Here is a 57671-nt window from a genome sequence, read left to right as displayed (position 1 = left end):
ATTCGGCGCGCCGGGTTTGCCGGCGCAGGCGCCGCAGTCGTAGGCGGCAAAATGCGGATTGTTCACGCTGCTGGAGCCGTGGGCGACAATGACTACCAAAGGTGCGAAATCCTTGGTCAAGCCGATATTGCGCAACAAGCCGCCGACGCGGTCGGCCATTTCCGGAAAGGAAAAGCCCAATAAATAGCCTTCCGGCGTGGGTTCGTCGGTTTCGCGCAGCAGGTGCAAGTGGCTGTGAGCCTTGACCTCGCTGAGCTGTTCGATATTAAGCAGGCCGGCGCCGGGGCGGAATACGTTCCAGGCCAGGCGCGCCGCGTAACCCAGACCCAAGGTCTGGGTAAACAACCAACCGCGCAGCATCGAATGCGCCGTGAAGTGCAGGCTGGACAACTTACCGGTTTTTTGTTTTGTTTCGGCTTGGTCTTCCGCCGCTTCGACGATCAAATGTTTAGGCTCAATCGCGGTCGGGCATTGCGCCACCGGATAGACGTCGTCCAGGCCCTGGTACAGAAAATCGATGCCGAAAAAGCCGGCGGCGCCGAAGGTTTGGATTGCCGGATTGATTTCTTCCAAATGCCGGCGTAACGAGCATTCCCGGTCGTCGATGCAAAACAGTGCCTGCGCTTGCACCGCCGGCTTGGCGGTTGGCGACCGGCCCGGAACCGGCTGGTTTTTCAAAGCCTGCAACAATTCGCTATGCAGGGACCATTCCATGGCTTCGTGCCAGACTTTCAGCCTTAACGGAACCTGAGTTTGCATCGCGCCGCCGTTGAAGCGCGGCACCGAATCCAGCTGTTTCAAGGCGGCAATATTGCCGAAATTGGCACCGCGTTTTTTCTGCAGCAAGGCTAGTTCACAGGCCAGTTCGAATGCGATCAATTGCTGCAACGAAATATCGCGGCGGGCCAGCAAGGTTTGCGGATTCAGTTCGATCAGTCTGACCATACCGGACCAGCCGGGATGACCGAGCAGCATTTCCAGAATGTACTGTTCGTACCAGGTTTCGAGGCCGACCATGCGTTGCAAACAATGCAGAATGACTTGATCCGGGCCGAGGTTGAGCAAGTCGCGTACGCTTTTTTCTTGAAACGGATACAACGGCAGCAGGCTGTTTTGGGTTAAGCGCAACACGCAATCCCAAAAACTCTCGTTTGCCTTCGGCAAGCTCCAGCGGCTGATGCCCTGATCCAGAAAGTTGGCCAGTAGACGAAATAAGACCGGATGCGCCAGCGCATTCAAATCCACTTCCAATTCGTTTAGCCAACGGGTACGTATCCCGTGGTTGGCTAGAGAAATCGGCGGGTAATGGCTTTGCTTGTCTGCACTAAATAGGCTGTCGCGCAGCGCTAGGCGCTGGTTGTCGTTCAAGTCGGCACGCTGCAAAGCCCAGTCGATGGCATGGTCGTTGATCCGGCCTTCACGGTAGCGGTTTTGGTAATCGGAGAGCGGCAAATAGCTGCGCGCGCCGAATATTTTTGCCGCCAGCGCGACGCCTTCGTGAAACGGCAAGTGCTGTACCGCATGTAAGGTATTGTGGTGGATGAAGTCTTTTAGCGGACCTTGCGTCGGCAACCAGTGCGATACATTGTCGATGGCGCGATCCAGGTCGAAACCGCAATCTCGGCGGTCGGAGTGGCTGCCATTCGGCTCCGCCGAATGACAAATATGGCTAACCGATTCCATGTAATAAACCTCGTTGGTCAAAACAGCTCTCGCCGGTTGCCGGATGGTTCAGCGCATGCTGGCGGCAGCCGATGAAGTGAAAGCCGGCCGGTATGGCGCTCAGCTTTATGGCAATGAGGCTATTGCAGGCCGAAGCCGGGCCGCAATCGGACCAATCCGGGCGGGGATGTCAATCAAGGATAAGCATGGCGCGTGCCAATTTTATCTATTTGAATTGCAATGGTTTTATTTGGTGAGGGTGCGTGTCTGGTGCAAAAAAACGTTGACCGGCGGTTGATTTAAACCAATCGGTACGGTCTTGCCGAGGTTTCCGGCTCCGGTCGCCGCGTCGGGCTTGCGTAGCGTTTCGATAGCGGCCGACGCCGACGGTTTTGCTACGCGGGCCGGCGGGGCAGCGCGGCTACGCCGAAACGGCTTTCCTTAACTTGTGTGGCTGCGCTGGACCAGTGGGCGTCGGCCGGAGGAGGCGCAGATTGGTGCGCTTCGCTCGCTGCCGCGTTCGGATCGATGCACAGCGCCTGCGAATGATACCGGCGAGCGGTCGGGTAAAGGTTGATTTCAACCAGTAAGCCGGGTTTTTATAAACCATTCCGCTGCAGGAAAAGCACTATTCGTTGCGGCGGATGCCTTTCGGCGCCGGGGTCGGCCGGGCAAACCGGCGCTTGGCCGCTGTTGGCTGGAACTGGCATATTTCTTGTTTGAAAATGGTTTTCCAATATCGAACGAGCGCTATTTATGTCCCCCGTATCTCAGCTTGTGTTGCCGAAAACCGGTATTCCCGGCCTGGTCGAAAACTGGCGCAGCGATTTGCTCTCCGGTTTTCTGGTGTTTTTGATTGCATTGCCGCTATGCCTCGGTATCGCGATGGCGTCCGGCTTTCCGCCGATGTCGGGCATCATCACCGCCATCATCGGCGGCGTGCTGGTCTCCCGCATCAGCGGCTCGCATGTCACGATCAATGGCCCGGCGGCCGGTCTGATCGTGGTCATCGTCGATGCGGTGCAGTCACTGGGACATGGCGATGCGATGGCCGGTTACCGTTACACCTTGGCGGCCATCGTCGTTGCCAGTGTGTTGCAGATATTGCTCGGCGTGTTCAAAGCCGGCAAGCTGAGTGCCTTTTTTCCCAGTTCGGTGGTGCACGGCATGTTGGCCGCGATCGGCATCATCATCATGGCCAAGCAGGTTCATACCCTGTTAGGGGTAAAACCCGAAGCCAAAACCCTGCTCGGTACGATTGCCGAGATTCCGCATTCGATCATCGAAATGAATCCGGAAGTGTCGTTGATCGGTTTATGCGGACTGGCCTTGCTGGTGGTTTGGTCCTTGATCAAACAACCGACCCTGAAGATGATTCCGGCGCCGTTGCTGGTGGTCATGCTCGGCTTGGCTTTGGGCCAATACTTCGACCTGGACCATATCCACCAATACCTATTCTTGCCCGAAGCCGAAATTTTGCCGCACCACCAATACACCGTGGGGCCTACCTTCCTGGTGGCGGTGCCGGAGAATTTTATGTCCGGCTTTTACTTTCCGGATTTTTCCAAAATCGCCACCGCCGAATTTTGGGTGGCAGTCGTGACGATTTGGTTGGTCGGCAGCCTGGAAAGTCTATTGAGCGCGTCGGCGGTGGACAAACTCGATCCCTACAAGCGCAACTCCAATTTGAATCGGGACCTGGCTGCGGTCGGCGTCGGCAACTTGGTCGCCGGTATGGTCGGCGGTCTGCCGATGATTGCCGAGATCGTCCGTAGCTCGGCCAATATCAACAACGGCGCCAAAACCGGTTGGGCCAATTTCTTCCACGGTATGCTGCTACTGATTTTCGTAGCGCTGTTTCCGCGCTTGATTCACGAAATTCCGCTGTCTTCGTTGGCGGCATTGCTGGTCTTCACCGGCTTCAGGCTGGCTTCGCCGAAAGAGTTCGCCAAAACCTTGTCGGTCGGTTTGGATCATTTCGTGGTGTTCGTGATCACCATTATCGGCGTCATCGCCACCGATTTGCTGGTCGGCGTCGCGATCGGCATCGTCGCCGAGTTGCTGATCCACATGACCCGCGGCTTAAAACCGGGCAATGTGTTTTCGCTGGCCTACCACGTCAACCAGACCGATCCGCGCACCTACCATATTGCCGTCAGCGGTGCGGCGGTGTTCTCCAACTTCATCAGCTTGAAAAGCTTGTTGGCGGATTTTCCGCAAGGCGAGAACGTGTTCTTCGATCTGACCGACGCTGAGTTAATCGACCATACTGTGATGGAGTTTATCCACCACTATGCGGAAGAGTATCGCCACGCCGGGGGCAAATGCGAAATCGTCGGCCTCGACGAACATCACAGCTACTCCGACCACCATCTGGCTGCACGCCGCAAGCTCAGCGTTTGACGCGCTAACAGGCCGGCACCGTCCGTGTTTCGGGCGGTGCCGGAGCATCATCGGCCCACCGGGCCAAACCGCAATCACCGCAGACAATACTCCAATGCTGGCCCCGGAGCGGCCGGCTACGCCCGAGTTTTGTCTTGCAATCACTGGAATTCGATCTGGAGCAAAGCGATGGCCGAACACTCTTATCCTCGCAATTGGTTGAAAATCATCTTGTTTATGTTCACAGCGGCCAGTGCGGCTTTGGCGCATGCCGGTGAATTGGCGGAAGATACCGGCGCTTGGCTGCAAATCGTCGGCGAAGGCAGTCTCAAAGCGGTCGACCCGTCGTTGGAGAAAGGCCGCATCTGGCTGGAAGGGCAGTCGCGTTTCGACGGCAACTGGGGGCATTGGTATCAGGGCATGGTCCGTTCCGCGGTCGGTTACTCGTTGAGCGACCGGGCCACGATCTGGGCCGGTTATACCTGGCTGCCGACCCAGAACATCGGTAAGCCTTATATCGCGCAACAGGATATTTGGCCGGCGTTTCGCTACATCCTGCCCACCGACATCGGCACCTTCACCTTCCGCACCATGTGGGAAACCAATTTCCTGCGCGGCGACCAAGTCCGCGAGCGGCCGCGGCAGATGATCAAATTCATGCATCCGTTCGATTTCGAGCCGCGGCTGAGCTTCATCGCCTGGGACGAAGCGTTTTATCGGGTTAACACCACCGCCTGGGGCGGCAAATCCGGCTTCGACCAAAACCGGGCCTTCAGCGGCCTCGGCTGGAATTTCAACAAAAACGTTCGGGCCGAACTGGGTTACTTGAACCAGTACCTCGACGATGCCAACCACCGCGATGCCAAGATGCACCATTTGGGCATGGCGTCGTTGTTCGTCAACTTCTAGTAATAAATCCGACTGACTGGGGAACGATGAATGTCGATCCGATCCGGAACCAATTGATCGGCTAGTTGGCGGACATTTTGTTCGGTTTGGCTGATGCACAATACCGAGAAATACGCAGATGATGTAGCTGTTAAACTGCGACAGACCCAGAGGCTGTTGTCGGGCCGCTGCCAAAACACCGGCTTTTTTGCGGAGCCGGATTTCAATTTCAATGGACCGAATTTAAATGCCAAAACCTTATGCCCGTTTCAAAGACATTTCCGTCAGCGAAAGAATTTTGAATACCGTGTTTCTGTTGACTATCGGTCTAGGCTACATCGTGGCGCTGATCAATATGTACTACACCCACCAGGGCCGCGACGGCAAGCCGGGTTTGTCGATCGAAGACATTGTCATTATGTACCACGGCTCCAATAACCAGACCCGGCTCGGCTCGGCCATCAACGGCATCATGGCGCCGAATCTGAAGTACCAAAGCGACAAGGAAGTCATCATGAAATGGATACACGACGGCGCCGAACAAAACGGTTACGAAAAGGACGTCGCGCCGATTCTGAACCGCGATTGCGTGCATTGCCACAATCCGGCGGTGAATCCGTCCTTACCCAATTTGACTAACTTTGCCGGTGTCTCGGAAGTGGCGCATTCCGGCGGCGCTTCGGTGCCGGTATTGGTCAGGGTCTCGCACATCCATTTGTTTGGTATTGCCTTCATCCTGTTTTTTATCGGCAAGATCTTTTTGCTGTGCGACATCAACATTTACGTCAAACGGGTAGCGGTGGTGATTCCGTTTGCGGCGATGTTGCTGGACGTGCTGTCGTGGTTCATCACCAAATCGATCTCCAGTTTCGCCTACGTGGTCGTGTTGAGCGGCGCGCTGATGGGGCTGTCGATGGGCGTGCAAATTTTACTGAGCATCTACCAGATGTGGTTTTTCCGTAAAGACGTGGCTGCTTGAGACCGAGCGCCGGACTAAGATCGCGCCGCTTTGCAGTGCGGCGGGCTTCGATAGCAACTTGAAAAAAATTTTATAAATATGCAAAGCTATTGAACTTTATCGATCGAGCCCCATCTTAAACAGCGATCGGGTTATCGCGTTGGCTTGCGTCGATTCGATCTGTTTCTTCCTTAGAACCTCGTGGCTCCTGCCTGGATCGGTACCCAATGGGCTACCGGTCCTTTTTTTTGTCTGACGTGCTATTGCTGCGACCGGGCACAGTGGTGATAAAGTGCTTGTCCGCTGGCGCCGTGGGTCCGGGCCGGATCAGGATTGCGGTACTTGCGCCGAGCCGCTGTGAACCGAATTGATTTGTGGGAAGAGCGGCCGGGGGAAAGCGCCGTTTAGCGCTTTCTCCGGCCGAGGAATGGATTACTTATCGCATTTATGGCCACTGCCGCAGCAGTCTGCCATGTTACCGCCGTGTTTTTGGCAATGTTCGGCGCCGCATTCATGGGCGGCTGCGCCTTTGTGGTGGGCGCAATGGCCGGCGTCGCAATGTTTGGCCGCGTCGGCTTCGTGGTGCGCACAGTGCTCGCTGCCGCATTCGTGAGGTTTGGCGTTGGCATCGCCCGCGCAATGTTTGGCGCAGACCGCATCTTTGGCGTGCGGATGGTCGGCGCAATGTTTTGCGCAATCGTGGTCGGCCAAGGCTTTGTCGGCGCAGTGTTTCAGACAGGCTTTATCTTTTTTGCCTTTACTTTTTTTGCAATGCGCTTCGCAGTCGTGCGACGCATCGGCTTTGTGTTTGGCGCAATGGTCGGGATTTACTGCCGGCACCGGCGCCGCGGCAGGAACCGGAGCAGGCGTCGGCGCTACTGCGGCAGGGGCCACTTCGGCGGGCTGGGCATTGGTCTCGTCGACCGGTTTCGCCGATTCGCAGCCGCTGAGGGCAAACAACGCAGGCAGTATCATGGCCAGCAATAAATGACGATTCTTCATGAGTATCTCTCTATGGTGGGTTAAGGTGACAGGATTTTAGTAGTAAGCAGGCTGTGCGGCAAATTAAATTGAGTTATTTAACATAGTTTATTTTTTGCAGCATAAATCGCCCCGCGTTTGCAGTCATTCGAATAGCGGTGAAGTTTACTGACCCACGTAAACTTGGGCCGCTGGAAATTCCGCCTGGGTACCCGGCGTTTAGCGGGTTTTATCCTGGCAACGCAGGGTAAAAGTCACCGGGCCGTCGTTGACCAAAGAGACTTTCATGTCGGCGCCGAAGCGGCCGAATTGGCAATGCGGGTAAATTGCCGTGGCCCGGTGCCGGGCGTATTCGAACAATTCCCGGCCCATTGCCGGCGGCGCGGCTGTCGCAAAGCTGGGGCGATTGCCGCTATCGGTGTCGGCGGCCAGCGTGAATTGCGGCACCAACAGCAGGCCGCCGTTAATATCGCGCAAGCTCAGATTCATCTTGTCGTCGGCATCGGCGAATATCCGGTAATTCAGAATTCGCTCCAGTAGGCGATCGGCTTGCTTAGGGGTGTCGGCTTTTTCCACCGCTAATAACGCCATGATGCCGGGGCCGATAACCCCGATATCGATGCCGTCGACCGTGACTTTGGCTTGGGTGACGCGTTGGATGACGCTGATCATGCCTGTTCCTGAAATTGAAGAAAATAATCGCCGCCGGCGATGGCGCGCAAGCCGGCAGTCGGGCGATTGTAAAGGTAAACCCAGGCCGACAAAACCCGCCGGCCGGCCAAACGCACCGGACGCCGCACCCGGCGGTATTCGTGCGGCGGCGGAAAATGCCGAGTGCATTCTTCGTAGCGGTCCAGTGCTGCCAGCGTGCGCCGGCCTTTGCGCAGACGGTAGACTTCGCCGTGGACCCGGCCGCAGCCGGCGTCGACTGCGCCCGGATAGCCGTCCAAACGATAAAGCCGGCCGGCCAGCGTCGCCGGGCCGACCCACTCGCAGTGGGCCAACAGCGGATGGTTGGCGCAAGCACCGGATTTTCGGCGCAGGCTGCCGTAGACGAACAGGTAATCGCGGATCGGGTTCAAGGGGGCGTTAGTTAAAAATCAGGTTGACCGGGCCGGCTTAGGTCGCCGAAAAAGTGGTCCGCCGAGCCGGTAGGCGACGCGGACGCCAAGCAGTATCGCCAAAACCGAGGCGAAGGCAAGCGGATTGCTCAAGTCTTTTTTCACCAGCCACCAATAATGAACGACACCGCCGATTGCGCAAGGGTAGACCAGACGATGCAAGCGCAGCCAATTTTTGCCGCCCAGCCGGCGCAGCATTTGATCGGTGGACGTCACCGCCAACGGAACCATCAACAGAAAGGCCGGAAAACCCACCGTGATATAAGGCCGCTTGGCGATGTCCTGGGCGATGGCGTCCCAATCGAAGAACTGGTCCAGTACCAAATAAGCCAGCAGATGCAGGCTACCGTAGCTGAACGCGAACAAGCCGAGCATGCGCCGCAGCCGGATCGGCCAGTTCCAGCCCGACAGCCGGCGCAGCGGCGTCGCCGCCAAGGTCACCATCAGTAAGGTCAGGGTCCAGAAACCGGTAACGTGGGTGATTTTTTCGATCGGATTGGCGCCCAAATTGTCCAGATAGGCGTTGACGCCCAATTTTCCCAAGGGCAGCAAGGCCAGGCAAAACGCCAAGATTTTTATGCCGGTGAGGGCTTTGCCGTTCAGCGATACCTCAGCCATAGGTCAAAAGTAGCGGGCCAGGTCCATGCCGGCGTATAGCGGCGCGACCTGTTCGGCGTAGCCATTGAACATCAGGGTCTTGCGTTTCAGGAATTCGCCGATGCGGCGTTCCTTGGCCTGGCTCCAGCGCGGATGGTCCACCTCCGGATTGACGTTGGCGTAAAATCCGTATTCCCTGGGGCCGGCCTGCATCCAACTGGTGGTGGGCTGTTGTTCCAGGAAGCGGATCGCGACTATCGATTTGGCGCTTTTGAACCCGTACTTCCACGGTACCACGATCCGCACCGGTGCGCCGTTTTGCGGCGGCAGCACCTCGCCGTACAAACCGACGGTCAGTAGCGTCAGCGGATGCATGGCTTCGTCCAGGCGCAGGCCTTCGCGGTAAGGCCATTCCAATACCGCCGATTTCTGGCCGGGCATCTGCTGCGGATCGTGCAGGCTGACGAACTCGACGTACTTGGCCTTGCCGGTCGGCTCCGCACGTTTGATCAATTCGGCCAGCGGAAATCCCAGCCAGGGAATCACCATCGACCAGGCTTCGACGCAACGCAGGCGGTAAATCCGTTCCTCCAGCGGTGCCATTTTCAAGATTTGGTCGATATCGAAGGTGACAGGTTTCTTGACTTCGCCCTCGATGCTGACAGTCCAGGGCCGGGTCTTTAAGCTGCCGGCGCGGGCGGCCGGATCGTCCTTGCCGGTGCCGAATTCGTAAAAATTGTTATAGCTGGTGACCGACTGCAACGGCGTCAAAGATTCGTCGGCATTGAATTCCGACTTTTTGATCTCGCCGAAGCCGCCCGCCGCCCATAGCGGTTGCGGTAACAGCGCCGCCAACGCCGCGCCGCCCGCCGTTTGCAAGAATTTGCGGCGGGCTTGAAATAAGTGTTTTGGCGTGATTTCGGCCGCCGGGATTTTGGGATAGTGGTAATTTTTCATGGATGCCTTCTGGTCCGGAAATTAAATTGCAAACGGCTTGCGTTGTTCAGTGATAAGGATTTTGCCGCCAAGTTCCGATTAGGTTTGGCTGGCGCCGCCCGCCGCGGCCAAAAACGCCGCAACGGCGTCATAACTCAGGGCTAGTACCGGCGGATCGGTTGGGCCCAAAGCCACCGATAGCGCTACGAAGTGCGAACCGGCGCCGACCACAAGATCCGGTTGGCCCCAATAGGCCAGCAGCACATCGCACAGGCTGCGCAGCTCGCCCGGAAGCGTAATATCGGCCCGAAACGCCATGGCTTGGCCGCCGCGGTTGCGGATGCGTTCCGCCAGCCGCTCCGCGGCGTCGCGCCGATCCGGGTAATTCAACATGACTCTGGCGCCGGCCAGAGCCAGCGCTTCAGCGGCGGCCGCGCCTGCGGCACAAGTGGAGTTGATCACCAGCGCGGTTTTGCCGTACAGAGGCAAATGGGCGTTTGAAGTCGACATGCATCAATCCGGCCGGCGGCGCAACTGCGCGAGACAGGCATCAACCGACCAACTGCCTGGGCCGTGCGCCATCAGCACCAGCAACAGCAAACCCCAAGTCCGGTGTTGTTCCAGGCCTGCAGCGCCCAGTTCCGGATAAGACACCACCGCGACGATATTGAAACCGAACAGTAACGCCGCCGCCGAGCGTGCGTACAGGCCCAGAAACAAGCCCAGCGGCCCCAGCAGTTCGATGGTCGTGGCCAGCACGGCTGCCGCCGGGCTCGGTAACAGCGGTACCGCATATTCGAATTGGAACAAGTATAAGGTGCTGTCCCAACTGCTCAACTTGAGCCAACCCGAAATCCAGAATGCGTAGCCGACCCATGCGCGCAGCACCAAGTCGGCCAGCGGCGTCAGCTGGTGACGCAATCTTAGGAAAAATGTGTTTACGGCTTTGCCCGGCGCGGCCGGGGCAGGATTCGAAAGCAGCTTATTCATGGCTTTAACCTCGGTTACATTAAAACGATATCGGCCAGCAGACCGCTGCGCAGTCCGGCCAGCAGCCAGGGTTCTACAGCGAAATCCGGGTCGCATGCCAAAGCGGCGCCGACGGCAGCGGTTAAGTTCGCTCTGCCGGCCAATGCCGCCAAACAACGGTATTCCGCCAATGCCAACGGCCGGATCTCGACGTCCCACTGGGGCCGAAACACTAACAGCCGGCAACCGCCCGCATCCAGATTGACCTGCGGATCGCCGAGATAATCGGCTTGGTTGCTGAGCCAGATCGGCAGCAGCGGATAGCCGGATTCGAGCAAACCGACGCTAGGATGCAACTTTGCCGTCAACTCGCCGCAATCGACCTGGTTGAAATCGCGCAACGTCGTCAACGCCGGAACTGGGGATTCGGCGGCGTGGTAGGCTCGGTGGTAAAGCCACTCCAGCCGCGCCACATCGGCCAGGTAGGGCAGGCTGGCGGCAGCGGCAAAGCCGGCAATCAGCTCGGCGAAATCGGCGCCGAATTCGAGCAGACAGGCCGCGGCCGGCGGATATTCGGAGATATAGGCCCGCGCCAGCCGGTCGAAGAAGCCGGCGCCGACCAGGCGGTTTATAACCGGGTAGGTGTCGCCCAAGGCCTGGCTCAAACCGGTTTGGGTGTTGTTGCGGTAAACGGCCATCCGCCGCTCCGGGGCGATGCCGTTGGCGACAATACCGGCCGGAATCCGGGCGGAGTCGCCAAACACGAAACCGGTAAAATCGCGTTGCAGATCATGCAGCCTGGACATAATTTTGCTCCATATAGCGATCGGCGCGCGCGGCCTGACCGATCAGGGTGTGCCAATCCGGTAAATCCGCATCCCACTCGATCAACGTCGGTCGGTTGCCGAACAGTTGTAAAACCATGCGGAACAACTGCCATACCGGCTCGGCGACCGGGCCGTCGTGGCTGTCAATCAGGATTACGTCAGCGCCGATTTGGTTGCGGCGGTGGCCGGCCAAATGGAATTCGGCCACGCGGTCGGCATCGAGTGCGAGCAGGTAATCCAGCGCATCCCAACCGTGGTTGTGGCAGGACACGTAAAGGTTGTTGACGTCCAACAGCAAACCGCAGCCGCTGCGGCGGGCCAATTGGCTCAGGAATTCGGCTTCGCTGTAGTCGGCATATTCGAACTGCAGATAACTGGACGGGTTTTCCAGCAAGATTGGCCGGCCGAGGAAGTCCTGCACCTGCGCCACCCGTTGTACCCATGCGGCGAGGGCCGATTCGGTATAGGCAATCGGCGCCAGATCGTTGAAATAGCGGCCGCCGAACGCACTCCAAGACAAATGCTCGGACACCAGAGCCGGCTCGATGCGTTCGATCAACTGCTGTAACTGGCGTAGATGGCGCTTGTTCGGAGCGTCTACCGAGCCGAGCGACATGCCGACGCCGTGCAGGCTGAGCGGATAGTCCCGCCGCAGGCTTTCCAGCATCCGTAGCGCCGGGCCGCCCGCGGCGAAATAGTTTTCGCTGTGCACTTCGAGCCAGGCCGGTTTGGCCGGGCTATGCAAGGCATCGCGGTAGTGCGGCGAACGCAGCCCGATTCCGGCCGCAGCCGGAATCGAAGCGTTAACGGCGCCGAAGGATAGGGTATTGCGTGACTGCGCCATGACCGATCCGGATTACATGCCGGCCGGAGCTTGCAGGCTGCCGCCGCTGATGCGCTCGCAGGTGCCGGCCGGCAACGCGATGAAGGCATCTTTCTGGTTACCGCTGATTGCGTGGCCGGCGCACGCGTTGGACAAGGTTTTGCAATCGTTCTTGCCGGCTTTGGCGACGCCGTAGCATTTCTCCATATCGTTTTTTTCGGCGGCCGCGGCTATGGATGGCAATCCCACAGCGCTCATGGCAAGGATGGACGCCAAAGCGGTACTGACGACGGTGGTTGGGTTTTTCATGGATAGTCTCCGTTGAGTTAGATTAATGAAGTGTCGGCAGCCTGCGCCGTCCGACACAGCGAATATCGCAAGCGCCGTGCCAGGTTCTGTTGTGGGAGATTAGTTAAGCTTAATCAATGGTTTGGGAAAATATGGCGGTATCGGTGGTCAAGTTTGCACTGAAGGTAGCCGCGATATTTCGCGGCGGCCGCCAAATATGGTGGCCTTGGCTTGGCGGCCGCGGCTAGAATGTGGCGGCGTTTTGCGGCATCAATTTTTTTCGTCCACTCTTTTGTAAATATGGACCCAAGCGATTCCAACGATTTTTCGATTCTGAAGGCGGTGGTCGAAGGCACCGCCCAAGCCACCGGCGGCGACTTCATGCGTTCGTTGGTGCGCAACTTGTGCCTGGCGACCGGCGTGGCGAACGGTTTCGTCGCCGAGTTTGCCGAGGCCAAGACCCGGGTGCGCTGCTTGGCGTTCTGGACCGACGGCGAATTTCTGGACGATCAGGAATGGGATTTGCCCGGTACGCCGTGCGAAGACGTGTTGCGCGGCAATTTCTGCCATTACCCTACCGGCGTGTCGCAGATGTTTCCGCACGAGCAGGGGGTGGAAAGTTATTTGGGCGTGCCGCTGCGCGACGGCGCAGGCGAGATACTCGGCCACTTGGCGCTGTTCGATAGGCAAGCGATGCCGGAGCGGGACAATCTGTTCTATGTCTTCAAAATCTTTGCCGCCCGCGCCGCGGCGGAATTGAACCGGCTGCGCATCGAGCAGCAACTGCGGCTCAGCGAACAGCGCTTCCGCGAATTGTTCGACGAAGCGCCGATCGCCTATGTGCACGAGGATGTGGAAACCCGGTTTCTGCAAGCCAACCAGGCGGCATTGCGGATTTTGGGTTTAACTCGAGAGCAAGTAAGCACCACGCGCGGCATTTCCCTGGTGCCGGAGACGCCGGAAGCCCAGGCCCGGTTGCAGCAGGCGTTCGCATCGGTCGAAAAAGGCACGGATAGCGCCGGCGTGGTGCTGGAATTGCGGCGCAAAGACGATGGCCGACCGGTCTGGATTCGCTGGTGGTCGAAAACCGATCCCAGCGGCTGTTTTCTGCGGACGATGTTCATCGACATCACCGCCCAAGTCTTGATGGAACAGGAGCAAGCCAAGTTGGAGGCGCAAAACCGCTACCTGCAGGAAGAAATCAAGGCCGAGCACAATTTCGAGGAAATCGTCGGCCGCAGCCCGGCGCTGCGCTCGTTGCTGCACCAGGTGCAGCGTGTGGCGCAGACCGACGCCTCGGTACTGATTCAAGGCGAATCCGGCACCGGCAAGGAACTCGTGGCGCGCGCCATCCACTCCGCCAGCAAACGCAAACAGCGGCCGCTGATTAAAGTCAATTGCGCGGCGTTGCCGTCCAGCCTGATCGAAAGCGAATTGTTCGGCCACGAAAAAGGCGCTTTTACCGGTGCGATCAGCAAACGTATCGGCCGTTTCGAACTGGCCGAAGGCGGCACGCTGTTCCTGGACGAAGTCGGCGAAATTCCGCTGGACGTGCAGGTCAAATTATTGCGGGTGATCCAAGAACGCGAATTCGAACGCGTCGGCGGCCAGACCCCGATCAAAATGGATGTACGGGTCATCACCGCCACCAACCGCGACTTGTTGCAGGAGGTGGCGAACAAAAATTTCCGCGAGGATTTGTTCTACCGGCTGAACGTGTTTCCGCTGACCACGCCACCGCTGCGGGAGCGGCTGGAAGACATTCCGCTGCTGGCCGATTTTCTGATCGGCAAATTCGCGCCGAAAATCGGCAAAAAAATCAACGGCGTCGGCGCCGAATCGATGCGACGTTTGCAGAACTACCGCTGGCCCGGCAACATCCGCGAACTGGAAAACATCATCGAGCGCGCCATCATCCTGGCCGACGGGCCGTGGCTGGAGATCGGCGCCGAGCAATTGCCGGGCAGTGCGACGGATATTTCAACCGTACCGCCGCAGATCGGCGACGCCAGCCTGGATGCGGTCGCCCGCGAACATATCCTGCAGGTGCTGGAGCAAAGCCGATGGGTCATAGAAGGCCCGCAAGGCGCGGCGCAGCGCTTGCAGGTCAAGCCCAGCACGTTGCGCTATCGGATGCGGAAACTGGATATTCGTAAGCCGCGATGACAGCCCGCATCGAATTCATTGATTGCATTGCGAAATCGGCGGCGCCGGATTACGTCAGGCCGGCGGTCGACAACAGTCCAAGCGGCGAATGGTTCGGCCAACCGCCGCTGAGATGAGCAATCATCCCGAAACCGTAAGCTGCGATCCGCGTGCGCTCTGCGCCGCGCTGGGAATTGCCGTCGAAGCGGTCGAAGCCCGCGGCTTGCGCCTGTATCCCGCCGCAGAACGCTTGGCCGTCGCCGACCTCGACCATAAAGGCCGGGAGTTTCTAATGACCCCGGCCGCCGGCCGCGCCTGGCAGGCGATGAAGGCCGCCGCAGCGGCCGACGGCATCGAGATTTACCTGATCTCGGCCTACCGCAGCGTGGAACGCCAGGCCGAGATCATCCGCGCCAAGCTCGACGCCGGCGCGGCAATTGCCGAGATCCTGACCGTGCTGGCGCCGCCCGGCTACAGCGAACACCACACCGGCCGCGCCGTGGATTTGACCTGCCAGGATGCACCGGCGGTGCAACAGGGCTTCGAACTGACCGCGGCCTTCGCCTGGTTGCAGGTCAACGCCAATCGCTTCGGCTTCGTCATGTCCTATCCGCCGGACAATGCCTCAGGTTATCGCTACGAGCCTTGGCATTGGTGTTATCAAGATATTTCTTGAGATTTGCGGTCGGCGCTATCGCTAATGTCGCATTTTTTAAATCCGGCCGTTGCCCGCTAAGGGCCTTTCCGGGCGAGTCGGGTCGGCGGGTTTGGTTAAAGCCGGCGGCTGGTATAAAATCTTGCGGTGTTCAATCACGTCCTTGCCGGTCAATCCGGCCCTGCATCCGCGTTTAATGCTTCTAGCCAAACCCACTAAACATCCGCTGCCGTATTTTCCGGACAGCGCGCAATTATTCGCCCCTATTGCCCATCTGCCGTGGGCGGTGTTCCTGGATAGCGCGCAACCTCACAGTCGTCAGGACCGTTACGATATTCTGGCTTATGCGCCCGTAACCACTCTGCAAACCTACGGCAACCTGACCAGGATCGAACGCGACGGGCAGGTCGTCGAAAGCGCTGCGGACCCGTTCGAATTGTTGAAGCAGCAACTGGGAGAGGTATTGCCGGCAATCGACGGCTTGCCGTTCTGCGGCGGGGCGATCGGTTACTTTGCCTACGACTTGGCCCGGCGTATCGAAAAATTACCTGCCATCGCGGCGGACGCCGAGGGCATTGCCGACATGGCGGTCGGCATTTACCGTTGGGCGGTGGTCGTCGATCATCAGCAACAGCAAAGCTGGCTGGTCGGTTACGGTTTGACCGATGAACTGCTACAACGCTTAATCGCCGAGTTCAGCCAACGATCGCCACAGGGTCCGACTGCAGCGTTCCGGGTGTTGCAGCCGCCTGCCGCCAACATGGACAAGCGCCAATATGCGGCGGCCTTCAACAAAATCAAAGATTATTTGAAAGAAGGCGATTGCTACCAGATCAATCTGACCCAGCGTTTCAGCAGCGCCTGCGTCGGCGAGCCGTGGCAGGCCTTCGAGGTGCTGCGGCGGATCAATGCCGCGCCGTTCAGCGCCTATTTAAATCTGCCGGACGTCCAGGTACTGAGTTCGTCGCCCGAGCGATTTTTGAAAGTGACCGACGGCGCGGTCGAAACCAAGCCGATCAAAGGTACCCGCCCGCGCCGTCCGGACCCGGAACAGGATCAAGCCCAGATCGAAGACTTGGTGGCTAGCGCCAAGGACAGGGCGGAAAACGTGATGATCGTCGATTTGCTGCGAAACGACTTGGGCAAGTGTTGCCGGAAAGGTTCGGTCTGGGTGCCGAATTTGTTCGCAGTGGAAAGCTACGCCACCGTGCATCACCTGGTCAGTACCGTCACCGGCCAGTTGGCGCCCGGCCAGCATGCGCTGGATTTGTTGCGCAGTTGTTTTCCGGGCGGCTCGATCACCGGCGCGCCGAAAATCCGGGCCATGGAAATCATCGAGGAATTGGAACCGCATCGGCGCGGAGTTTATTGCGGCGCGATCGGCTACGTCGGCTTCGACGGCAATATGGACACCAATATCGCGATCCGGACCCTGGTGCACAACCGCGGCACGATTCGCTTCTGGGCCGGCGGCGGCATCGTCAACGATTCGGTACTGGACGCAGAATATCAGGAATGCTTCGATAAAGCGGCGGCACTGTTGCAGCTGTTGGCGCAATTTAGCGAATGATTTGCGTCGTCAAACTAGGCGGCAGCTTGTTGGAAACGGCGGCATTGCCGGCTTGTTTGGCGGCGGTGGCGTTGCGGCCGGGACTTAAAGTCATCGTTCCGGGCGGCGGCCGGTTTGCCGACCAGGTTCGCGCCGCGCAACGCGATTATCGGTTCGACGAAGTCGCGGCGCACCGGATGGCCTTGCTGGCGATGCAGCAGATGGCCGAATTGATGCGCGGGCTGCTGCCCGAGCTGGAAGTCCTAGCCGCTACCGACTCGCTTGCAGCCGGGGCGGCGGCCAAAACCTGGGTCTGGGCGCCGCATGTCGCCGAATTGGATGCGGCCGGAGTTCCGGCTAGTTGGGACGTCACCTCGGACAGTCTGGCCGCCTGGCTGGCCGGGCGGATTGCGGCCGACGAATTGGTGGTGGTCAAGTCGGCGGCGGTCGTGGCCGGGACCGACTGGCCGGAATTGCAGCGGCAAGGCATCCTCGATCCGGCTTTTGCCCGTTTCGCTGACGCCGCTTCCTGTAAAATCAGCGTGGTCAATAAAGACGACTTCGTGTTCCATCATGATTAATTTCCTGAAAGCCCTTCTGAACCGGCGCTTGCGCAAAGCGTATTACCAGAGCCGGGAGTCCCTGCTCGGCCACCACAAACGCGACATCGTCGTGATGCAGGTCGACCAGGCCTGCCATAGCCTGAAAGACAGCCGCGACCAATTCGTCGAGGCGCTGGATAAATTCAAAACCCTGGTGCATTTGCCGGAGAGTTCGTTGGAACAACGCTACCAGCAATTGAAGCGGCGCTACGATGTCTGCCGCAGCAAGGCCGACACCGTCAGCCAAAAGATACAGGCGGTGGAGGAGGTCAGCGAGGCCTTGTTTGCCGAATGGGAAGCGGAGCTGGATTTGTACAGCAATCGGGTTTTGCGTGCCCGCAGCCAGCAGCAATTGAAAAAATCCCGCCAGCAATATGCGCGTTTGCTCAAGGCGCTGCAAACTGCGGAAAATCGGATGGTGCCGGTATTGGCGGCGTTTCAGGACCAGGTGCTGTTTTTGAAGCACAACCTCAATGCCCATGCCATTGCAGCGTTGCGGCACGAGTTCGTCGAGATTGGCGTGGATATTTCGAAGTTGATCGAGGTGATGGAGAAAACCATTACCGAGGCCAGCCTGTTCGTTGCCGTCCTTGCGGATCAGAAGCAACTGCCGGCCCCGGTGGCCGCGCGCAAGTAATTACATCGCGTGCATTTTGTAATCGACCCGTGCCGGCGGGTTTTTATCGCGGGCGTCAGGCGTTTTCTTGCGGTTTTGGTCGATGCGCTCTTGCGAATACTGGGTAATCATTTGGTCCCAGGAATCGTATTGAGCGTACTCTTTGTTGCCGGACGACTTGCGTTTGGCGAACAATTCCTTGCCGGTTTCTATCAACTGTTCGGGGGTTTTACCGTCAATTGCGTCCAGGAACTCCTGGTTGCTGCGGATCTCGTCGCGCAGAGTCCAGAACGACACTTCGAATTCGATGCGTTGGTCCAGCGGCAATTTTTCCTTGATATGGCTGATCGACCTGTTGACGGTTTTCATGCTGCTGCCGTTGATCTGGTTGCTTTTATTGCAACCGACCATCACCGAACAGAGCAGTAAAACCAATACCGTTGACGCTTTTTTCATAGTGCAGCCCCCCAGTGGCTAAATAAACAAACCCGATTTTTGTATTTATAATGGTTGTAATGCGGGTCACCCAACAAACCAAATTACTCGGTAATTAAAAACACAAGCTTACCACATGCTGGATTTTATCCAACTTCTCAAACAGCGTTACGAAATTGTGCTACAGCAGTTGGATCGAAAACATTCCCGCTTCGGGGAATACCAGCAACGCATAGAACAGTTACTCCACGCCGAAGCCTTCATCCGCAAAGGCCAGCTGCTGGAAAACCAGCCGGGCTTGCCTTTGCAGATTGCCGTGATCGGCCCGACCCAGGCCGGGAAAAGTTCGGTCGTCAATTTGTTGTTGAATAACGATAGCGCCGGGGTCAGCCCTTTGGCCGGCTATACGGTCCATGCCCAGGGCTTCTGTCATCGAGTGGCGGCGGAGGCTTGCGACGGCCTGCAGCATTATTTCGGCCGTTTCCAACAGCTGGGGCGCGACGCGTTACGGCCGGGGCGCTACGATTGTTATTCGCTGAGTCCCAGCAGCAACGTTTCCGCCTTGCTACCCGATTGTGTACTGTGGGATACCCCGGATTTCGACTCGATCGACTCCGCAGATTACCGGGAGGGCGTGGTCCGCACCATCGCCTTGGCCGACGCGGTGATTTTGGTGGTCAGCAAGGAAAAATACGCCGACCAATCGGTTTGGGAGTTGATGAAATTCATCGAGGCTTACCAACAGCCGACCCTGATTTGCGTCAATAAGCTGATGGAAGGCAGCGAAACGGTCATTTTGGAATCGTTGCGCGACAAATGGCGGCAAACCCGGGCCGATTCGCCGCCGCCGATGCTGGGGATCTTGTTCCAGAAAGCCCCGGCCCAGCCGCAATGGCCGGCCCGCGCCGGTAGCGCGGTCGCCGAGCTGACGCAGAAAGTCATCAGGAACAAGCATTCGGTCAAGCAGCAACAGCTTGTCAGCCGCTATTGGCTGCCTTGGCTGGAGCCGGTATTCAGCGAGCACCACGCCCAACGCCATTGGCAGACCCTGGTGGACCAATGTCTGGCCGACGCGTTGCAAGACTACCGGCGCGATTATTTAAATCACCCCCATCACTACCAGACCTTCCAGAATGCATTGTTGAATCTGCTGACGCTGTTGGAGATTCCCGGCTTGGCGCGGGTATTGGGCAAGACCCGACGGGCCATGACTTGGCCGTTTCGCAAATTGCTGGATTGGGGCAATGCCAAATCGGCGGCCAATCCCAGCCACGAACTGGCGGTGTTGCAGCAATTGGGCGAGCATTTGCTGATCCGGCTGGCCGACCGGGTGCTGGAGAAGACCGAAACCGAGCCGGCCGACAGCTATTGGTGGCGGGAAAACGCGATGGCCTTGCGCCAACGCCGCGGCGAAATTTTGCTGGCCTACCAACGCGCGGTCGATAGTTACCATCAAGATTTCCAGCAGGACGTCGAAGCCGCCGCGCAACGCCTGTACCGCAAATTGCAGGATCAGCCGCTGATTCTGAACAGTCTGCGCGCGACCCGAGCCACCACCGACGCCGGCGCGATGCTGCTGGCGATTCAGGCCGGCGGCATCGGCGTGCAAGATTTGGTGATTACGCCGTTGATCTTGACCATCACCTCGCTGCTGGCGGAAAGCGCCATCGGCAGTTACATGCATCGGGTCGAAGCCGAATTGAAACAGCACCAATTCACTACCGTGAAAAATACCTTATTCGACGACTGTCTGAGGCAGCGTTTGTACCAACTGCCGCTTGCCGTGCATAGCCAGACCCGGTTCAACATCTCCGAACAACAATGCCATGCCGCAGAGCTCGCGCTGAAAGAGAAGAAACATGGCTTGCGCATACTCTGAATTGGTGGCCGATGCCCAACGCTGGGCGACAAACGCCGCTGCCCACGGCCGGATAAGCGCGGAACAGGCCGGACTGTTCGACAACCTGGATCAAGCCGGCTCGGGGCCATTGTTTAAGCCCGACAGCGGTCAAACCGACATGCCGCTGATCGTGGCTTTCATGGGCGGGACCGGCGTCGGCAAGAGCAGCCTGTTAAACCGCCTGGCCGGCCAGGCCATCGCCAGGGCCGGCATCGAACGGCCGACCTCGCGGGAAGTGACGCTCTACCATCACCAGAGCCTGAGCATCGATAAACTGCCGGAGGGTTTGCCGCTGGACAGCATCAAAATCAGCCGTCACCACGATGAGAGCAATAGCCATATCGTCTGGATCGACATGCCGGATTTCGATAGCGTCGAACTCGGCAACAAACGCTTGGTGCTGGAATGGCTGCCGCATATCGACGTATTGCTGTACGTGGTCAGTCCGGAACGTTATCGCGACAATAAGGCTTGGCAATTGCTGCTGGCGGAGGGCGCCAAACACGCCTGGTTGTTCGTCATGAACCAATGGGACCGCGGCCTGGCCGTGCAATACGACGACTTCAAACAGCAGCTGGCCAAGGCCGGCTTCGCCGACCCCTTCCTGTTCCGTACCAGTTGCAGCGAACCTGAGGGCGACGAATTCGGCCTGTTGCTGGAGCAATTGCGGCAGCTGTCCGGCCGGCATAACGTTGCCCGCTTGGAACGCCGCAATCAGCAACTGCGGCTTAGACGCCTGCAGCAAACCTTGCAACAGCTGGCCGCCGAGATCGACGGCCGCGATTTTGGCGTCTTACAGACTAATCTCGACGCGCTATGGCCGCAAACCGAAGCGAATTTGCATCAGGGGTTGGCCTGGGCCATGCAGCAGCTCGCCAAGTGTTGGGCGGACAAGCTTGGCCAGAACGCCGATATTTCGTTATGGGACGAATGGGCGCAAAACCGGCTGAACGATATGCTCGACGAACTGATTCTGCAGGCGGCGCAAGCCAATTTGCCGACCAAACCGCTGAAGTCCGCGCTGCAGACTATCCGCGAGAACGCCGGCAAGACCCTGGCCGCCCAAACCGAACTGGCCGGGCGCCAAGCGATGTTGAATCCCGGCAACGGCGCCCAGCGTCTGCTGATGAAGGCCGCGGCTGTCGGCGAAACCTTACTGCCGCTGGCGGCAATGGGAGTGGTCGGCTATCAGGTTTTTTCCGGCTACTACCACAGTGCCGCCGAAAACAGCGCCTACCTCGGTACCGACTTTGCCGTGCACAGCGTGCTGCTGATCGGTTTGAGTTGGCTGATTCCGTTTTTCTTGCACAAGAAAATTCAGCCTTCGTTGTATAACGCCGCATTAAAGGGCTTGCACAAGGGGTTGCAATCGGCCTTGGCGGCGGTGTCGGCCGATATCCGCCAAATACTGGCTTCGGAACAACAGGGTAACCAAGCGCTGCGTGCCGAGTTGCAGGGGCTGATCGGGCGTTGCGCGGTGGCGCCGGAGGCGGCGATCGAAACCCAGAGTCTATTGGGCCGGGTATTGTTGGCCGATGGCGGTTAACCGATTTCGCAACGGGTGCCATTGATATTCGCTGCCTGCCACAATCACTGGAACCGGCCGAATGCCGCCTTGCCGCCAAACCGGCTGGCTTGGCCGGTTTACTCCACCAGCGGCAGAATCAAATAGTCGGTCCATTTCCGCTCGCCGTCGGCCTGGTCTGCGGTCGGCAGCAGGGTTTCGTTCCAGCCGCCGCCGAGGGCTTTGACCAGTTGTACCGCCGCCGACAGGCGCTGCCCCAATAACTGCACGGCGGTTTGTTGATTGGCCAGCGCGGCGGTTTGCGCGGTCATCACGTTCAAATAACTGACCGTGCCGGCTTGGTATTGGTTGTTGGTCAAGGCCAGCGCTTGTTTGGCGTTGGCAACCGCTTTGTCCTGGACTTGGCTTTCCTGTTCCAATATCCGTAACGCGGCCAAATTATCCTCCACTTCCTGAAAGCCGGTCAGCACGGTCTGCCGGTAAGCGGCGACGCTGGCGTCGTAGGCGGCGATGGCCTGTTTGTATTGGGCGTTCGTCACGCCGCCGTCGAATAAGGTCAGGGCCAGCCCGGCCGGACCCAATGACCAGTAGCGCCGGGCCATCGTAAACAGATTGCCGGGGTCGCCGGATTGGAAGCCGTTGGTGCCGGCCAGATTCAACGTCGGGTAATAGGCGGCCTTGGCGACGCCGATTTGGGCGTTGGCGGCGGCGATCTGGCGTTCTGCAGCGGCGATGTCCGGCCGGCGCTCCAGCAACTCCGACGGCAGGCTGACCGGAATACCAGGCGGTTGCGCGTTCAGCGGCGCCGGGGCCAAAGCCAATTCGGCCGGCGTTTTACCGATCAATACTGCGATTGCATGCTCCAGTTTAGCGCGTTGCACCCCCAGGTCGATGGCTTGGGCGCGCACCGTTTCCAACTGGGTTTCGGCCTGGACCACGTCGGCTTTGGCGGCAACGCCAACGGCATAGCGGTTTTTGGTGATTTCCAGGGTTTTGGCGAACGCGGCGATGGCTTCATCGAGCAGTGCCTTCTGCGCGTCCAATGTCTTCAATTGAAAGTAATTGTCGGCTAACGTGGCTTGGCTGGACAGAATCAAGCCGTGCAAGGTGGCGGCGCTGGCTTGGGCGCTGTCGGTATTGGCTTCCAATTGGCGGCGGACCCGGCCCCATAAATCCGGCTCCCAGGCGATCCCCACCGCCTGACCGAATAGATTGCGTACGCCGGCAACGGCGACGTTTTGGCCGGTCGCGGCTTTGAAACGATTGAAGCTGCCGGTCAATGTAGCCACCGGCAACAGCGACGATTGCGCCGATTGCACCAGATGCTGGGCTTGGCGGTATTGGGCCTCGGCTTGAATCACGGACTGGTTGGCGCCGGCGACCTGTTCTTCCAGGCTGTTTAACAGCGGGTCGCCGAAAATTTCCCACCATTTGCTCGGCAATCCGCTGTCGCGCGGCTGAGCCGGCTTCCAGCCTTTGGCTTCCTTGAATTCGTCGCTGATCGTGGCTTGCGGGCGCATGTAATCGGGACCGACCGTGCAGGCGGCCAATGGCAAGGTCAGCAAGCAACAGACTGCGGCAGTTTTTTGTCGTGGAAGCATGAAATTACAGTGGCTGGGAATTCGCCGCCGGACGGGCGGTCGGGTTGCTGAAACGGCCGTTGAGCCAGAGCCGGAAACGGTCCAGGTAAAGATACACCACCGGCGTGGTATACAAGGTCAGCAGTTGGCTGAAAACCAGACCGCCGATAATCGCTATACCCAACGGCTGCCGCAATTCCGCGCCGTAACCGCTGCCCAAGGCCAGAGGCAGTGCACCGAACAAGGCGGCCAAGGTCGTCATCAGAATCGGCCGGAACCGTAGCAGGCAGGCTTCGAAAATGGCGTCGTGCGAGTTCAGGCCGTGTTCGCGCTCGGCCTGCAAAGCAAAATCGATCATCATGATGGCGTTTTTCTTGACGATGCCGATCAGCAAAATCACCCCGATCAAGGCAATGATGCTGAATTCCTTGCCGCAGGCCATCAACGCCAGCAGGGCACCGACGCCGGCTGATGGCAAGGTCGAAAGAATGGTGAACGGATGCGTCAGGCTCTCGTAGAGGATGCCGAGCACGATGTAAATGCTCAGCAGCGCCGCCAGAATCAGCCAGGGTTGATTGCGGAGCGCCTCCTGAAAGGCCTTGCCCGAGCCTTGAAAGCCGGCAGTGATGTTGGCCGGCAGGCCGATGTCGCGCAATGTCTGCTCGATCGCGGCGCTGGCGGTCGACATGGATACGCCGGGTTTCAGGTTGAACGACAATTCGCCGACGGCAAACTGGCCCTGATGGCGCACCGTTAACGGCGTATTGCTCGGCGCAAAACTGGCCAGCGCGGACAACGGAATTTGCTTGGCTTGGTTGGGTCCGCCGCTGCCGGCTTGGCCGGGCGCACTGATATAGAGTTGTTTCAAGGTCTCGGTCGACTGCCAGTATTGCGGCGCTACTTCCATGATCACCCGATACTGGTTTAACGGGTTGTAGATCACCGACACCTGACGCTGGCCGAAGGCGCTGTTCAGGCTGCTATCGATCAAGGCCTGGCTGACGCCGTAGCGCGCGGCCAGATCGCGGTTGACGGTCAGCCCGATCTGTTCGCCTTTATCCTGCTGGCTGGTACTGACGTCGCTCAATTCCGGCAATTTGGCAAAGGCGGACTGTACCTTGGGCGTCCATTCCCGGAGCAGTTGCAGATCGTCGGCTTGCAGCGCGTAATCGATCAGGCCGAACGACGGCCGGCCGCCGATGCGCAATTCTTGCGACGGCGATATGTGCAGATTGGCGCCGGGTATCCGCCCGGCCGCCTTGCGTAGTCGCTCCATGACGATGTCGATCCCGTCGCGCTGTTGGTGCGGTTTCAAGGTGATGAATATCCGGGCGCTGTTCGCGCTTTGCGAGCTGCCGGCGAAGCCGGCGACGTTGGCCACCGCCGGGTCTTTCAGCAGGATGTCCGAGATCTGCCCGAACTGCTTTTGCAAGGTTTGGAACGAGGTGTTCTGATCGGTTTGAATTTCGCCCAGCAGGCGGCCGCCGTCCTGGGTCGGAAAAAAGCCTTTGTCGATATGGATATAAAGATAAACGTTCAGGCCTATGGTCGCCAGCAGCAACACCAGTATGAATCGGCCGTGGCGCAAGGTCCAAGCCAGGCTGGTGCGGTACAGATGTTGCAGCCGGTCGAAGCCGGCGCCGATTGCATAATAGAGGCGGCCGTGTTGCCCGCCGTCGCGACCCAGCCAGCGCGCGCACAGCATCGGCGTGGTCGTCAATGAAACCAGCAGCGATACCAATACCGCCGCCGACAGGGTTACGCCGAATTCGCGGAACAAACGGCCCGGCACGCCGCCCATCAGCAGGATGGGCAGGAATACCGCCACCAACGATACGCTCATCGACAATACGGTGAAACCGACTTCGTTGGCCGCCAGCAGCGCGGCCCGGAACGGCGGCACCCCTTGTTCGATATGGCGGTTGCTGTTCTCGACGACCACGATGGCATCGTCGACCACGAAGCCGGTGGCAACGGTCAGCGCCATCAGGGTCAGATTGTTCAGGCTGAAACCGCACAAATACATCACGCCGCAGGCGCCGAGCAGGGAGGCGGGTACGGCGACGATCGGCACCAGCGCCGAGCGCGGGTTACGCAGAAACACGAGCACCACCAGGATCACCAACGCTACCGCAACGAACAGGCCGTGTTCGACTTCCCGGATCGAGGCCCGGATCGACAGCGAGCGGTCGACCACCACCGACAATTCGATGTTGCCCGGCAATGCTGCTTTCAGTTGCGGCATCACCGCCAACACCTGGTCTACAGTTTGGATCACATTGGCCAGCGCCTGCTTGCGGATGATCAGCAATACCGAGGGCTTGCCGTTATGCAGGCCGGTGTTGCGCAGGTCTTCGACCGAATCGACCGCCTGACCCAGATCGGCGATCCGCACCGGCGCACCGTTGCGGTAAGCCACAATCAAGGGCAGATACTCTGCGGCCTTGCGCGCCTGGTCGTTGGCCTGAATCTGCCAACGGGTATCGGCGTTTTCCAACACGCCTTTCGGCCGGGTGACGTTGGTCTGGGCGATGGTGGTGCGGACGTCGTCCAAGCCTATGCCGTAATGACTGAGGGCGTTGGGATTCAATTCCACCCGCACCGCCGGCAAGGCCGCGCCGCCGATCTGCACTTGGCCGATACCGGGAATCTGAGAGATCTTTTGCAGCAAAATCGTCGAGGCGGCATCGTACATCTGGCCGCGAGGAATGCTGTCCGAGGTCAACGCCAGAATCAGGATCGGCGAGTCGGACGGATTGTCGCGCCGGTAGCTGGGCCGATTCGGCATGTTGCTGGGCAGCATGCCGGCGGCGGCGTTGATCGCGGCTTGCACGTCGCGGCAGGCGCCGTCGATGTCGCGGTTTAAATCAAATTGCAGCGTAATCGAGGTGGAGCCTTGCGAGCTGTTGGAAGTCATCTCGCTGACGCCGGCGATGCGGCCCAACGCCCGCTCCAGCGGTGTGGCGACGGTAGTGGCCATGGTTTCGGCGTCGGCGCCCGGCAATTGCGCCTGCACCGACACGGTGGGGAAATCCACCTGCGGCAACGACGACACCGGCAAACTCAAAAACGCTAGTATCCCGCACAGCGAAATCGCCACGGTCAGCAGCGTGGTGGCGACCGGGCGGCGGATGAACAATGCCGACAGATTCATCGCGACTCGCCGTTGGCTTCGGCCGAATCGTCGCCGCCCAATCCGAATGCCGTTTTCACCCGCCGCGCCAGATGATCCATCGCCAGATAAATCACCGGCGTGGTGTACAAGGTCAGCAGTTGGCTGAGCAACAGGCCGCCGACCATCGTGATACCCAGCGGATGCCGCAGTTCCGCACCGACGCCGTTGCCCAGCATTAACGGCAGGGCGCCGAGCAGCGCGGCCAGCGTGGTCATCACAATCGGCCGGAACCGCAGCAGACAGGCCTGAAAAATCGCCTGTTCCGGCGGCAGGCCTTGCTGGCGTTCGGCGTCCAGCGCAAAGTCGATCATCATGATCGCGTTCTTCTTGACGATGCCGATCAGCAAAATAATGCCGATGATGCCGATGATGCCCAGATCGTTATTCGATAGTTGTAAGGCCAGCAGCGCGCCGACGCCGGCCGAAGGCAGGGTGGACAGGATCGTCAGCGGGTGGATATAGCTTTCGTAGAGTACGCCGAGGACGATATAGACCGTGACGATCGCCGCCAGAATCAGCCATAGGGTATGGGTTAACGAGGCGGTGAAGGCTTGGGCCGCGCCCTGGTACTGGCTGCGGATCGACAACGGCAATTCGATATGCTGCTTGGTAGCTTCGATCGCGGCAATTGCATCGCCCAGGGCGTAGCCTGGAGCCAGATTGAAGGACACGGTGCTGACCGGATACTGGTCGAGGTGGTTGATCGCCAACGTGGTCGGCCGCTCGGACAGCTGGGCAATCGCCGATAGCGGCACCTGGCTGCCATTGCTGGAGGGCACCCGCAATTCGTTCAGCGCCGTCGGACTGGTTTGCTCGGCCGGATCGACTTCCAACACCACCCGGTATTGGTTGGCCTGGGTAAAGATGGTCGAGACCAGACGCTGGCCGTAGGCGTTGTACAAGGCATTGTCGACCGCCGCCGTGCTGACGCCGAGCCGGCTGGCCGTGGCCCGGTCTATTTCGACGAACACTTGCCGGCCTTGATCCAGCACGTCGCTGACCGCGTCGCTGAATTCGGGCTTAGCGCGCAGCTCATCCACTAATTTACCGGTCCAGCGGTTCAGTTCGTCCCGATCGGCGCCTTCCAGGGTAAATTGATACTGGGTGCGGGTGACGCGGTTTTCCATCGTCAAATCCTGCACCGGTTGCAGATATAACTCGATTCCCGCCAGTCCCGCCAGTTGTTGTTGCAACGACGCGATGACTGCGGATGCCGGCGGCCGCTGCCCGTGCGGTTTCAAGTTAATCAGGAAGCGGCCGCTGTTTGGGGTCGGGTTGATACTGTCGACGCCGATGAAGGAAGACAGGCTTGCCACCGCCGGGTTGGCCAGGATGACAGCGGCCAACTTTTGCTGCTGCTCGGCCAGCGCCTGAAACGACACGGTCTGCGGTGCTTCGGAAAAGCCTTGAATGATGCCGGTATCCTGGCTGGGGAAAAAGCCTTTCGGAATCCACAGGTACATCGCCACCGTCAATGCCACGGTCGCAAAGAATACCAACAGCGTGGCGGTTTGCCGGCGCATCACCCATTCCAGCGTGCGGCCGTAAGCCGCGATTAATCGGCCGAACCAGCCGGTTTCAGGCTCGGCCCCGGCCTGGCTGCTGCGCAATAATTTGGCGCACATCATCGGCGTCAAGGTCAGCGAGACCACTGCGGAAATCAGAATCGCCACCGCCAAGGTAATCGCGAATTCCCGGAACAAGCGGCCGACCACGTCGGACATGAACAGCAGCGGGATCAACACCGCGACCAGCGAAAACGTCAGTGAAATAATGGTAAAGCCGATTTGCTCGGAGCCTTTCAATGCGGCTTGCAGCGGCGATTCGCCGCGCTCGATGTAGCGGGAGATGTTTTCGATGACCACAATCGCATCGTCCACCACAAAGCCGGTGGCGATGGTCAGCGCCATCAAGGTCAGGTTGTTGATGCTGAATTCGGCCAGATACATCGCCGCGAAAGTGCCGACCAAGGACAGCGGCACCGCGACGCCGGGGATAATGGTCGCCGGAATATTGCGCAAAAACAGGAAGATCACCATCACCACCAGCGCCACCGCCAGCAGCAGTTCGAATTGGACGTCGTGGACCGAGGCGCGGATGGTGACGGTGCGGTCGGTCAAGGCCGAGACTTCGATACCGCCGGGCAGCGAGGCCTGCAATTTGGGGAGTAATTCTTTGATGCGGTCGACGACTTCGATCACGTTGGCGCCGGGTTGGCGCTGAATGTTGACGATGACCGCCGCGGTGTCGTTAGCCCAAGCGGCCAAGCGGACGTTTTCGGCAGCGTCGACCACGTTGGCGACGTTGGCTAACTTGACCGGCGCGCCGTTTTTGTAAGTCACGACCAACTCGCGGTATTCGGCGGCCGAGCGTAATTGGTCGTTGCTGTCTATCGCCGCCGCTCGAGCCGGGCCGTTGATCGAGCCCTTGGGCTGAGCCACGTTGGCGGCGGCGATCGCGGCGCGGACGTCTTCCAGGCTTATGCCGTAAGCCGCCAAGGCTTTGTGGTTGGCCTGTATTCGTACCGCCGGGCGCTGGCCGCCGCTGATGCTGACCATGCCCACGCCGGGCAACTGGGCGATTTTCTGGGCGATGCGGGTATCGACCAAGTCTTCGACTTTGAACAGCGGCAGCGTCTTCGAGCTGACCGCCAAGGTCATGATCGGCGTGTCGGCCGGATTGACCTTGCTGTAAATCGGCGCCTGCGGCAAGTCGTTGGGCAGGAAATTGGCGGCGGCGTTGATCGCAGCCTGCACGGTTTGTTCGGCAACGTCCAAATCCAGGTTTAGGTTGAACTGCAAAGTGATGACCGACGCCCCGCCGGAGCTGGTCGAAGTCATTTGGGTCAGGCCCGGCATTTGCCCGAATTGGCGTTCCAACGGCGCGGTGACGATGGCGGTCATCACTTCCGGGCTGGCGCCGGGGTAGAGCGTGGTGACCTGGATGGTCGGATAATCGACCTGCGGCAGCGCCGATACCGGCAACAAGCGGTAGGCCAGCACGCCGACCAGCAATAGCGCGAACATCAGCAGCGAGGTTGCTACCGGCCGCAGGATGAATAGCTTGGACGGATTGAAACCGGCCTTGCCCGGTTCGCTGAAACTCATGCATTATCCCCGTCGCCGGCGTTTGCCTGCTTCGCCTTCCGGCGGGTTTGGGTTGGCCGGGGCGGCAACGGCCTGGCCGTCCCTTTCGGCAACATCGACTTTGCTGCCGTCCTTGACCCGATCGCTGCCGTTGACGATCAGAGCCTCTCCGGCCGCCAGCGCTGCCGGCACCGCGATCTTTTCGTCGTTGCTTGGGCCCGGTTCGATCCGGCGCAGATGAGCGACGTTTTCGCCGTCGACGATAAAGACGAAGGGGCCTTGGGCGTCGTGTTGCAGTGCCGCGGCCGGAATTTGGGTAACCCCGCGCAACGTGTCCAGGTGCATTTTGACGTTAACGAACTGGTTGGCGAACAGGGTTTGTTCGCGGTTGTCGAATTGGGCTTTGAGTTTGATGGTGCCGGTAGTCGGGTCGATCTGGTTGTCCAGCGCCATCAGTTTGCCGTCGGCGAGCTTGGTTTTGCCGCTGCGGTCATAGGCTTCGACGCCAATGTCTTTGCCTGACCGGTAGTGTTTCGCCACCTCCGGCAATTGGTCTTCCGCCAAGGTGAACACGATGTTGATCGGCTGGGTTTGGGTGATCACGACCAAGCCGGCGGCGTCGCTGGCGCGGACGATATTGCCCTGGTCGATTTGCCGTAAGCCGACTCGGCCGGCAATCGGCGCGGTCACTTTGGCGTAACTTAGTTGTAATTTGGCGTTGTCGACCTGGGCCTTATCCATTTCCACGCTGCCGCGGTATTGTTTAACCAAGGATTCTTGAGTCACGGTTTGCTGGGCGGCGATCGAATCCTGTTCCAGCAGGGTTTGGTAGCGGGCTTGGTCCAGCTCGGCGTTTTTCAACAGTGCTTCGTCGCGTTGCAATTGGCCTTGAGCCTGTTGTAACTGTACTTGAAACGGCCGCGGGTCGATTTCGGCCAGCAGGTCGCCGGCCTTGACCGGCTGGCCTTCGCTGAAATAAACCTTGACCAGTTCGCCGTCCACCCGCGGTTTGACGGTGACGGTGCGGAGCGCGGTGACGGTGCCGAGCGCGTTCAGGTATACCGGGAAATCGCCGCTGCGCGCGGTCGCGACCGATACCACCGCCGGTGCGTCGTCGTCCTGGCCAAAGCGTTTGCTTTTAGCGCCGCGCTCGGCTTTTTTGTCCGGAGCGGTTGTCCCTTGAAGGAAATAAATGCCGGTGCCGGCTGCACTGAACGTCAGCAGGATTGCCAGCCAGAGCCGGATTCGGCTTTGGCCGCGTGTCGGCGGAGTCGTTGCTTGATTTGTCATACGGTTGTGCAATTTAACTGTACTCAGTGAGCGGGAGGCGGTTGGCGGCGGTTGGTTGCCGGACCGGCTTGCGGGCGGATTCGGTTTTGGGTGTGGTCATGCGCGCTGCTGTTGGGCCGTTAACAAACTGGGCATTTGAAATGGCCGATTGGTTTTGAAATAAACATTTAGCATTTTGCAGTGTGATTGGCTGCTGCCAGCGGATTCAAATCGTATGGCTTTGCTGAATCATATCGGAGTGTTTGCATTGCCGCGCTATTTTTAGGTCGGCTGCCGTGTGCCGAGCGAGCGGATATTGTGACGTAATTGCGGCCGACGCGTTCCGGCGGGAATTGTAAAATCCGGTAAAATCCGGCGCCGCAACGGTTGGCGGGGCGAAACCGGCGGGACGTTTAGAACGCCAAGTACAGGTATGCGGTGATTGCGGTGGCGCTAATGCCGACGATTTTCAATTTGTCCAGACCGCTTTGCTGCTCCCAGAAATAGCCGTAACTGGATTTTTTCCGCAACGCGAATAGCAGCAGCTTGTTCAGCCAACGTTTGCCGGCTGCCGGGATCCTGCGGCCGACGAAATATGCTACCACGGAAGCGAGCGTGACAATGGTATAGAACACGATGACCTGGGTTTCGTGAGTACCGGTATGCAGTAAATGTTCGACCATGTGGTCCAGGCCCATTTCCAGGTATTCGAACAGCAGATGGGCGACATGCAGCGCGATTTCCCACAGATGGTGCAGTAATCCGAGCAGCAGCGCCCAGGCCAGATCCGGCATCGCCAGCGCCGTCAGCAACAACGCGGCGGTTAGGGCTTTGATCGTCATTTCTTGTTTGTTGCGGCGGTCGACATGGCGCCGCAGCAATGCGCTGTCGGCTTCGCTCAAGTTGACGAAGCGGATCCCTACCGTATGCGGATAGCGGTTGTCTTCGTAGGGGTTGCTGGGTTTGCAATACACCACCTGGCCGCAAGTACTGATCGTGGTCATGCTCGACAACAACAGAATTCTGAGGAGTAAATAGTCGCCGGTTAGCATGCGCTCTTTCGCGGTGAACGACATACCGTTGGCGCTGATATTGGCTTGCAAGGTATCGTTTTCGACACTGCTCGACGGCGGCAGGACTCGTCCGGCCCGGCCTGTGGTGTGGGCGGACAATTCGCCGTCGGGTATCGCTTGGTAGAAAAGGTTGACCTGTTCGTAGATGCGTAGCGCCAACCTGCGGTTGTGGTGTTGGGTCTGGGTTGCGGTCAAGCTCATCGAAGCCCTCGTTACTCAAGCGGATTACTGTCTGATAATAGCCAATACCGCCGATTTCTCAATCTGCCGGTCCACTAGTCCGTTTGCGGCAAGCGCCGGTCGAAACGCGGTACACTAAGCGGTGCGCGGCCCACGCCGCATTTTGACCCTTTCGCCGCGACTCGACATGCATCTGCCCGCTTATTTCAATACCGCCTTCATCAAATTACTCAGTTTCCGCTTGTTGATCGTGTTGGCCTACCAGATGATGGCTATCGTCGTCGGTTGGCATATTTACGAATTAACCCATGACGCGTTGGCATTGGGGCTAATCGGTCTGGCCGAGGTGATTCCGTATTTCTGTTGCGCGTTGTTCGCCGGTTACGCGGTGGACCACTATTCCCGGCGCTGGTTCGGTGTCGGCGCCAGCCTGCTGGTGGCCTTGAACGGTCTGATGTTGGTCGCGGTATCCGAAGCCTGGATCGCCAACCGGCCGCTGGTATGGATTTACGCGGCGATTGCCTTGACCGGTATTGCCAGAGCTTTCATCGGCCCCAGCTACAGCGCGCTGTTCGCCTTGGTCCTGCCGCGCGAACAATACGCCCGTGCCGCGGGCATCGGCAGTTCGGCATTCCAATTCGGACTGGTGGCCGGACCGGCCATCGGTGGTTTGATTGTCGCTTGGGCCGGTAAGACCGCGGCTTACGAAACCGCGACCGGGTTGTGCGTACTCGCCACGCTGGCATTGTTGTCGTTGCGGGTGGCGGAGCCGCAGCCGGCGGAAAGCGCGCCGATTTTTACCAGTATCGGCGAAGGCCTGCGTTTCGTGTTCGGCAATCAAATCGTGCTGGGCGCGCAGTCGCTGGACATGTTTGCGGTATTGTTCGGCGGGGCCGTGGCGATGTTGCCGGCTTTTATCCACGAAATTTACCATTACGGGCCGGAAGGTTTGGGCATTCTGCGCGCGGCGCCGGCGGTCGGGGCGGTGATGATGGGTTTATTTCTGGCCCGGTTTCCGATCGATCGCCACGCCGGGCGCTGGCTGTTGGCGGCCGTCGCCGGCTTTGGCGTCTGTATGATCGGCTTTGCCCTGGCGCGAAATTTCTGGTTGGGTGGCGCGTTTTTGTTGTTGTCCGGTCTGTTCGACGGCGTCTCGGTGGTGATGCGCACCACGATTTTGCAATTGGCGACGCCGGATCCGATGCGCGGCCGGGTGTCGGCCATCAACGGCATCTTTATCGGCTCGTCCAACGAATTGGGCGCATTCGAGTCCGGGGTCGCGGCGCGATTGATGGGTTTGGTGCCGTCGGTCGTGTTCGGCGGCGTGATGACCTTACTGGTCGTGGCTGGTACCGCAAAACTGGCGCCGCAATTGCGCCGTTTGCAATTGCGGCAATTGCATTGATCGGCATTCTCAGGCTTCCCGAAACGAGGCGGGCAAAACCATGGCGACACCGTTGATTACCCGGCAGGGTTACGAAAAATTGCAACAGGAATTGGATCATCTTTGGCGGGTGGAACGGCCGGAGGTGACCAAACTGGTGACCTGGGCCGCCAGTTTGGGCGACCGCAGCGAAAACGCCGACTACCAATACAACAAGAAGCGCTTGCGCGAGATCGACCGCCGGGTGCGATATCTGCAAAAGCGGCTGGATAGCTTGAAGGTGGTCGATTATCACCCGGAGCAGGAGGGCAGGGTGTTTTTCGGCGCCTGGGTCGAGATCGAGAACGACGAGGGCGAAAAAAAGCGGTTTCGGATTGCCGGCTACGACGAGATTTTCGATCGGAAAGATTACATTTCGGTCGATTCGCCGATGGCGCGGGCCTTGTTGAAAAAGCAGGTGGATGACGATGCCGTGGTCAAGACCGATGCCGGCGTGTTTACCTGGTATATCAACTCGATCGAGTACCAGAAATAGGCGCGCCGGACGGCAAAAGGGCTTATCATGTCGGCTTTTTTCACCGGTAAAGACGCCTTATGCAAATTTCAGACAAAACCGCCGTTTCCATCCATTACACCTTGACCAACGGCAGCGGCGAGCAGTTGGATAGTTCCAGAGGCGAAGCTCCGCTGGTTTACCTGCACGGTGCCGGCAATATCATCGCCGGCTTGGAAGCGGCTTTGACCGGCAAGCAGGCCGGAGACAAGTTCAACGTGACGATTCCGGCCGACCAAGCCTATGGCGAAGTGTCGGAAGAGATGATTCAGGTTGTTTCCAGAAATATGTTCGATGGGATGGATATCGAAGTCGGCATGCAATTTCACGCCGAAGTCAGCTACGGCCCCGGCATTATTACCATTACCCAAATCGATGGCGACGACATTACGATAGACGGCAATCACCCGCTGGCCGGGGAAGATTTGACCTTCGACGTCGAAGTGGTCGAAGTTCGCCCAGCCAGCGCCGACGAGATTGCCCATGGCCACATCCACGGTGCCGGCTGCCATCATTGATCTTGCTGTGACACCGGCCAGGGAGGGCCGGCTTCGGCAAGGGCTTTTGCCAAACCTCTATCTTCCAAGCCATCGATTTGAAATCCCGCCCGCCGCAGCTAATCTTTGTGGTTAAACGGCGACGGGAAGTCTTTTGAATTTGCCGTTTCCAGGAAAGGCGTAAAGCCGCGGCGCCCACTTTTTTCCGGCTGCAATGCTTGTGAGACCGGAGTTCCCGATCGGCGCAAGCCTTGTAATTCTATCCTTAACAAACCGCCGGATGGCTTTGCCTTACGGATTGAATGCTTGGATATCAATGAATGGCTACTGCTAACCGCTCCGTGCCGACGTTATCGCCGCATATTCTGGCGTTGGTCGAGTTCGCCGCCGCCCTATATCGACCGGGAGAGTTCTCCGTGAACCGGGAGGCAGGCGTGTTGTTGCGCAATCCGGTCTGGTCAAGATCGCGCATCAGACGCCGCCGCAACAATTGCTGCCTGCCGTCGGGCTGCGTCGCGGGGCGGCCGTGAAACGGACATTCGCCTTGCGTCTGAGTAAAAGCTTGCCGGCGTTGGTGATCGCGTACTGCGGTTTGCAGCTGTGGTACCAGCATGATGGGCTATCGAGCGCTAGCGAAACCGGCGAGCTGCAGCAGATCCGTCATGTGGCGGCTGATGCCGCCCAGGATATCGAAGCCTTGTTCCGGCGCGGCCAGCCGGAATTGATTGCCGGACGCATGCCCGCGTTGGTCGCGGACGTTAATCGCGATAGCGCCGCGCTGTTCGACGACAACGGCATGGTGTTGCAGGCGACGCGTTCGGAATGGTTGGGCAAAAGTGCTGCCGAATTGTTACCTGAGCTGGGAGCCGCGGAGTTTGCCCGACTGCGTGCGGAGCGGCAAGCGTCAATCCGTTTCCTCCCCGACCGGCAGCAGGCGACGGTCTATCAAGCGGTGACGATGGTTTCCGGTGCCGACCGGCTGGGTCCCGATCCGGTCGGATTGTTGGTGTTGCAGTACGGTCTGTCCCGGGATAGAGCGACCAACGGCACGGCGTTCGGCCATGCAATTGCCCCGGCCTTGGTTCTCGCTGTTTCGTTACCGGTCATGATCGTTTTAGCGGTTTCGCTGGGACTGGTGCGGCCGCTACGGCATCTGCTCGATGTGCTGCGGCGTTTTGCCGGCGGCGACTATCGGGCGCGGGCGCAATTGACCGGCGGCGGAGAGATGGCGTTGTTGGGCGAGGCTTTTAACCGAATGGCGGCCGAATTGGGCACTACCATCGCCGAACTGGCGGAGAGCAAAGATCATTTGACGGCGATGCTGTCGGCGATCGGCGATGCCGTTATCGCTACCGATGCCCAAGGCCGGATCCGTTTCATGAACTGCAGCGCGCACCAATTGACCGGTTGGCAAGCGGCTGACGTTGCCGGCCAGTCGCTGGAGCGGGTGTTCCGTAGTCTCGATCCCGATAGCCCTCCGGTCCTTGAAGCGCTGGCGGCCGGCAGCCGTACTGCACTGGCCGACTGGCTGGTTATGCTGGCTAAAGACGGCACGGAATACCCTGTCGCCGGCTGCGCAGCGCCGATCTTCAGCCCCGACGGAGCCAGGATCGGCTGGCTATTGAGGTTTCGCGATGCCGGTGCGCTGCACGCTGCGCAAGATTCGCTTGAGCAGGAACAGTCTCTATTGCGCAGTCTGATTGACGCAGTGCCGGACCAGATGTTTTTGAAAGACCGCGATGGGGTTTATCGCGGATGCAATAAGGCATTCGAGAGCTATGCCGGCATCGGCGCAGCGGAATTGGTCGGCAAGTCGGATTTCGATATTTTCGACGGCGAAACCGCTGCCTGTTTTCGCGAACACGACATGCGGGTTTTGCAGACTGGCCGATCCGTCCGTTTCGAGCGCCGGCTCCCGCTCCCGGCTGGCGGGCAGGTTTGCTTGGAAACGGTCGAAACCCCGGTGTTCGGTCCGAACGGCGAGCCAACGGCTTTGGTTGGAATCAGCCGCGACGTGACCGAGAGGATCGAAGCCGAAGACCGTTTGGAATTGTCGGCGCGGGTATTTCAGGAAGCGCACGAAGCCATCATGATTACCGATGTCGGCGGCACCATTGTCGACGTCAACCCGAGTTTCTGTAAAATCACGGGCTACTCGCGGGACCAGGCGATAGGCCAAAATCCGCGGATGCTCAATTCCGGCCGGCATCCGCCGGAGTTTTTCGCCGATATGTGGCAAGCCGTTCGCGAGCAGGGTTATTGGCGGGGCGAGATCTGGAACCGGAAACGCAACGGCGAATTGCACGCCGGGTTGCTGAGTATCTCGACCTTGTCGGCGAGCGGCGGCGAAGTCAGACACTATATCGGTTTGTTTTCGGATATCACCGAGAAAAAGTTGTCGGAAGAGCAGATTTGGCGCCAGGCCAATTTCGATAGCTTGACCGCGTTACCCAATCGGCGCATGTTTCTCGATCGTTTGGCGCGCGAGATCAAAAAAGCTCACCGCCACGGCAGCGTAGTGGCGCTGTTGTTTCTGGATCTGGACCGGTTCAAGGAAATCAACGACATTTTGGGTCATATCCAGGGCGACAGCCTGTTGCAGATTGCCGCCGAACGGCTGGTCGGTTGCGTCCGCGATACCGATACCGTCTCGCGCCTAGGGGGCGACGAATTCACCATTATTCTGCCCGACTTGGAAAACGGCGAAAGCGCCGAACGGGTGGCCCAGAATATTCTGCGTACCATGGCGGAGCCGTTCCCGCTCAACGGTAAACTGAATTACCTCACTGTCAGCATCGGTATCACGCTATATCCGCACGATTCCTTGGATCAGGAACAGTTGATCAAAAACGCCGACCAGGCGATGTACGCCGCCAAGGAAAGAGGGCGCAATGGTTACAGTTTTTTCACGGCGTCGATGCAGCAAACCGCTCAGTTCCGTTTGGGTATGGTCACCGATTTGCGTAGCGCCTTGGCCAACCGCGAATTCGAGGTGTATTACCAGCCGATTGTCGAATTGCCGGGCGAAGCGGTGACCAAGGCCGAAGCCTTACTGCGTTGGCGGCATCCGCACCGCGGTATGGTCAGTCCGGCCCAATTCATACCTTTGGCGGAAGAAAGCGGTTTGATCCACGAGATCGGTGACTGGGTGTTTCGGCAAGCCGCGTTGCAAGCCAAGTGTCTGCGCGAACGCTATCGAACCGATTTCCAGATCAGCGTGAATAAATCGCCGGTGCAATTCCGCCAGCGTTCGGGCGCCGAATTTGCCTGGCTCGATTACCTGAAGAGTTTGGAACTGGACGGCACGGCAGTCGTGGTGGAGATTACCGAGGGCTTGTTGTTGGATGCCCAAACCGTGACTAAAGCCAGGTTGCTGGATTTTCGCGACGCCGGAGTGCAAGTCGCCATCGACGATTTCGGAACCGGCTACTCTTCGTTGTCCTACATCAAAAAATTCGACATCGATTACATCAAAATCGACCGCACGTTTATCAACAACTTGAGCCCGGGGTCGCAGGACGAAGCTTTGTGCGAAGCGATTATCGTCATGGCGCACAAATTGGGTTTAAAAGTGGTCGCCGAAGGCGTGGCGACCTTACCGCAACGCGATTGGCTGATCGCAGCCGGTTGCGACTATGCGCAGGGCTACCTGTTCGCCGAACCGTTAGCCGGGCCGAAACTGCTGGAGCTGTTGGTTGGCGGGGTTCAGAACTGAGCGCCGCCAGCCTAATGTTTGCCGAATCAGGGTTGGCGCAGGAGTTGTTCGCACTGCGGCGGCAGGGGCGGCGGCGGTTGCGGGGCACTTTTGCCGGGCGCTTTGGCTTCGTCGGAAAACCACCAAGCCAGACTGGCGTCGCAGCCGTCGCCGGCCGGCAGCGGCTCTTGCGCTTGGCACAACACGTTATGCGGCGGGCATTTCAGGCGGACATGGAAATGATCGTCGTGCTTCCACCAAGGCCTGATTTTACGCAGCCAGTCAGTCGCACCCGGCGATTTGCGGCTGCACAGCTCTTGTTTAATGCTGGGATTGACGAAGATACGATCCACTTCCGGCTGCCGGGCGGCGGCTTCCAGGACGCGGGCGTGTGCCGCGCTCCATGATCGGCGATCGACGGCATCGGCACGGCTATCGACTACGGAAATCGCGTTCTTGGTTTCGCGTTCCGCCTCGCTCAAGATGCGCGGCTCGGCCGGATTCAATAGCAAAAACCAGATGTCGACGTCGAGCCCGGTTTGGTGGCTGCGGTGTCCACTCGGCGTCGGGCCGCCGCGCGCTTGGCCGAGGTCGCCGATCAATAGCGTCCCGAGATTGTCCCGCGCCGATATCAGGCCCAGTTGTTGGATGAAGTTGATCAATGACGGGTGGCCGAAATAGCGTTTGCGCGACAGGCGCATCACCTGGTAACCGGGGCCGTCCAGCGGTAGCGCCCCCGCGCCGGCAATGCAGCCTCCGTTATAGCTACCTATGCTTTGTCCGGCATCGCTGCTGGGACTGCTAACCGCCGCCCAGTCGGCAGCGGTGGTGTCGGCGCCGGCGGATTGAACGTAGGCGAGGAGGCTGAGGCAAAACCAGAGCAAGCCAAAGCGGGATTGGGGCGCAATTAGGGATTTCATGAGTTAGGCGGCAATACGGAAGATATGGGTGGCGGCGTCAAACTGCGGTGCGGGCGCAGGGCTTCGGCAAGCCGTCTGCCCAGCACCATGCTCGGTATTTCCAAGACATGATAAAACACCAGGGACAATCCTTGCACGGTAATGATGGTTCCCAACCAGCCGCCGAACCACAGCAGCAATCTATTGTGGCTGACATGTTCCAGAGCGATCAGTAGATACGGTGTCAGGTTTATCAACACTGCCATGTGCGTCAGATATGCACTGTACGACACTCTACCGATTTGGCGCAAAGCGGCGACCGACAACAGGTTTTGCCAGCGCGGCGATGCGGCGAACACCGCCAAAATCAGGCCGGCCCCCAGGCCGGTGCCAAGCCACAGCGTGTTTTCGCCGACTGACTTTGCGCTAAACAGCGTGTCCGAGGTGTATAACAGCAGTCCGCATAGCAGTAACAGATAGCGCAAAGGGCGCCTGCCGCGCAATCGGGTTTCCAGCGCCTGGTGGTATCTCGCCAAGGTCAGGCCAAGCACGAAATGCCACAGGAAGAGCGACACACCCAGCAGGCCGGTGGCGAGGGTGCTGAAAAACAACAGCCAGGCCGTACCTCGCTGGCTCAACAGCAAGCCCAGCGGTAACAATAAGGACAACACCAACTCAATGCTGAGCGTCCAGGCTTGCGGTAACAATACAATCAGTTCCGGCAGTTTTGGCAAAAAAGCTTCGCGCAGCATTGCCGGGAAGTCCAAGGGATAACGGTGCCACATGTCAACGATCCATGCGCTTGGCGCCAAGTGGGTAGACAATGACGGGCGGTCGAAATGTAGTGCAAACAAGCCGGCGCTTATGGCTAGCACCAGTAAGTAAGGCAGCCAGATTCGACATACGCGGCCGATCAGAAAACGATCGAGTTCGAAACGGCCGATATCGGGCGATTGACCGGCCGGAAAGTATTTGAGCGACAACACGAAGCCGCTCAGTACGAAAAACATCGAGACTGCGGCGGTGCCGTCCCACCAGATATGTGCCGGCGAAAAGTCCAGGATGCGCTCGCAGAGCGCCGACTGGCAGGGTAGGCCGTAAGCGATGACGAAGTGTTCGCTGATCACGGCGAGTGCAGCCAGGCCGCGGATGGTGTCCAGATAACTGATGTGGGTTGTCGTTGCCAAGCTGAGTGCTTCCAAACAGGATTGAGGTTTTTTACCCAGCTAGATATAGCAGGGCTTGCTGATTTAGCCATTCGTGGTTAGGTTTAATTCCGCGGGTTGGCTATATTTTTCGAGCGACCGGATGGGCAAGGCTAGGGCCGGTGTCGGGTAAATTTCCCGGCGAGGGAAGCGGCCGCAGGTCCGGGATCTACTTCTCCAAGCGGTTGTTGCGTCGATGCCGAGCCGATGTGCAACCGGTTCCGGCTAAGGCACTGATAAATAAAAGCGAGTAAAAAAAGGCCGTTCGGGTAAAATGCTGCCTCCAATTTAGGCCCGCGCCTGTTGTGCGCCGGCCCTATCCAACCTCCATTTCCGTTGAAACGTTTCTAATGAGCATGCACCTAATTGCCGGAATATTTTTTGTAATCGCCTGCTGGATGGCCGGGCCATTGCAGGCCGCCGATTCCGCCAATTCCAGTTTCATCGTGTTGAATTACCACGATATTCTGGAGGAAGAAGAAAGAGTCCCGCCGTTCGACCGGATGGCGGTCAATAAGGATCATTTGAACGACCACTTCGCCTGGTTGAAAAATAACGGCTATCGGGTGATCAGCATCCAGGATTTGCTGGATTGTACGCAAGGCAAAAAACCGTTGCCGAACAAGGCCGTACTATTGACCTTCGACGACGGCTACCAAAGCTTCTACACCCGGGCGATGCCGCTGCTGAAAAAATACAAATACCCGGCCACGCTGGCCGTGGTCGGCAGTTGGTTGGAGCAGCACAGTCATGCCGGCACCAATAAACCGCTGATGACGCCGGTCCAAATTCGCGAAGTGGCGGCTAGTGGTTTGGTCGAAATCGCCTCCCACAGTTTCAACGCCCATCATGGTATCGTCGCCAATCCGCAGGGCAACGAACAAAGTACGATCACGACCCGGCTCTACAGCAGCGAATACGAGGAATACGAAAAAGACGAGGATTACCGGAAGCGGATTTTTCAGGAGCTGGAGAAAAGTTCTGAACAATTGCTGCAGACTTTGGGCCAGCGGCCACGGGTGATGGTCTGGCCTTACGGCGAATATAACGCGATCGCGTTGGAAGCGGCGAAAAGCGCCGGCATGCCGCTGACCATGGGCCTGAACGACGGTGCCAATACGCTGGCGGACGCGGCGGTGATGAAGCGGATGATCATGACCGACGACCCTAATGCCGAACGCTTCGCTACCATCGTCACCAAATTGCGCACCGGTCGCGAGTTGCGGGTGGCGCACGTCGATATGGATTACATTTACGACGAGGACGAAGCGCAGACCGAGAAAAACCTGTCAGCGGTGGTCGAGCGGATCAAGGCCAGCGGCGCCAATACGGTTTACCTGCAAGCCTTTTCCGACCCGGATGGCGACGGCAATGCCGACAAACTGTACTTTCCTAACCGGCACCTGCCGATGCGGCGGGATTTGTTCAACTACGTGTCGCTAAGGCTGAGAAAGGGCGCTGACGTCAAAGTCTACGCCTGGATGCCGATGATGGCCTATAAAGCCGACGTGCCGTTGAAATGGTATGTCAAGGAATGGCGAGACGGCGAGCCGCAGTTGTCCCGTCACATTTATACCCGCCTGTCGCCGTTCAATCCGGAGGCTCGCCAGTTCGTCGGCGAGATTTATGAAGATCTGGCCAAATACTGCGACTTCAACGGCATCCTGTTCCACGACGACGGTATCTTGTCGGATTATGAGGACGTATCGCCGCTGGCGATGGAATTCACCAGTAAGGTCTGGGGCTTGCCGGCTGAGTTCGATACCATCCACTCTTCCAGCCAGTTGCGCCTGCGCTGGGCTCAGCACAAGAACGAGCTGATGGGCCAATTCACCGATTATCTGACCAATAAAGTCCGTTTTTATCGGCCGTATATCAAAACCGCGCGCAATTTTTATTCGTTGCCGTTGTTGAAGCCGTATAGCGAAGAGTGGTACGCCCAATCGCTGAGCAGTTTTATGAAGCATTACGATTACGTGGCGATTGAGGCGATGCCGTTTATGGAGGAAGCCGAAAATCCGAAGCAGTGGCTGGCGGAATTAGTCGAGAAGACCAATCAGTATCCAGGGGCATTGGACAAAATGGTGTTCGAGTTGCAGGCGGTAAACTGGAAAACGCAACAGGACATCCCGATGCCGGTATTCACCGAGCAGTTCCAACTCTTGAAAAAACTGGGTGCCAAGCATATCGGTTATTACCCGGATAACGTTTTTCACGACCAGCCCAAATTGGCAGAGTTGAAAAAGTATTTTCCTGTAGAGATCAAGGATTGAGTCGACCGTGGACCAACTTTTAGCGCAACCCTGGGTGCAACATCTGATCGATCTGTGGCTGATCGGGCGCGAACGGCTGGAAGAGGTGCCCTGGTGGCAATTCAACGAATGGCTGTCGCGTTTCGTGTTTTATTACCCGCTGTTGATGGCTTACGTCTGGATGCTGGGCGGCATCGTCTATTACATTCGCTGGGAGCGTAACCGCGGCAATGTGTTGGCGGACTTGCCGGTGTTGGCTGACTATCCGCCGGTGTCGATTCTGGTCCCGTGTTATAACGAGGGCGAGAACGTTCGCGAAACTATTGAATATTTGTTGCACCAACAGTATCCGAATTACGAAATCATCGCCGTTAACGACGGCAGCAAGGACAACACGCTGGAAATCCTGCACGAACTGGCCGACCGGCATCCGCAAATCCGCGTCGTCAATCTGGCCAGCAACCAGGGCAAGGCCGTTGGTCTGCGCACGGCGGCGCTGCTGGCCAACAGCGAGATCTTGATCGGCATCGACGGCGACGCCTTGTTGGCGCCGAACGCAACGGCGTGGATCGTCAAACATTTTCTGGAAGATCCGCACGTCGGCGCCGTGACCGGCAATCCGCGCATCCGCAACCGGTCGACCTTGTTGGGCAAGATTCAGGTCGGCGAATTTTCGGCCATCGTCGGCATGATCAAACGCGCCCAGCGCTCCTACGGGCATGTATTCACGATATCCGGCGTAATCGCCGGTTTCCGCAAGACCGCCTTGCACGACGTTGGTTACTGGAGTCCGGACATGGTGACAGAAGATATCGATATTAGCTGGAAAATGCAGTTGGCCGGCTGGGCGATTCGCTTCGAGCCGAATGCGCTGTGCTGGGTGTTGATGCCGGAAACGCTGAAAGGTTTGTGGAAACAACGCAGCCGCTGGGCGCAGGGCGGGGTCGAGGTGTTGCTGCGCTATTTCCGGCCGTTGCTGCGTTGGCGTTCGCGCGGCATGTGGCCTTTGTATTTGGAATGTTGCGTCAGTTTGAGTTGGGCATTTTTGGTGGTGGCGATGCTGGCCTTGGTGCCGTTGGACTGGTTCAGCAGCGAACCGCAGGAAGCCTTGGAAGACTTATCGCCGCACTGGACCAGCATGCTGCTGTGCGTGACCTGTCTGATCCAGTTTGCTGTCAGTTTGACGATAGACTCGGTCTACGAAAAGAAAAGCGGCGGCTCGGCTCAGCATTATTATTGGATGATCTGGTACCCGATCGTGTACTGGTTGATCAACGTCGGCACCACAATCAACGGCTGCATCAAGGCGTTACGGAAAAAGCGCGGCCAGCGCGCGGTTTGGGTGACTTTGGATCGAGGGTTGCGGCAAAAATGAAAGAGATCATCATCAACCAGCCGCATTTGCAAAGTTTTCAGCAAAAATGCGCGTCGGTCTTCATGGCTTTCATGAGTTGGGCGTTGTGGCTGTATTTTTTGTGGCCACTGTTCACTTTGGCGGCTTGGCTGATGGGCTTGAAAAGCTTGTCGGACGAGATCCGCTGGTTCGGCGGATACAAAACCTTGCTGGAACTGCTCGAGCTCTACGGCCAGATCGTGCTGGCGATAGCGCTGTTCTGGCTGTGTTGGACTGTGTTGCTGTCCTGGCGGCATTCGGTGGTGGCGCCGAAACGCACCGCACCCGTCACCGATCAGCAATTGGCGGTTGCGTTTAAAGTCGATTTGGCCGGACTGGGTAAAGCTCGGACGGGTAACAAATTGACGGTACATTTCGACGAACATGCTGGAATAACCGCGATTCGCCACGACTGACGCGGTCACCATTTCGTAACTGCGTTTTTCTAGCGGTTGGTGTTAAACTGCATGGAGCGTATTTATGGACTTGGGATTATGCAACTGGCAATTACCGTATTGGGAGAAAAGTCGAACGGTTTTCTTGGGGAAATATTGTCGGCGCTGAGTGCTTGCCAATGCAGCGTGCTGGAGCTGCGCACCTCCAATCTGACCGAGCTTACCGCCGCCTATCTGTTGATCGACGGCAATTGGAACCATATCGCCAAGCTGGAAGGTATGCTGGATGCGATCAAAACCCGTCTGGAAATCCAGATGAACTTCCTGCGGCCGAGCCAGGAGCCGCAAGCCATCGAAGGCGTACCGTACACGCTGGAAACCATCTCCGTCGACAAAAGCGACATCCTGTTTGCCGTGACCTCCTTCCTGTTGGATCGCGGTATCTGTATCGAGGAAATCTCGGCCAGCCGGCACAACGCGGCTTTTTTCAATACTGCGGTATTTTCGACCAAGTTCATCCTGTTGGTACCGCCGTCGGTGCGGATTCTATCCTTGCGCGAAGAATTTCTGGATTTTTGCGACAGCTTGAACATCGACGCCATTCTCGAACCCGTTAAGAGGTGATTTCATGACCGCCATAGCTATCGGCACTGCCGTCCCCGATTTCGAAGTAGCCGCCACCGGCGACAAATCCGTCAAACTCAGCGATTATCGCGGTAAAAAAATCGTGCTGTATTTTTACCCGAAAGACAACACGCCGGGCTGCACCCAGGAGGGCCAGGCCTTTCGGGACAATATCGGCCAATTCGAAGCGCTGAATACGGTGGTGTTGGGCGTATCGCGCGATAGCGTCAAGGTCCACGAAGGCTTTAAATGCAAACAAGCGTTTCCGTTCGATTTGTTGTCCGACCAGGACGAAAGCCTGTGCGGTTTGTTCGACGTGATTAAAATGAAGAATATGTACGGCAAGCAAGTGCAAGGTATCGAGCGCAGCACGTTTCTGATCGACGAGAACGGCGTGCTGGTCAAAGAATGGCGTAAGGTGCAGGTCAAAGTCCACGTAGCCGAGGTGCTGGATTTTCTCCAATCGCTTTGACCTCTATGGTGGCTCTTTGCAAGCCGTGCGTTGCCATTTTTTCAGCTATCGGTGTCAGTCTAGGTCGTCTTTTTTGTCTAACGCACGCGCTATCGATTTTTTGTTTTTCGAAGCCATGGCCTTAAACCCTTCAATCTGCTCAGGATTGTGAACTCCGGCTTATTTGGGCGATAATGCCCAAGCTAATTAATCATTTGGACCACGTTTATGAACGAAATGCTGTCTTCGGGTATTGAGTTGATGCTAATCGGCATGGGGATGGTTTATGCCTTTTTGGCGATGCTGGTGGTTGCGATCAATACCATGAGTAATCTGGTCCGGCGCTATTTTCCGGAGGTTCCGTCCAAATTTCCCGAACAGCCGGTTGTCGCCGGTAACGATAAAGCGGTGGTTGCCGCGATCACCGCCGCAGTTCTGCAGTACCGCAAAAAGCATAAAAACGGATAGTTACCCACAAGGTAAGATCTGTTACGACCCAAAAAAGTCATTAGGAGAGTAAAGAGTGGAAAAGGTAAACAAGCCCCTGGGAATTACTGAGGTGGTATTACGCGACGCCCATCAGTCAATTCTGGCGACCAGGCTGCGTATCGAAGACATGCTACCGATTTGCGAGCAGCTCGATCAGATCGGTTATTGGTCGATCGAATCCTGGGGTGGCGCGACCTTCGACGCTTGCATTCGCTACTTGGGCGAGGATCCTTGGGAACGGTTGCGTTTACTGAAGCAAGCCATGCCCAATACGCCGCAGCAAATGCTGTTTCGCGGCCAAAATATTCTGGGTTACCGCCATTACGCCGACGATGTGGTCGATAAATTCGTCGAGCGTTGCGTGGTCAACGGTATTGACGTATTCCGGATTTTCGATGCGATGAACGATATGCGCAACATCGAGAGAGCCATCAAGGCAGTGCTGAATACCGATGCCCACGCCCAAGGTACGATTTCCTACACCACCAGCCCGGTGCATACCATCAAAAAGTGGGTAGAGCAGGGCAAGCTGATCGAGGATATGGGGGCGCATTCGATCTGCATTAAAGACATGGCCGGTTTGCTGACCCCTTACGACGCCTACGACCTGATCGGCAAATTGAAGAAGGCGGTGGCGATCCCGGTACATTTGCATTGCCACGCCACTACCGGATTGAGCGTTGCGACCTGTATCAAGGCTGTGGAAGCCGGCGTCGATAATGTCGACACCGCAATCTCTTCGCTGAGTATGACTTACGGCCATACGCCGACCGAAACCATCGTCGCGGCATTGGCCGGACAGAAACGCGACACCGGTCTGGATTTGGCCAGGCTGGAAAAAGTCGCGGCTTATTTCCGCGAAGTGCGGAAAAAATATGCGCAGTTCGAAGGCAGCCTGAAAGGGGTCGATAGCCGTATTTTGGTATCGCAAGTACCGGGCGGCATGCTGACCAATATGGAAAGCCAGTTGAAGGAGCAGGGCGCGGCCGACCGTTTCGATGCGGTACTGCAGGAAATCCCGCTGGTACGCAAAGATTTGGGTTACATCCCGCTGGTGACGCCGACTTCGCAAATCGTCGGTACCCAGGCCGTATTGAATGTTTTGGCTGGCGAGCGTTACAAAACCATCAGTAAAGAAACGGCCGGCGTATTACGCGGCGAGTATGGCGCAACTCCAGCGCCTGTGGATAAAGAGTTGCAGGCACGGGTGTTGAACGGTGCCGAACCCATCGATTGCCGGCCGGCGGATTTGTTGGAGCCGGAAATGGCTAAGCTGGTAGCCGAAGTCAAGGCGAAAGCACAGGCCGAAGGCGTCAAGTTGGCCGACAATGTCGAAGAAGATGCCCTGATCGATGGCCTGTTCGCGCAAGTGGGCTGGAAATTCATCCAGAATCGGGGCAATCCGACCGCATTCGAGCCGGCACCGGGAGCCGAGCCGGCCTCTGTTACCGCGCCGGCTGCCGCAAAATCGGCGGGCGAAGCCGAAACTTACACTGTGAATGTGGACGGCAAAAATTACCACGTTGCAATCGCACCGGGCAACGGCGAAATTGTGGTGAAGCCGTCCTCGGCACTGGAAAACGGTCCGATGTTGGCCTCGACCGCGCCGATCGTCAGCGGCAGCGGCGTCGTCGAGTCGCCCTTGGCTGGTGTGGTATTGAAAGTGAATGTCAACGTCGGTTCCCATCTGTCCGAAGGCGACGTCGTGTTAATCATGGAAGCCATGAAAATGGAAACCGAAATTCGCGCCAAAGTCGCCGGTATCGTTAGCGCCGTCAACGTGCGCCAAGGTGACTCGGTAGCGGTGGGCGACGTCCTGGTCACGTTATAAACGCCTAAGATTTAACTTGCTCCGGCCGTCCGCAGTGCGGGCGGCTAAAGCCCAATTTAAACTCGACGGCATGTCGCAATGGTGTCGTCAGCCAACCAAATCTAATAAATCAAGCCATGGAAAATCTCCGACTCTTGTGGGAAAGCACCGGTATTTACAACATTACCCAACCGCAGATCATCATGATGGCGGTGGGATTCCTGTTGTTATACCTGGCGATTAAAAAAGGCTTCGAACCGCTATTGTTGTTACCGATCGGTTTCGGCGCGGTACTGAGCAATATTCCAGTGGCGGGCATGGTCGACGAGGGCGGTATTCTTTATTACATGTATGGAGGTATCAAGGCGGGTGTATTTCCGCTGTTGATATTCATGGGCGTCGGGGCGATGACCGATTTCGGGCCGATGCTGGCGAATCCGAAAACGTTGTTTCTCGGTGCGGCGGCCCAATTCGGTATCTTCGCGACCTTGTTCGGCGCACTGGCTTTGAATGCCGTGCCGGGCATGGCGTTCAGTTTGAAGGAAGCGGCAGCGATTGCGATCATCGGCGGTGCCGACGGCCCGACTGCAATCTATGTTGCCTCCAAACTGGCACCCGAATTATTGGGTGCGATTGCCGTCGCCGCATACTCTTACATGGCGTTGGTACCGTTGATCCAGCCGCCGATCATGCGGGCATTGACCAGCGAGGAGGAACGCCGCATTGAGATGCAACAACTCCGCACTGTCGGAAAGGTCGAGAAAGTCGTGTTTCCGTTGATGCTGCTGATTTTAACGGCGCTGTTGCTGCCGTCTGCCGCGCCGTTGGTCGGCATGTTTTGCTTGGGTAACCTGATGAATGCGACCGGCGTGGTGGATCGGCTGAGCAAAACCGCGCAGAATGAATTGATCAATATTGTTACGATTTTCCTGGGCTTGTCGGTCGGCTCCAAGCTTAGCGCCGAGGCTTTTTTGAAAGTACAAACCTTGGGCATCCTGGGCTTAGGCGCCGTCGCCTTTGCGATCGGTACCGCCAGCGGCGTCATCATGGCTAAAATCATGAATCGTTTCAGCAGTACGCCGATCAATCCCTTAATCGGCGCGGCAGGCGTTTCCGCGGTGCCGATGGCAGCCCGCGTCGCCAACAAAATCGGTCTGGAAAGCAATCCGCACAACTTCCTGCTGATGCATGCTATGGGGCCCAACGTAGCCGGCGTGATCGGTTCCGCAGTGGCTGCCGGGGTTTTGTTGAGTTTGGTGCGTTAGTTAATCGAAATTTAGGGAAAATTTGGCGTTTTACGATGAGTGTAGGATCATCGAAAACGAAACGCTTCAAAGTACTTTGGCTCACTTCGAGCTATCCACGGAATGAAGACGATAGCTCCTCCATATTTCTGCGGTATTTGGCGGAGGCCCTGTCAACACGTCAGATCGATATACAAATTCTTTCCCCGGATCATCCGGAAATTCAAAACACAGAACAAGCAAGTGGCATAACCAGTCGCCACTTTACTTATTTCTTTCCGCGCAAGCTGCAAAAACTGGCCTATGGTTCAGGCATTTTGCCTAACTTGCGTGCTGCACCATGGTTACTGTTGCAAGTGCCGTTTTTTATCATTTCGATGCTAGTAACCGCTGCTGGGCTAATATTTAGAGATCGACCCGTTTTGATACATGCTCACTGGATTTTTCCGCAAGGAACGGTGGCGGTAGTATTAGGTAAGATATTCAGAATCCCGACAATCGTCACAGCGCACGGCGGTGACGCCTTTGCATTGCAGGGACTTTTTATCGGAGCTATAAAACGATGGACTATTAAAAGTTGCTCGGCTTGGACTAGCAATACACGTGCAACTGCCGTTGCCGTAGGTTCTGATCTGCCTACGCCATGCGTAATTCCGATGGGTATAAACTGCAAGAAATTTCTAGACTTAGATACTGAAAAAATACCACTCCGACCGGACCCGGAAAAACTAGTACTGTTGTTCGTCGGGCGTTTAGTCGAAAAAAAAGGTGTAGCAGATTTATTGAGGGCTTATGCCCTATTACCAGAGGTCTTGCGAAAACAAACTGAGTTGTGGATTATTGGCGACGGATCAGAGCGTAAAAAACTCGAAATGTTGGCGATTGACATAGAGTACATCAATTCGATTCGTTTTTGGGGCCGTATTCCAAATCAGAAGTTGCCCGGCTATTATGCATCCGCAGATATTTTTATTGCGCCGTCCATTAAGGATATGCACGGAGATACTGAAGGTCAAGGAGTAATGCTTTTAGAAGCAATGGCAAGCCGTTTACCGATCATTACAACTAATGTCGGTGGAATTGGCTCTGTGATAACTCACGAAGAAACCGGTCTATTGGTAAATCCAGGCAAACCTAAAGAAATTGCCATGGCCATTGAACGGCTACTTAACGATAATAAATTACGAGCGAGACTTAGTCTAAAGGCATTTGAAGTCGTACAAGATTACGATTGGTTAACAATATCTGAAAAATTCATTAGTTTATACAGAGAGTCAAAAATCGGTGCAAAAAATGAGTTTTGAAGTAAACGAAAGAGCCGAAGTTGAGATGGCCTGCGTAATAGTTACCTACAATCCAGATAGAAATATATTGTGTTCCGTACTTTCACAATTGTTGAAGTCACCAGTAGCAATCTATATTGTAGACAATTGGTATTCAAATGAGTCGACTGGTTATATAAAGGAATTGTATGCGCAGTATTCTGATAGGATCAGATTGATTTGTTTGGAAAAAAATTACGGTATTGCAAAGGCGTTAAATGTTGGCGTCGATCAAGTGATAAAGGACAAACATGAATATGCGCTGTTGTTAGATCAGGATAGCATCCCTCAGGATGGATTGCTTGAGGAAATGTTACGCGCAGCAAAACTGCTTTCGAAGACTGACACGCAAACGGTTGCAATTGGTCCACGCTTGTACGACCCGAGATCAAATAACTGTATCAAGTTTGCCTCACTTAAATGGGGGATTTGGAAAAGAGTTGGCTGTGCAGGAAATAATGGAAATTTAATTAAATGTGAGTTTCTTAATTCGTCAGGTAGTCTTATTTTTTTGAAACACTGGGATACTATCGGTCAGTTTTTTGAAGAGTTTTTTATAGATCACGTGGAAACAGAATGGTATATGAGGGTGAGATATTTAGGATTCAAATGCTACGGACTGTGTAGTAAAAACTATCTCATACATTATATGGGCGACAAAATATGCCGCTATTGGTTTTTCGGCTGGCGTCACATGCCGCATAGGTCGCCAGATCGACACTACACAATAGTAAGAAATGCTATTTGGCTATGGAAGTTAGAGCACGCACCATTTGCTTGGATTCTTAATGCCTCAGTAAAAATTGTTTTTACTTTGCTATATTTTTCCGTTTTTGATGAAAGCGGAAAAAATCAAGCTTTGTATATATTGAAAGGGATTAAAGATGGGGTGAGCCAGAAGCCATCTTTTAGTTAATGCGCTTGTTCAGTATAGACAATCAAATATATCCGTTATTGTCGTATTTTTCATTTAATTGATGGTCTGTTTTAAAAGGGCTGTTTTTAAAGTAATGAGCTGAGTCGGAAGTAAACGCGGAATTGTCAATTATTTCTTCCTGATTGGTTTTTTGAGCTACAACCAGAATATGTAAGGGTTCAATAGCTTCAACTGCTCTAATTTTCAATTGCATGTAGTCAATAAGTTTAACGGCAAGACGGGTGTCAAAAACATGGTGATGAAAACAGCGGTTTTCAAAGTTCCGCTCAGAACGGGCCTTAAAGCAGTCCATGTCTCCGGCTTGTTTATCGAGTTCTAGGTCATGTAATGCAAGAATTTCAGGCATATGTGTAAGGTCATCTTCTCCTGTATTGTTTATAAAGTCAGAAATAAGATGTTCCATTGTGGTTACTGGTCGACGATGGTCGAAAGTGCCATCTTTGTGGGGAAGCAATATTACTAATAATCCATCCTGTTTTAATATTCTTATCCATTCAGATAATGCGAGAATAGGATTCGCAGAATGTTCAAGCATGTGTGACGATAATAGAAAGGCATAAGAGTTTGAGGCAATCTTTGTTAAGTTGGTTGCTTCAAAAAAGAATTGCCACCCTGGTTTTTTCTTGGGATTAAAATAAAAAGTTTGTCCATTCTCAATCTTACCTTCCCAGGTTGTATCGTTGTTAAAGTTGCAGTTATCAATTCGATATGGAATAGAATAAACCGGGAAAACGTTCCTTTTCATAAATACTGAGCTCGGTCCCCCAATTTCCATGCCTATTTTACCTTTGAACAAATGTTGTGTCTTTGAAAAACATTTGGCTTGGTATGGGGATATGTTTATAAGATAAAAATACGTGGATTTTACCAATTCAAAAAATCCTTTTTTAAGTAAAACAGCTTTAGCTTTTCTAATAATATTGTAGGGCATAAGTAATAGTTTAAAAATAATCAAAAACTGAGCGAAAATGCGTCGTCGAGCCTAACTTTAACCAATCGCTTCTCGAAATAATCATATTTTGTATAAAAAATTACAGAGAATTAGTGCCTTGTCAAGCAGATTGTAATAAATCGTCAAAAATGCCCGCATGGGTGGGAGGGATGGGGTTCTTGTTAGAGGTTTTTCAAGATTCAAAATGGTTTTAAATGGGGGTAAATATGTATCTATGGCATTGTGAAGTGAATATTTATAGAAAACTTCCTCTTGGGCATGTTTTATTATTGAAGTTGTTTTTATCTTGTCAAGAAGTACGCTCTCTATGGCTAAAAACCACGATTTAGGGTTATTGTTAACTAGAATTCCATTTAAGCCGTTATCTATACATGAGCGATATGGTGTGATATCGCTATAAATTCCAGGAATACCTGCTGCAGAATATTCGAGCCATTTTATATTGCTTTTACATTGATTAAATTTGGTGTCTTTCAATGGTACTAAAGCAATATGTATGTCTAAGCTTTTCAAGTAAGAGGCATAATCTTTATAGTTTGGTTTGAAGTCAATGCTGCTAACCGATGGATGGTTGCGAAATGCCTTAGGTGCATCCCCGAAGAAAATTACATTAACTCGGTCTTTATATGCTTTTAAGATATCAAAAACAGGTTCCTCTATGATGGACCAATCTTCTTGATGTGTGGGTGTTCCCGATATTAATATGTTGAATATATCGTGGCGGGGTTTTGGTTGTTCAATGAATAAATTATGGTTTAACAGGTTTTGGATTACATAAATCGGACGCTGAGTATGAGGGGTTAGTTCATTTTTTAATGCTATAGTGGAAACAGTGATTAAATCAACTTCTTTTATTAGCCATTTAATATAGGGTGATACTGTTTTGAAATAAAAAAAACGAGGATGTTCAGGCTGGTTATCGAGAAGCAAGTCATCCAGATCATAAACAATGGGGATCCCCATGTTTAACAGCGACAATAATAGTTTTGCGGTTTTTTTACTTGGAAAGTCTCGTTGAATAATTATTAAGTCTGAGTTTTTAGTTGGATGAATATCGAAGTCCTTGTTTAAGCAACTTTTCCGGGTGTTCCAGATGATTTCCCAGTTAAGCCAGGATAAAGGATAAAAAAGTCTGATAGCCGAACAAGCGTCGGTTGTGCAGCCTTTTGAATAAATGGAAACAGTTACGTTTTTTTTTAGTTTAACTTCTTTCATCTGGCTAAGAGTGCGTCATAAATGTTACCTATTCTTCAATAGAAAAAGGTCAAAATTTAGTTACAGTAACGAAAATATTTTCTTATGATGGGTTAAATGCTTGTCCCGGTATGCAATGTGCTAAATTAATCTTTTTTTTAATAAACGGCCTGATAGGTAAAAATCCATTACTTTTATTGGATTTAATTGAAATGATTTTCGCATTTCTTTATGAAATTTTTTACCATTTTTATTGAAATATTCTCTTGTTCTATTAGGGTTGGTAATAGGTATTGTCTTGTATTTTTAGCATAATCGATATCGTCGAACCCGTACGCAATACCGTAACGCTTGCTTTCTTGTATTCTCCATTGATCTTTGCTTAATCCTTCTTCGGGGATAACAATACTTGTGCACCCGCATAGGACGGCGTATTCAGAATACATGGTATGTAAATCATACGAAATACACGTTTCTGCAGAATTAAAAACATCTGCAATTTCCTGGTGTTGCAAGTCGTCAATTAATATTGAATTAGTAAGGTCGTGTACTATTTTTCTGCCACGGCCTTTTCTGAGAATGTAACAAGTACCGTTTCTTTTGCCAAAATTGCGCTGATAATAAATATCGTTGAGCAAGAAAATTATTTGCAATAAATTATCTTCATCTTGATTAAGGTTTTTGTCATTGAATGCTAGTTGATAAAAAAAATATAGCTCGTTTTCGAGATAGTTTATTGTTCCGGTATGAAATCCAGGTTTGTGTAAAAACCAGCGGACAATTTTCTTTGCAAACAGTGGATTCCCATCAATTATTTCAGGGTAAATTACAATGGCATCTTTTAGGTCGGAGTAATTTGCGGTAGGTGTGATAAGGTCTCTCGATACCTTGTATTCTAATTCCCCATATTTTAATCGATGCCGTAATGCGCAAATGCTTTTTATTGGTTGTGGATATACCCAATTCGGTTTTTCAAAAGGCCACATTAACGCAGTTTGTCCTTCCAGATTTAAAAAATGACAAAGTCGGTGTAATGCAATAGATCCGCCTATGTTTTCATTGAAATCAGGTGAATAAATAATGAATTTATTTTTCATTGGCGTGAATTTTTAGCGTTAATAAAATTAGTTCTTTTGAATAGATGTATCCATCTGTTTTAATTAAGTTATTGGCTAACATATAAAAAACGGTGAAAATCAGAGATTCTAACGCGAAAAAATGTGGGAATTGTTCTGAAAATATATTTGATGAAAATATAGAAATAGCTAAGGATATAGTGGAGATCAGCATCTGGACTATAATTGGCTTTGCGATTCTGATGTAGGATATTTCTATTTCTTTGGTTGCAAATAGAATGTTTAATAGAAGCATGGGAAAGGTGCTTACAATCATACAATATAAGTATGCTTTTACACCGGATATGTATAGAGCTATAATGTTTATGCTTGTTATCATCGCTTTATATACTTCCAGTCGTAAGAAGGATTTAGAATTGCCGCGACAACTTAGGGTGCTTACTAAAACAGCGTTAATGGGGTAGCTGTATCCGGTTAGAATGAATAACTTGAAGAATTCACTAGATGACGACCATTTTTCTGAGAATAGAATAATTATTATCTCATCTGAAGTTAAGTATAAATTACCAGTTATCAGAAATGAAATGAAGCTTGTTATTCCGATTGTTTTTATTATGACTTTCTGAAGCCTTGGTAGGTTGTTTTGAATTGTACTTAAAGTTGGGAATAATGTATCTATGAGGCTTCCCGATGAGTATTGTATTAATATAGTATTTAAGGATTTAGCTCGCTCAAAATATCCTAGCGTAGTAGATGTAACTAGCTTTCCAATGGCTAATATGTCTACTCTTTCAAGTATCGATGAAAGTATTGCTGATAAAAACATTCTAAAGCCAAAGCTCCATAATTGAGCTAGTGCTTTCCAAGAAAAACTCCAAATAGGTCTCCATTTTGCGACCTTCCAAATAATAATATTGTAAATTAAGCTCATTGATAATGCTTGGGCTGCAAGGCTCCATATGCCCGCATTATTTAAGGCCAGTATAATGCCTAAAAATCCACTCATTAATGTGGTTAACAGGCTATATTTTGTTAATAATGCGAAGCTTAATTCTTTGCGTAGTTTTATTATGCTAACGCTGCCAAAGGCGTTTAAGACGAATGAAGGGGATATAGTCCTTATCACTGGGGCTAGTTTTTCATTTTCATAAAAAAAACCAATCCAATCGGCTGATAAGAATGTTATGAATGTTAAGATGAATCCGGTTGCCAGATTGAAATAAAAAACAGACGAATAATGTATTTGCAGTATTTTTCTTTTTTGGATGAGCGCGCTACTCAATCCGAAATCGCTGAAGATGCTTGTGATTCCAATAATAACCATAACTAGCGCCATTATGCCAAAGTCTGTTGGTTCTAATGTGCGTGTAAGGATTATTGATGTAATAAATCCAATTATTTGTCTTATGGTTTTTCCTGAGAAATCCCAAAAAAATGCCTTTATTCCCTTTGATTCTATATTTTGCAATGATTTTACGCTTGGATAATGTTGTTCAGGGATGGGGTTAATATCTTTGACGATTATGTTTTCTTGGTTGTATTGTAGTTTTTAATTTAAGATAAAAGTATTGGTACGAGCTTCGGCTAACTTGATGAAGACTTATTGCTATTCACCTTTTTATGTCGTAAGCGAAAGCAAGGTAAAAGCAATATAAAATCAAGAGCGAGAGCACAAGAAATTTCATGAATTCAATGCGATAATCTATATGTTTTTAACTAAAGATCTTGATAATTTATTATTTGAGAGTTGACATGTAAAATGTTTTTGCGTATTTTTTTCTAATTCCGGGCAAGATGAAAGTCCTTATTTATCTTCTTGTGTTTTATAGCAATATTAACTCTGTTAATTCTGTAGGACTAATATTGAATTCAAGTTGTTTGGGTTGTATTTGGCCAGGAATTCGGTATTGGCGTATCGAAATCTATGGCTTCTTCGAAATCTAGATTTGGTGAAAACTCTCCGGCTTTATAAGAGCAATTAGTTATTATTGGATATCCGTTTTCATTGAATTTTATTCGTTTCTCCTCCCACCATCTCAATACTTGTAATAACATTTTGCATTGTTGAACGAAAATAATATGTCTATTTTCTGCGATGCTTTTTTCTGGGTTAAACGGAATTGCCGACTGAATAATTGGATAACCGGTATCTATCCCTTCGTCAATCAAATGAATTGTTGCGCCAATAAACTTTGATCCTGAGTTTATTGTGTCCCCAAATCCGTCTAGTCCTCTGCATGCTGGTAGAATTGATGGGTGAAGATTAATTACCCTATTCTTTGAGGCTATCAAAAATTCACCTTTAAATATTTTTGTATAGAAAGATATATATAAGTCTGGTGGATTTAATCTATATTCGTCTAACAAAAAATTGGAAAAACTTCTTCCACTTTTTGTTTCAAAAATCTTGGTCGGTATGCCAAAATCTTGTGCTATCTCAATCGCCCTACATCTGCGATCTGAGACTACATTTATTACGCGATCTCTAAAGTATTTTTTTTCCAAAAGTTTGCTAAGAACTCCTCCGTTGGTGGAAGAAATAATCACGGCTTTAATCATTATGGTATTTTATTTTTACTAGATATGAAATCGGCAGAATTTAAGTGGTTCTTAATCTCAATTAGGCCTACCTCCATCAACACATCAATTATTGAAAGAGATGGGGTAAAGCTTGGTGATCGCTGTTTGTAAGTGATTGGTTTCATAAAAATGAATTTTAATTCAATATCTGCGGCGCTAAATGCTTTTGTATCATATAAATCTTGACCACCTTGCAAATTAATATAGGTTGTGGCGTCTTCACGCTTGCATATGTCAATGATTCGCTCTTGGCCAGATAATAAGGTGTTTTTATAGGCGACACTTGATAGCTTGAACTCGGTATTAATTGATAAAAGTGACGCAAGGGTTTCCAATTGGTTTTTAAGATAATCTGATAGGCTATCTGTTTTGTAGCGAATTATCCTGTCTATCGTAGGAAATACTTCTTCGAAAAATGGAGATCTTTTATAAGTTATCTCAATGGATTTCAATATTTTATTTTGCCAGTTTGATGCTAGCATTTTTATTTCGCAAATG

51 protein-coding genes (2 of these 51 running past the window's edge) are annotated in these 57671 nt (G+C 54.9%); 26 read left to right on the top strand and 25 right to left on the bottom strand.

Features of this window, described 5'->3' with window-relative positions:
• On the bottom strand, nt 1-1704 hold the 5' portion of the coding sequence (locus PL263_RS06755) for a DUF2309 domain-containing protein (protein ID WP_278212283.1). The gene continues 927 nt to the left of window position 1, outside the view; 1704 of the gene's 2631 nt are visible here — the first part of the coding sequence; its start codon is at nt 1702-1704; the stop codon falls past the left edge of the window.
• A gap of 34 nt (nt 1705-1738) precedes the next feature.
• Here PL263_RS06755 and PL263_RS06750 point away from each other — a divergent pair, with 34 nt between their 5' ends.
• From PL263_RS06750 to PL263_RS06735, 4 genes are all read left to right on the top strand, one after another.
• Complete coding sequence (locus PL263_RS06750; RefSeq protein WP_278212282.1) at nt 1739-1960, top strand: hypothetical protein; 222 nt, start codon at nt 1739-1741, stop codon at nt 1958-1960.
• A gap of 458 nt (nt 1961-2418) precedes the next feature.
• Complete coding sequence (locus tag PL263_RS06745) at nt 2419-4065, top strand: SulP family inorganic anion transporter (protein WP_278212280.1); 1647 nt, start codon at nt 2419-2421, stop codon at nt 4063-4065.
• A 168-nt stretch (nt 4066-4233) separates the two neighbouring features.
• Nucleotides 4234-4953, top strand: coding sequence for a DUF2490 domain-containing protein (locus PL263_RS06740; RefSeq protein WP_347568941.1), 720 nt, complete (start codon nt 4234-4236; stop codon nt 4951-4953).
• Nucleotides 4954-5179: 226 nt separating this feature from the next.
• Entirely contained in the window at nt 5180-5911 is a 732-nt protein-coding gene (locus PL263_RS06735; RefSeq protein WP_278212279.1) for a hypothetical protein, read from the top strand.
• Nucleotides 5912-6322: 411 nt separating this feature from the next.
• Here PL263_RS06735 and PL263_RS06730 read toward each other — a convergent pair whose 3' ends face one another.
• The 10 genes from PL263_RS06730 to PL263_RS06685 form a co-directional block, all read right to left on the bottom strand.
• Nucleotides 6323-6892 (bottom strand): hypothetical protein, encoded by a 570-nt coding sequence (locus PL263_RS06730; RefSeq protein ID WP_278212278.1) that lies wholly within the window; start codon nt 6890-6892, stop codon nt 6323-6325.
• Between the two features lie 198 nt (nt 6893-7090).
• On the bottom strand, nt 7091-7543 hold the full coding sequence (dtd, locus tag PL263_RS06725) for a D-aminoacyl-tRNA deacylase (protein WP_278212276.1): 453 nt from the start codon (nt 7541-7543) through the stop codon (nt 7091-7093).
• Nucleotides 7540-7953, bottom strand: coding sequence for a gamma-glutamylcyclotransferase family protein (locus tag PL263_RS06720; RefSeq protein ID WP_278212274.1), 414 nt, complete (start codon nt 7951-7953; stop codon nt 7540-7542). The genes dtd and PL263_RS06720 overlap by 4 nt, the downstream gene beginning before the upstream one ends.
• 18 nt (nt 7954-7971) lie before the next feature.
• Nucleotides 7972-8610, bottom strand: a complete 639-nt coding sequence (locus PL263_RS06715) for a protein-methionine-sulfoxide reductase heme-binding subunit MsrQ (protein WP_278212273.1) — start codon at nt 8608-8610, stop codon at nt 7972-7974.
• A 3-nt stretch (nt 8611-8613) separates the two neighbouring features.
• Entirely contained in the window at nt 8614-9546 is a 933-nt protein-coding gene (gene msrP / locus PL263_RS06710) for a protein-methionine-sulfoxide reductase catalytic subunit MsrP (RefSeq protein ID WP_278212272.1), read from the bottom strand.
• Nucleotides 9547-9624: 78 nt separating this feature from the next.
• Nucleotides 9625-10035, bottom strand: a complete 411-nt coding sequence (locus PL263_RS06705) for an SDR family oxidoreductase (RefSeq protein ID WP_278212271.1) — start codon at nt 10033-10035, stop codon at nt 9625-9627.
• Between the two features lie 3 nt (nt 10036-10038).
• The gene (locus PL263_RS06700; RefSeq protein ID WP_278212269.1) at nt 10039-10515 is read right to left on the bottom strand and encodes a DoxX family protein; all 477 of its coding nucleotides are present in this window, start codon (nt 10513-10515) and stop codon (nt 10039-10041) included.
• A 14-nt stretch (nt 10516-10529) separates the two neighbouring features.
• The gene (locus tag PL263_RS06695) at nt 10530-11300 is read right to left on the bottom strand and encodes a DNA-binding domain-containing protein (RefSeq protein ID WP_278212268.1); all 771 of its coding nucleotides are present in this window, start codon (nt 11298-11300) and stop codon (nt 10530-10532) included.
• Nucleotides 11284-12165, bottom strand: coding sequence for a DUF692 domain-containing protein (locus PL263_RS06690; RefSeq protein WP_278212266.1), 882 nt, complete (start codon nt 12163-12165; stop codon nt 11284-11286). Before PL263_RS06690 ends, PL263_RS06695 begins: the two co-directional genes overlap by 17 nt.
• Nucleotides 12166-12177: 12 nt before the next feature.
• Complete coding sequence (locus PL263_RS06685) at nt 12178-12453, bottom strand: DUF2282 domain-containing protein (protein WP_278212264.1); 276 nt, start codon at nt 12451-12453, stop codon at nt 12178-12180.
• Nucleotides 12454-12732: 279 nt separating this feature from the next.
• Here PL263_RS06685 and PL263_RS06680 point away from each other — a divergent pair, with 279 nt between their 5' ends.
• From PL263_RS06680 to PL263_RS06660, 5 genes are all read left to right on the top strand, one after another.
• Complete coding sequence (locus PL263_RS06680) at nt 12733-14598, top strand: sigma 54-interacting transcriptional regulator (protein WP_278212263.1); 1866 nt, start codon at nt 12733-12735, stop codon at nt 14596-14598.
• Nucleotides 14599-14710: 112 nt separating this feature from the next.
• Entirely contained in the window at nt 14711-15253 is a 543-nt protein-coding gene (locus PL263_RS06675) for a M15 family metallopeptidase (protein ID WP_278212261.1), read from the top strand.
• Nucleotides 15254-15428: 175 nt separating this feature from the next.
• Nucleotides 15429-16802, top strand: a complete 1374-nt coding sequence (pabB, locus tag PL263_RS06670) for an aminodeoxychorismate synthase component I (RefSeq protein ID WP_278212260.1) — start codon at nt 15429-15431, stop codon at nt 16800-16802.
• Complete coding sequence (locus PL263_RS06665; protein WP_278212259.1) at nt 16799-17362, top strand: uridylate kinase; 564 nt, start codon at nt 16799-16801, stop codon at nt 17360-17362. Before pabB ends, PL263_RS06665 begins: the two co-directional genes overlap by 4 nt.
• Entirely contained in the window at nt 17355-18020 is a 666-nt protein-coding gene (locus PL263_RS06660; RefSeq protein ID WP_278212258.1) for a DUF2959 domain-containing protein, read from the top strand. The genes PL263_RS06665 and PL263_RS06660 overlap by 8 nt, the downstream gene beginning before the upstream one ends.
• Here the strand turns inward: PL263_RS06660 and PL263_RS06655 are convergent, their stop codons facing one another.
• Nucleotides 18021-18455, bottom strand: coding sequence for a DUF6694 family lipoprotein (locus tag PL263_RS06655; RefSeq protein WP_278212256.1), 435 nt, complete (start codon nt 18453-18455; stop codon nt 18021-18023).
• Between the two features lie 115 nt (nt 18456-18570).
• Between PL263_RS06655 and PL263_RS06650 the strand changes: the two genes are divergently transcribed.
• Together PL263_RS06650 and PL263_RS06645 are read left to right on the top strand one after the other, a co-directional pair.
• On the top strand, nt 18571-20313 hold the full coding sequence (locus tag PL263_RS06650; protein ID WP_278212255.1) for a GTPase: 1743 nt from the start codon (nt 18571-18573) through the stop codon (nt 20311-20313).
• Nucleotides 20294-21880: a GTPase gene (locus PL263_RS06645; protein ID WP_278212253.1), complete on the top strand. Its 1587-nt coding sequence runs from the start codon at nt 20294-20296 to the stop codon at nt 21878-21880. The genes PL263_RS06650 and PL263_RS06645 overlap by 20 nt, the downstream gene beginning before the upstream one ends.
• A 98-nt stretch (nt 21881-21978) precedes the next feature.
• On the opposite strand, the gene PL263_RS06640 is transcribed toward PL263_RS06645, so the two are convergent.
• From PL263_RS06640 to PL263_RS06620, 5 genes are all read right to left on the bottom strand, one after another.
• On the bottom strand, nt 21979-23424 hold the full coding sequence (locus PL263_RS06640; protein ID WP_347568940.1) for an efflux transporter outer membrane subunit: 1446 nt from the start codon (nt 23422-23424) through the stop codon (nt 21979-21981).
• Nucleotides 23425-23464: 40 nt separating this feature from the next.
• Nucleotides 23465-26593, bottom strand: a complete 3129-nt coding sequence (locus tag PL263_RS06635; RefSeq protein WP_278212250.1) for an efflux RND transporter permease subunit — start codon at nt 26591-26593, stop codon at nt 23465-23467.
• On the bottom strand, nt 26590-29721 hold the full coding sequence (locus PL263_RS06630) for an MdtB/MuxB family multidrug efflux RND transporter permease subunit (RefSeq protein WP_278212248.1): 3132 nt from the start codon (nt 29719-29721) through the stop codon (nt 26590-26592). The genes PL263_RS06635 and PL263_RS06630 overlap by 4 nt, the downstream gene beginning before the upstream one ends.
• 3 nt (nt 29722-29724) lie before the next feature.
• Nucleotides 29725-30990: an MdtA/MuxA family multidrug efflux RND transporter periplasmic adaptor subunit gene (locus tag PL263_RS06625; protein WP_278212247.1), complete on the bottom strand. Its 1266-nt coding sequence runs from the start codon at nt 30988-30990 to the stop codon at nt 29725-29727.
• Nucleotides 30991-31382: 392 nt separating this feature from the next.
• Nucleotides 31383-32243 carry a PilZ domain-containing protein gene (locus PL263_RS06620; RefSeq protein ID WP_278212246.1) on the bottom strand — a complete coding sequence of 287 codons (861 nt, stop codon included), beginning with the start codon at nt 32241-32243 and terminating at the stop codon, nt 31383-31385.
• A 166-nt stretch (nt 32244-32409) separates the two neighbouring features.
• Here PL263_RS06620 and PL263_RS06615 point away from each other — a divergent pair, with 166 nt between their 5' ends.
• From PL263_RS06615 to PL263_RS06595, 5 genes are all read left to right on the top strand, one after another.
• Nucleotides 32410-33627, top strand: a complete 1218-nt coding sequence (locus tag PL263_RS06615; RefSeq protein ID WP_140913353.1) for an MFS transporter — start codon at nt 32410-32412, stop codon at nt 33625-33627.
• Nucleotides 33628-33667: 40 nt separating this feature from the next.
• Entirely contained in the window at nt 33668-34141 is a 474-nt protein-coding gene (gene greB / locus PL263_RS06610) for a transcription elongation factor GreB (RefSeq protein ID WP_140913354.1), read from the top strand.
• Between the two features lie 59 nt (nt 34142-34200).
• Entirely contained in the window at nt 34201-34677 is a 477-nt protein-coding gene (locus tag PL263_RS06605) for a peptidylprolyl isomerase (protein ID WP_140913355.1), read from the top strand.
• Nucleotides 34678-34976: 299 nt separating this feature from the next.
• Nucleotides 34977-35186, top strand: a complete 210-nt coding sequence (locus PL263_RS06600) for a hypothetical protein (RefSeq protein WP_278212245.1) — start codon at nt 34977-34979, stop codon at nt 35184-35186.
• A complete protein-coding gene (locus PL263_RS06595; RefSeq protein ID WP_278212243.1) occupies nt 35183-38371 on the top strand; it encodes an EAL domain-containing protein in 3189 nt (1062 codons plus the stop codon). The genes PL263_RS06600 and PL263_RS06595 overlap by 4 nt, the downstream gene beginning before the upstream one ends.
• Before the next feature lie 26 nt (nt 38372-38397).
• Here the strand turns inward: PL263_RS06595 and mepA are convergent, their stop codons facing one another.
• Both mepA and PL263_RS06585 read right to left on the bottom strand, forming a co-directional pair.
• Nucleotides 38398-39270: a penicillin-insensitive murein endopeptidase gene (mepA, locus tag PL263_RS06590; RefSeq protein ID WP_278212241.1), complete on the bottom strand. Its 873-nt coding sequence runs from the start codon at nt 39268-39270 to the stop codon at nt 38398-38400.
• A complete protein-coding gene (locus PL263_RS06585) occupies nt 39267-40436 on the bottom strand; it encodes an acyltransferase (RefSeq protein ID WP_278212240.1) in 1170 nt (389 codons plus the stop codon). The genes mepA and PL263_RS06585 overlap by 4 nt, the downstream gene beginning before the upstream one ends.
• A 368-nt stretch (nt 40437-40804) precedes the next feature.
• On the opposite strand from PL263_RS06585, the gene pgaB reads away from it, so the two are divergent.
• From pgaB to PL263_RS06535, 10 genes are all read left to right on the top strand, one after another.
• On the top strand, nt 40805-42727 hold the full coding sequence (pgaB, locus tag PL263_RS06580; protein WP_278212238.1) for a poly-beta-1,6-N-acetyl-D-glucosamine N-deacetylase PgaB: 1923 nt from the start codon (nt 40805-40807) through the stop codon (nt 42725-42727).
• 7 nt (nt 42728-42734) lie between these two features.
• Nucleotides 42735-44081 carry a poly-beta-1,6-N-acetyl-D-glucosamine synthase gene (pgaC, locus tag PL263_RS06575; RefSeq protein WP_278212237.1) on the top strand — a complete coding sequence of 449 codons (1347 nt, stop codon included), beginning with the start codon at nt 42735-42737 and terminating at the stop codon, nt 44079-44081.
• Nucleotides 44078-44515, top strand: a complete 438-nt coding sequence (pgaD, locus tag PL263_RS06570; RefSeq protein ID WP_278212235.1) for a poly-beta-1,6-N-acetyl-D-glucosamine biosynthesis protein PgaD — start codon at nt 44078-44080, stop codon at nt 44513-44515. Before pgaC ends, pgaD begins: the two co-directional genes overlap by 4 nt.
• A gap of 78 nt (nt 44516-44593) precedes the next feature.
• Nucleotides 44594-45118, top strand: a complete 525-nt coding sequence (locus PL263_RS06565; protein WP_140913363.1) for an ACT domain-containing protein — start codon at nt 44594-44596, stop codon at nt 45116-45118.
• 4 nt (nt 45119-45122) lie between these two features.
• The gene (locus PL263_RS06560) at nt 45123-45590 is read left to right on the top strand and encodes a peroxiredoxin (protein ID WP_278212234.1); all 468 of its coding nucleotides are present in this window, start codon (nt 45123-45125) and stop codon (nt 45588-45590) included.
• A 207-nt stretch (nt 45591-45797) separates the two neighbouring features.
• A complete protein-coding gene (locus tag PL263_RS06555; protein WP_054759093.1) occupies nt 45798-46037 on the top strand; it encodes an OadG family transporter subunit in 240 nt (79 codons plus the stop codon).
• Nucleotides 46038-46092: 55 nt separating this feature from the next.
• A complete protein-coding gene (oadA, locus tag PL263_RS06550; RefSeq protein ID WP_278212232.1) occupies nt 46093-47889 on the top strand; it encodes a sodium-extruding oxaloacetate decarboxylase subunit alpha in 1797 nt (598 codons plus the stop codon).
• 116 nt (nt 47890-48005) lie between these two features.
• A complete protein-coding gene (locus PL263_RS06545; RefSeq protein WP_278212230.1) occupies nt 48006-49133 on the top strand; it encodes a sodium ion-translocating decarboxylase subunit beta in 1128 nt (375 codons plus the stop codon).
• A 35-nt stretch (nt 49134-49168) separates the two neighbouring features.
• The gene (locus PL263_RS06540) at nt 49169-50416 is read left to right on the top strand and encodes a glycosyltransferase (protein WP_278212229.1); all 1248 of its coding nucleotides are present in this window, start codon (nt 49169-49171) and stop codon (nt 50414-50416) included.
• Nucleotides 50406-51350 carry a glycosyltransferase family 2 protein gene (locus PL263_RS06535; RefSeq protein ID WP_278212227.1) on the top strand — a complete coding sequence of 315 codons (945 nt, stop codon included), beginning with the start codon at nt 50406-50408 and terminating at the stop codon, nt 51348-51350. The genes PL263_RS06540 and PL263_RS06535 overlap by 11 nt, the downstream gene beginning before the upstream one ends.
• A gap of 22 nt (nt 51351-51372) precedes the next feature.
• Here PL263_RS06535 and PL263_RS06530 read toward each other — a convergent pair whose 3' ends face one another.
• From PL263_RS06530 to PL263_RS06505, 6 genes are all read right to left on the bottom strand, one after another.
• Nucleotides 51373-52302, bottom strand: coding sequence for a methyltransferase domain-containing protein (locus tag PL263_RS06530; RefSeq protein ID WP_278212226.1), 930 nt, complete (start codon nt 52300-52302; stop codon nt 51373-51375).
• 81 nt (nt 52303-52383) lie between these two features.
• Nucleotides 52384-53538 carry a glycosyltransferase gene (locus PL263_RS06525; protein ID WP_278212225.1) on the bottom strand — a complete coding sequence of 385 codons (1155 nt, stop codon included), beginning with the start codon at nt 53536-53538 and terminating at the stop codon, nt 52384-52386.
• 182 nt (nt 53539-53720) lie between these two features.
• A complete protein-coding gene (locus PL263_RS06520) occupies nt 53721-54614 on the bottom strand; it encodes a hypothetical protein (protein WP_278212224.1) in 894 nt (297 codons plus the stop codon).
• Complete coding sequence (locus PL263_RS06515) at nt 54604-56061, bottom strand: lipopolysaccharide biosynthesis protein (protein WP_278212223.1); 1458 nt, start codon at nt 56059-56061, stop codon at nt 54604-54606. The genes PL263_RS06520 and PL263_RS06515 overlap by 11 nt, the downstream gene beginning before the upstream one ends.
• Nucleotides 56062-56462: 401 nt before the next feature.
• The gene (locus PL263_RS06510; RefSeq protein ID WP_278212222.1) at nt 56463-57152 is read right to left on the bottom strand and encodes a formyltransferase family protein; all 690 of its coding nucleotides are present in this window, start codon (nt 57150-57152) and stop codon (nt 56463-56465) included.
• Nucleotides 57152-57671 carry the 3' portion of a WbqC family protein gene (locus tag PL263_RS06505; RefSeq protein ID WP_278212221.1) on the bottom strand. 200 nt of this gene lie beyond the right edge of the window, so the window shows 520 of its 720 coding nt (coding positions 201-720); its start codon lies beyond the right edge, outside the window; it ends in the stop codon at nt 57152-57154. The genes PL263_RS06510 and PL263_RS06505 overlap by 1 nt, the downstream gene beginning before the upstream one ends.

Origin of the sequence: Methylomonas sp. EFPC3 (genome assembly GCF_029643245.1) — a bacterium.
GTDB classification, from domain to species: domain Bacteria; phylum Pseudomonadota; class Gammaproteobacteria; order Methylococcales; family Methylomonadaceae; genus Methylomonas; species Methylomonas koyamae_B.
The sequence above is the reverse complement of the archived record's forward strand: the minus strand, read 5'-3'. Positions and strand labels throughout refer to the sequence as shown.

Coding starts and splice junctions, on each gene's coding strand:
- PL263_RS06750 (WP_278212282.1), top strand. CDS start 1,739: ATGCTGGCGGCAGCCGATGAAGTGAAAGCCGGCCGGTATGGCGCTCAG.
- PL263_RS06745 (WP_278212280.1), top strand. CDS start 2,419: ATGTCCCCCGTATCTCAGCTTGTGTTGCCGAAAACCGGTATTCCCGGC.
- PL263_RS06740 (WP_347568941.1), top strand. CDS start 4,234: ATGGCCGAACACTCTTATCCTCGCAATTGGTTGAAAATCATCTTGTTT.
- PL263_RS06735 (WP_278212279.1), top strand. CDS start 5,180: ATGCCAAAACCTTATGCCCGTTTCAAAGACATTTCCGTCAGCGAAAGA.
- PL263_RS06730 (WP_278212278.1), bottom strand. CDS start 6,892: ATGAAGAATCGTCATTTATTGCTGGCCATGATACTGCCTGCGTTGTTT.
- dtd (WP_278212276.1), bottom strand. CDS start 7,543: ATGATCAGCGTCATCCAACGCGTCACCCAAGCCAAAGTCACGGTCGAC.
- PL263_RS06715 (WP_278212273.1), bottom strand. CDS start 8,610: ATGGCTGAGGTATCGCTGAACGGCAAAGCCCTCACCGGCATAAAAATC.
- msrP (WP_278212272.1), bottom strand. CDS start 9,546: ATGAAAAATTACCACTATCCCAAAATCCCGGCGGCCGAAATCACGCCA.
- PL263_RS06705 (WP_278212271.1), bottom strand. CDS start 10,035: ATGTCGACTTCAAACGCCCATTTGCCTCTGTACGGCAAAACCGCGCTG.
- PL263_RS06700 (WP_278212269.1), bottom strand. CDS start 10,515: ATGAATAAGCTGCTTTCGAATCCTGCCCCGGCCGCGCCGGGCAAAGCC.
- PL263_RS06695 (WP_278212268.1), bottom strand. CDS start 11,300: ATGTCCAGGCTGCATGATCTGCAACGCGATTTTACCGGTTTCGTGTTT.
- PL263_RS06690 (WP_278212266.1), bottom strand. CDS start 12,165: ATGGCGCAGTCACGCAATACCCTATCCTTCGGCGCCGTTAACGCTTCG.
- PL263_RS06685 (WP_278212264.1), bottom strand. CDS start 12,453: ATGAAAAACCCAACCACCGTCGTCAGTACCGCTTTGGCGTCCATCCTT.
- PL263_RS06680 (WP_278212263.1), top strand. CDS start 12,733: ATGGACCCAAGCGATTCCAACGATTTTTCGATTCTGAAGGCGGTGGTC.
- PL263_RS06675 (WP_278212261.1), top strand. CDS start 14,711: ATGAGCAATCATCCCGAAACCGTAAGCTGCGATCCGCGTGCGCTCTGC.
- pabB (WP_278212260.1), top strand. CDS start 15,429: ATGCTTCTAGCCAAACCCACTAAACATCCGCTGCCGTATTTTCCGGAC.
- PL263_RS06665 (WP_278212259.1), top strand. CDS start 16,799: ATGATTTGCGTCGTCAAACTAGGCGGCAGCTTGTTGGAAACGGCGGCA.
- PL263_RS06660 (WP_278212258.1), top strand. CDS start 17,355: ATGATTAATTTCCTGAAAGCCCTTCTGAACCGGCGCTTGCGCAAAGCG.
- PL263_RS06655 (WP_278212256.1), bottom strand. CDS start 18,455: ATGAAAAAAGCGTCAACGGTATTGGTTTTACTGCTCTGTTCGGTGATG.
- PL263_RS06650 (WP_278212255.1), top strand. CDS start 18,571: ATGCTGGATTTTATCCAACTTCTCAAACAGCGTTACGAAATTGTGCTA.
- PL263_RS06645 (WP_278212253.1), top strand. CDS start 20,294: ATGGCTTGCGCATACTCTGAATTGGTGGCCGATGCCCAACGCTGGGCG.
- PL263_RS06635 (WP_278212250.1), bottom strand. CDS start 26,593: ATGAATCTGTCGGCATTGTTCATCCGCCGCCCGGTCGCCACCACGCTG.
- PL263_RS06630 (WP_278212248.1), bottom strand. CDS start 29,721: ATGAGTTTCAGCGAACCGGGCAAGGCCGGTTTCAATCCGTCCAAGCTA.
- PL263_RS06625 (WP_278212247.1), bottom strand. CDS start 30,990: ATGACAAATCAAGCAACGACTCCGCCGACACGCGGCCAAAGCCGAATC.
- PL263_RS06620 (WP_278212246.1), bottom strand. CDS start 32,243: ATGAGCTTGACCGCAACCCAGACCCAACACCACAACCGCAGGTTGGCG.
- PL263_RS06615 (WP_140913353.1), top strand. CDS start 32,410: ATGCATCTGCCCGCTTATTTCAATACCGCCTTCATCAAATTACTCAGT.
- greB (WP_140913354.1), top strand. CDS start 33,668: ATGGCGACACCGTTGATTACCCGGCAGGGTTACGAAAAATTGCAACAG.
- PL263_RS06605 (WP_140913355.1), top strand. CDS start 34,201: ATGCAAATTTCAGACAAAACCGCCGTTTCCATCCATTACACCTTGACC.
- PL263_RS06600 (WP_278212245.1), top strand. CDS start 34,977: ATGGCTACTGCTAACCGCTCCGTGCCGACGTTATCGCCGCATATTCTG.
- mepA (WP_278212241.1), bottom strand. CDS start 39,270: ATGAAATCCCTAATTGCGCCCCAATCCCGCTTTGGCTTGCTCTGGTTT.
- pgaB (WP_278212238.1), top strand. CDS start 40,805: ATGAGCATGCACCTAATTGCCGGAATATTTTTTGTAATCGCCTGCTGG.
- pgaD (WP_278212235.1), top strand. CDS start 44,078: ATGAAAGAGATCATCATCAACCAGCCGCATTTGCAAAGTTTTCAGCAA.
- PL263_RS06565 (WP_140913363.1), top strand. CDS start 44,594: ATGCAACTGGCAATTACCGTATTGGGAGAAAAGTCGAACGGTTTTCTT.
- PL263_RS06560 (WP_278212234.1), top strand. CDS start 45,123: ATGACCGCCATAGCTATCGGCACTGCCGTCCCCGATTTCGAAGTAGCC.
- PL263_RS06555 (WP_054759093.1), top strand. CDS start 45,798: ATGAACGAAATGCTGTCTTCGGGTATTGAGTTGATGCTAATCGGCATG.
- PL263_RS06545 (WP_278212230.1), top strand. CDS start 48,006: ATGGAAAATCTCCGACTCTTGTGGGAAAGCACCGGTATTTACAACATT.
- PL263_RS06540 (WP_278212229.1), top strand. CDS start 49,169: ATGAGTGTAGGATCATCGAAAACGAAACGCTTCAAAGTACTTTGGCTC.
- PL263_RS06535 (WP_278212227.1), top strand. CDS start 50,406: ATGAGTTTTGAAGTAAACGAAAGAGCCGAAGTTGAGATGGCCTGCGTA.
- PL263_RS06530 (WP_278212226.1), bottom strand. CDS start 52,302: ATGCCCTACAATATTATTAGAAAAGCTAAAGCTGTTTTACTTAAAAAA.
- PL263_RS06525 (WP_278212225.1), bottom strand. CDS start 53,538: ATGAAAGAAGTTAAACTAAAAAAAAACGTAACTGTTTCCATTTATTCA.
- PL263_RS06520 (WP_278212224.1), bottom strand. CDS start 54,614: ATGAAAAATAAATTCATTATTTATTCACCTGATTTCAATGAAAACATA.
- PL263_RS06510 (WP_278212222.1), bottom strand. CDS start 57,152: ATGATTAAAGCCGTGATTATTTCTTCCACCAACGGAGGAGTTCTTAGC.